The sequence below is a fragment of the Iamia sp. SCSIO 61187 genome, from assembly GCF_019443745.1.
Classification (GTDB): domain Bacteria; phylum Actinomycetota; class Acidimicrobiia; order Acidimicrobiales; family Iamiaceae; genus Iamia.
Map to the genome: position 1 here is coordinate 3,060,048 of NZ_CP050948.1, position 55,684 is coordinate 3,115,731.

Sequence of the window (55,684 nt, forward strand, 5' to 3'; positions counted from 1 at the left end):
GTCTCCTCCACCACGTCGATGCCGGTGACCTCCTCGTCCTCGGTCCCAGCCGGGCGGGCCTGACCCACGGCCTGGTCTCGGGCTCGGTGACCCAGCGCTGCCTCCGCCGGACCCCGTGCCCCGTCGCCGTCGTCCACGACGGAGCGGTGCCGCCGCCGCAGCGGGTCGTCGTCGGCGTCGACGGGTCCGCACCCTCGGAGGGAGCCCTGCGCTGGGCCCTGGCCGAGGGCCGGGCCCGGGGCCTGCCCGTGCACCTGGTCCACGCCTGGGAGGTGCCGATCCTCGCCGCACCGGTCCTGCTCGACCCGCGCGACCCGGTGCACCGCGACGCGGCCCGCGCCGAGCTCGATCGCATCGTGGGCGCCCTGCCCCCGTCAGCCGGCGACGTCCACGTCGAGCCGGTGCTGGTCGAGGGTCCCCCGGCGGACGTGCTGCTCGAGCGCTCCGAGCAGGGCGACCTGGTGGTGGTGGGCACCCGGGGCATCGGCGGCGTCGCCGCCCTGCTCCTGGGGTCGACCGCGCTGCGCCTGTCCCAGCTCGCCCCCGGCCCGGTGGTCCTCGTCCCCGACCCCTGACCGACGGGCTCGCCGCGTCAGCGCACCGCGACCACCGGCACCGGGGAGTGGGCCACGACCTGGTGGCTCACCGAGCCCAGGGCGCGGTGGAGGAGGCTCCCTCGACCCCGGCACCCGACCACGACCAGGCTGGAGGTGGCGGCTTCGTCGAGGATCGCCTGGGACCCACCCCGGCACAGGGCCCGGCCCTCGCGCCGGACGGTCGGGGCGACGGCCTGCATGGCGTCCAGCTCCGCGGCGACGAGGCGCTCGGAGGCCGAGGCGAGGACGTTGGCGGGCTGCATCGTGGTCGGCACCGGGCCGACCATGGCCGCCGGGGCCTCCCACCCGTGGACGGCGACGACGTCGACCTGGCGCCGGGCGGCCTCGCGCAGGGCCCAGTCCAACGCCCGGCGGGACGGGGTCGACCCGTCGATGCCGACGACGATGGGGCCGCCCAGGTCCACCGGCGACGCCTCGGTGCCGTCGCGCACCACCATCACCGGCATGGTGCAGTGGTCGAGGACGTAGCGGCTGACCGACCCCAGGTGGAAGCCCAGGTCGCCGAGGGCGCGGGCGCCCACGACCACGAGGGCGGCCCCGTCGGCGGCCTCCACGATCTTGGGACCGGGAGCGCCCCACAGAGCCCGGGTCGTCACCTGGCGGGGCCCGGCGAGGGCGGGCGCGGCCCACGCCGCCACGTGGGCATCGGCCCAGGTGTGCGACGTGTGGTGGGCCACGGAGGGGATCGCCTCCAGCGTCCAGGCCCACACGATCTCGAGCGACGCCCCCATGAGCTCGGCCTCGGCCCGGGCGACCTCGAGGGCGTGGGCCGCGGTCGCCGACCCGTCCACGGCGACGACGACGCGCGGTGCGTCGGGCTCGGACCGGGGCGTCGTCCCGATCTCCTCCAACGGGGTGGCGGCGGGGTCGTGTGGTGCGCGCACGGGGGCTCCTCGTTCGGACCCGGTCGATCGCGGCCGGGGCAGCTGTCTGGCCCCAGGGTGCGCCTCACCCCCGGCGACGCCCAGGGTCCAAGGTCCCTCCACCTTCGGGCCGGGGGTGGACCTTCGGCCCTACCCGGGTGGTGCCGGGCCCGGGACGATGGGAGGTGGACCCGAGGAGGCCCCCATGCACGCCAACGCCGGTGATCGGATCGTCATCAAGGGCCACAGGGTCGGGGAGCACGACCGCGACTGCGAGGTCCTCGAGGTCCGCGGCCCCGAGGGGGAGCCGCCCTACCTCGTCCGCTGGGAGGACTCCGGCCACGAGTGCCTGTTCTTCCCCGGCCCCGACGCCCACGTCCAGCATCTCAGCAACGGAGGAGCACGATCATGAGGATCCGAGACGTCTCCCGCCGCTCCGGGGTCGCGGTGGCCCCCGACCGCCCCATCAGCGAGGTCGCGTCCGTCATGGAGGTCGCCGGCGTCGGGTCGGTGGCCGTCGTCGACGGCGACGACCTGGTCGGCATCGTGACCGACCGCGACCTGGTCCGCCGGGGCCTGGCCAAGGGCATGCACGCCGACGCCCGCGTCGACGGGGTGATGAGCTCGCCGGTCCTGACCGTGGCCGCCGACGCCGACGCCCACGACGTCTTCCGCCTCTTCCGCGAGAACGCCGTCCGCCGGCTGGCGATCGTCGAGGACGGCCGGTTCATCGGGGTGGTCACCGTCGACGACCTGCTCGTCGACCTGGCGGCCGACCTGGCCGACCTGGTGCGGCCCGTCACCGCCGAGGTGCTGTTCCCCCACCGCGACGCCCAGGTCCCGGCCACGGCCTGACGCGCCCGTCGAGCGTCCCGGCCCGGGACCCGGGCCGAGACGCTCGACGCTCGCGCCCCCGGAGGATCAGGTGAAGATGACCTGGGCGTCGGCGGCCAGGTCGTAGAACTCGCCGACGGTGATGATGCCCTTCACCTGGGGGATGAGGTCGTCCTCGGTCAGCCCGAACAGGTCCGTCGAGGCCTTGCAGGCGTAGAGCCCGGCCCCGGTGTCGGCGATCATCTCGACCATCTCGGGGATGGGCGGGATGTCCAGGGCGTCCATCTTCTTGGCCAGCACGTGGGTCATCACCGACGAGACGCCGGGGAGACCACCGACGAGGGTGGCGAGGTGGAGGCCCGGGTTGCCGACGGTCGCCACCTTGAGGTGCTCGTGGCGCTCCCGGTGGATGACGTCGAGCCCGAAGAACGTGAAGAACAGGTCGGCCTCGATGCCCTCGGCGCGCGCCCCGTTGGCGAGGATCAGCCCGGGGTAGGCCGCCTCGAGGCTGCCCTTGGAGATGATGACGGAAACCTTCTCGATGGCCATGGTGGGTCCTCTCAGATGCAGCCGCGCGGCTTGGGGATGCCGGCGACCTTGGCGGCGGTCTTGGCCGGGCCCTTGGGGAACAGCTGGTAGAGCTGCTTGATCGGGAGGCCCGACACCTTGCCGAGGGCGCGGACCGTGGGCCCGGTGCCCTTCTCGTCGTACTCGGACCGCATGAGGCGGATGACCCGCCAGTGGTCCTCGGTCAGCTGGTCGACGCCGACGGTGGCGGCCAGAGGGGCCGCCATCTCGGCGGACCACTGGCTGGGGTCGACGAAGAAGCCCTCGTCGTTGACGTCGACGGTGTGGCCGGCGATGGTCGTGGTGGGCATGGCAGGGTCCTCTCAGTCGGGCGACGCGGCGGCCAGCGCCTTCCCGGCGCGTGGCATGGCACTGCCGAGGCCGGGCACGTCGCGCCCGGGGAGGAGGCTGTGCCAGTAGAGGGGCTCGAACAGCTGCTTGCCGACGTGGTTCAGCCAGGACTCCTTGAGCAGCGGCAACCCCATCCGCCCGGGGTAGTGCCCCGGCAGCGGCTCGGTCTCGTAGTCGAAGTCGATCAGCAGGGCCCGACCGAAGCCGGACTCGATGAAGCACGTCGTGTGCCCGTCGAAGCGGGCCGTCGGCGGTTCGCCGTCGAGCACCCGCCGGACGTTCTCCACCACCACCTCGCCCTGGTAGTGGGCGACCGACCCGGCCTTCGAGGCCGGGATGGCGGCGGCGTCGCCGACGGCGAAGATCCGTTCCGACACGGCGCTCTGGAGCGTGTGGTGGTCCACCCGCACGAACCCGAGCTCGTCGCCGAGCCCCGGGGTCCGGTCGACGAAGGCGGCCCCGCCGTGGAGGGGGACCACGACGGCCAGGTCGAAGTCGAGCGTCCGGTCGTCGTAGGACACAAGGGTGCCGGCCTCGCCGTCGACCGAGCCGAGGTTGAAGTCGGTGACGAGCTCGATGCCCTTCTGCTCGAGCAGCCCTCCGAGCGTCCGGGCCGCGACGGGCCGGGTGAAGGCGGCGTCGAGAGGGGTGGCGTAGACGATCTCCACGTCGTCCCGCATGTTCCGCGCCCGGAAGAACCAGTCGGCCAGGAACGCCAGCTCCAGCGGCGCGACCGGGCACTTGATCGGGAGGTCGGCCACGTCGATGACCATGCGACCGCCGTCGAAGTGGGCCAGCGCCCCGGCGAGGGCCGACGCCCCGGCCAGGTCGTAGAAGGTGAAGACCCGCTCCCGCCACCCCGGGCCGGTGAGGCCCTCGGTCTCCTCGGGCAGGAGCCGGGCGCCGGTGGCGACGACCAGGACGTCGTAGGGCAGCTCGGTCCCGTCGTCGAGGCGGACGACCCGCGGGTCGAGACCCACCTGGTCGATCTCGCCCAGCTCCAGCCCGACGCCGCGGTGGAGCTGCGCCCGGCGCGGGCGGACGAGGTCCCGGGCGGTCGCCAGGCCGAAGGGCACGAAGAGGAGGCCGGGTTGGTAGACGTGGCGGTCGTCCTGGTCGACGACCGTGATGGTCACCTCGTCCGCGGGGAGCTCCCGCCGCAGGCGGTTGGCCACGGAGGTCCCGCCGGTCCCGCCCCCGAGGACGACGATGTGCTGGCGGGGTGTGGGCATGGCGGGCTCCTCGGGTGGTGGGCGGGACCTCGGGTTCGTTCAGGCGCGGGTGAGGACGACCTTGAGGGCACCGGTGTCGGCCGCCCGCCCGAACACGTCGTAGGCCTCGACCATCTCGTCGAGGGCGAAGTGGTGGGTGATGAAGGGCGAGGTGTCGACCTGGCCGCTGGTGAGCAGCCGCAGCAGCGTCGGTGTCGACGAGGTGTCGACCAGCCCCGTCCGGATGGTGACGTCCTTGATCCAGAGGTCCTCCAGGTGGAGGGTGGCCGGCTCACCGTGGACCCCGACGTTGGCGATGTGCCCGACCGGCCGAGCCAGGGCGGCGGCCAGCTCGAAGGTCGCGGGCACCCCCACGGCCTCGACGGTGACGTCGGCGCCCAGGCCGTCGGTCAGCCCGGCCACCACGGCCATCGGGTCCTCGCGGTCGTTGTTGACCACGATGTCGGCCCCGAAGCGCTTGGCCGCCTCGAGCCGGGAGTCGGCCTTGTCGATGGCGACGACGTGCGCGGGGCTGAAGAAGCGGGCGCCCATGATGGCGGCCAGCCCGATGGGACCGGCACCGACCACGGCGACCACGTCGCCGGGGCGGACCTCGCCGTTGAGGACGCCCACCTCGTAGCCGGTCGGGAGGATGTCGGCCAGCATGAGCAGGTCCTCGTCGGTGACGCCCTCGGGCGCCGGGTAGGTCGAGGTGTCGGCGAACGGAACCCGGACGTACTCGGCCTGGGTGCCATCGATCAGGTGACCGAGGATCCAGCCCCCGCCGCCCAGGCACTGGCCGTAGCGGCCCTCGCGGCAGAACCGGCAGGCTCCGCACGAGGTGATGCACGAGACGAGGACCTTGTCGCCGACGGCGACGTTCTTGACGCCCGCACCCACCTCCTCGACGGTGCCCACCGCCTCGTGGCCGAGGATGCGCCCGTCGGTCACGGCCGGGACGTCACCTCTCAGGATGTGGAGGTCGGTGCCGCAGATGGTGACGGAGTCGACGCGGACGATCGCGTCCGTGTCGGCCTGGATGCGCGGCATGGGCACGTCCTCCCAGGCCTTCGATCCAGGACCGTGGTACACGAGCGCACGCATGGCGTTTCTCCTTCGGCTAGATCGAGGGCGGGGCGATCAGCACCGGGCGACCGGCGTGACGGGTGAGGAAGGCGGCGACGCTGCCCACGTGCCACGGGGGCCCGAACGAGCGCCGGGACCGGCCGACGACGATCAGGTCGGCGTCCTCGTCGTCGGCGATGGCGGCCAGGGCCGCTCGCGGCTCGGCGTCGGTGACCACGGGCCGCACCTCGAGGCCGCGCTCGGACATGGCGTCGGTCCACGGACCGCTCAGGTGCTCCCATGCCCATGCGGCGTGGTCGACCCGGTCGCCGCGTGCCTCGCGAGCCCGGTCGGTGGCGTGGACGACGACGACGGTGGCGCCCGCGCCGAGGGCGATGGAGGTCGCCAGGAGGACCGCCTCCTGCGAGCCCGGGGTGCCGTCGACGCCGACCACGATGCGGCGCAGGGTCTCCGACGCGGCGGGGCCCTCGGGGACGACGAGCACGGGAGCCGTCGTGCCGTGCAGGACGTCGTGGGTCGTCGACCCGAGCAGGACCCGGTCCGAGGCCGAGAGCTCCCGGCTGCCCAGGACGACGAGGGCGCCGCGGCCCTGGCTGTGGCGCACCAGCGCGGGGGCCGCCGGCCCGCGCTCCACCCTGCAGGCGACCGACCGGGCGTCGCCGCCGAGGACGTCGGCGACGCTGTGCTCCATCTCGTCGGTGACCTCGGCGTCGACGGCCCGGCGGTCGGCCAGGTGGGTGGCGCCCCCGGGGATCACCGTGGTCGCCGGGTACTGCCAGGTCTCGATGGCGTGGACCTCGGCCCCGAGCGTCCGCCCGAGCCCGGCGCCGACCCGCAGCGCCGCCCGTGCGGCCGGGGAGCGGTCGAACCCGACGACGACCCGCTCGATGACGGGGAGCGCCGTGGTGGTGGTGATCCTCTGCGCATCCATGCCCCGAGCGTGCGCCGCGCCACCGCCGAGGTCCAGAGGCGAAGGTCCTGTGCGGACCGGCCGGGGGGACCTTGGACCCTGGCGGGGCGGACCTCGCCGGCGCACCGTGGGGCATGACCAGGAGGAGCGCATGACGACCACCCGACCTGTCGACCCGCCGCCCACCGAGGACCCGACGGTGGGTCCCCTGACGGAGCAGGAGGCGCTCGAGGCCGCCGGGGTCGTGGCCCGGGCCGCCACCGCGCTCCGCCACCGCCTCGTGGCGACCCCTGCGACCGACGCCGCCTGGGCTCACTACGCCGAGACCGTGGAGGCCGCCGTCTTCCGCCTCCAGCTCGAGCTCGTGCTGGCCGGCGCCCGCCTCACGGCCGAGCGGGCGCACGACCACGACGACGTGCACGACGCCCTGACGACGGCGAGCGAGCACGGCCGGCAGGTGGTCGACACCCTCCGGGTCCGTGCCCACCTCGGGCGGCTGGACGCGCAGTCCGCCGCCGAGGAGGCCCTCGGCGAGCTCGACCACCTGGCCGCCGACGTGCGGGACGCGTCCCGCCGGGTCCAGCACTCGGCCACGACCTCGCTCGACGACCTGCGCCACGGCGCCACCGTCGCCATCCACGACGTCGTCGCCGTGCTCCGGGCCGCCGCCGCCACGGCCCACGCCGACGACGTGCCGCCACCGACGCACGAGGCCTCGACGTGACCGCCGCCGCGGTCTCACCCCCTGACGCCGACGTGCCCGTCGGGGCGCTCAGCCACCTGCGCTGCCCGCGGTGCTCGCGGCGCTGGTTGGCCGAGGGCGACTGGTCCGATGGCTACCCGCTGGCCTGTCCCTACTGCGGTGAGGCCCGCCCCGGTGTGCTCGGCGTCCACCGCGCCGGCTGACCCGACGGCCGGGACCGCGACCATGCGGGCCTGGGCCGTCACCGGGACCGCGCCGGCGGCCGAGGGCCCCCTCCGTCTGGTCGAGCGCCCCGTCCCGGCCCCCACCGACCGTGAGATCCGCGTCCGCGTGACCGCGTGCGGCGTGTGCCGCACCGACCTCCACCTGGCCGAGGGCGACCTGACGCCCCGCCGGCCGGGGGTGGTGCCCGGGCACGAGGTCGTCGGCGTGGTGGACGCTGTGGGACCCGACGCCCGCCGGCTCGCGGTGGGCGACCGCGTCGGCGTCGCCTGGCTGCGGGCGACCTGCGGGCGGTGCCGGTTCTGCCGGCGCGGCGACGAGAACCTCTGCCTGACGCCGAGCTTCACCGGATGGGACCACGACGGCGGCTTCGCCGAGTGGGCCACGGTCGACGAGCGCTACGCCTACCGCCTGCCCGACGCCTACGACGACCTCCACGTCGCCCCGCTGCTGTGCGCCGGGATCATCGGCTACCGGGCGCTGCGTCGCGCCGCCGTCCCCCCCGGCGGCCGCCTGGGGATCTACGGGTTCGGGGCGTCGGCCCACATCACCGCCCAGCTGGCCATCGCCGACGGCGTGACCGTCCACGTCCTCACGCGCGCCCCCGAGGCCCAGCGCCTCGCCCTCGAGCTGGGCGCGGCGTCGGCCGGCGGGGCCGCCGAGCGCCCACCCGAGCCGCTCGACTCGGCCATCCTCTTCGCCCCGGCGGGCGAGCTGGTGCCGGTCGCCCTGGCCGCCCTGGACCGGGGGGGCACCCTGGCCATCGCCGGCATCCACCTGAGCGACGTGCCCGTCCTCGACTACCAGCGCCACCTGTTCCAGGAGCGGCAGGTCCGCAGCGTCACCGCCAACACCCGGGCCGACGGCGTCGAGCTGCTCGAGCGGGCCGTCGCCGCCGGGGTGCGCACCACCGTCACGCCCTACCCCTTCGAGCGCGCCGACGAGGCGCTCACCGACCTGGCCGCCGACCGGGTCACCGGCGCCGCCGTGATCACCCTGGACGGCACTGGGTCGCAGTGACCCTGATCCGCGAACCTGCGACACCACCGAACCCGCGGCAGCTGGCCAGGGGCTTGCTCGCTGGACGTCGCAGGTTGCGAGATGTCGCGGGAACGTGGACCGGCGACGGAGCCGTGGGCCGGTCAGGAGCCCGACTCGCGCAGGCGCCGCTGGACGGTGCGCACGAGGTCGACGCCCTTGTGGGGGTGAGGGCCCTCGACGATGACCGGTGTCTCGGGGTGGAGACGACGGTGGGACTCCCGGACTTCGTCCCAGCCCTCCTCGGTCGAGGGCGAGAGCATGACGATGACGTCGGCCCCGTCGACGAGGGGGCAGGGCTCGCCCTCGAGGGCCGGGCAGGGCCGCTGGCAGCGACCCGGGCCGGGGCAGGCCAGGACCTCGAGGCCGGCGGCCTCGGCGTCGGTCTCGGCCGGCCACCGGCCACCCACGCCCTCGAGCAGGACCCGGGGCCCGGTCCGGTGCGGCGGCCACTCCGGCAGCGGGTCGGCCGCCCCCACCACCACCCGCATCACCGTCCACTCGGTGCGGGGCATGGCGGCGTAGCGGCGGGCCCGGACCAGGGCCAGCATGGGCCGGTTGGTCACGAGGATGTCGGCCTCCAGGTTGGGCACCCCCTGGCTGGAGGCGTGCTCGAGCAGCGCATCGAACAGGTACGGCCCCAACCACCCCCGCCAGCTGCGGTGGACCGTGATGGCCAGCTCGCCGTTGCCGTCGGGCAGCGGCTCGTAGCCGGCCTCGCCCACGATCTGGTCCTCGCCGAGGAGCTGGTCCGGGTGGTGGGGGCCGGAGACGACCGCCACGAGGCAGGCGCCGCCGCGGTCGGGGGCGGCGACCAGGCGCTCGAAGTACGGCGCACCCGGGCGGTAGAGGGAGAAGAACCGGCGGTACCGGGACTCCTCGTCGAGGTCGTCGTAGAGGGCGGTCAGCCCGCCGATGTCCGCCGTCGTCGCCGGCCGCACCACCAGGTCACGCCCGTCGGGCAGGTGCACCTGCCGCACCGGGGTGGGGACCGTCTCGTCCATGCCTCGATCCTGCCTGCGGCGGCGCCGCTCCAGTAGGGCCGAAGGTCGCTTCGCACCCCGGACCGCGGTCGCCGGCCGCCCCGGCCGGGACCTTCGGCCCTGCCCCGCCCCCGTCCCGGTGGCGGACACTGGGGCAGGACCGAGAGGAGCGACCCCGTGGAGCGCAACCGTCCACCGCTGGAGGACCGGCGCGTGCCCCGCTCGGCCCGCGGCGTCGCTCGGCGCGCGGCCGGAGCGGGGACCTGATGGCCACCGGCCTGGCGGCCGCCCGCTCCCCGTGGGCCGACGCCTGGGACCGCCTCGACGGCCTGCCCGACGGCGGCGGCACGAACATCGCCCACGAGGCCGTCGACCGCCACGCCGCCGGTCCCCGACGCGACCACGTTGCCGTCCGCTGGGTCCACCGGGACGGCACCACCTCGGAGGCGACCTACGCCGCGCTGGCGGCGACGACCGCCCGCTTCGCCAACGTCCTCCGGGGCCTCGGCGTGCGGCCCGGCGAGCGGGTCGCCACCCTCCTGCCCCGCGTGCCCGAGATGATGGTGGCCGCCCTGGGCACGCTCAAGGCCCGCAGCGTGCTCTGCCCCCTCTTCTCGGCGTTCGGCCCCGAGCCCGTGCGCCAGCGGCTGGAGCGGGGTGACGCGGTCGTCCTCGTCACCACCCGGGCCCTGTACGACCGCAAGGTGGCACCGGTGCGCGACCGCCTGCCCGCCCTGCGCCACGTGCTGGTCGTCGGTGACGGGGCCGACGCCATCGGCGGCCAGGACCTCCGGGTGCTGCTCGACGCCGCCTCCCCCGTCTTCGCCATCGAGCCGACCGACCCGGAGGAGACGGCGCTCCTCCACTTCACCAGCGGCACGACCGGCGCCCCCAAGGGCGCGGTCCACGTCCACGCCGCCGTCGTCGCCCACCACGAGACGGGCCGGTCCGCCCTCGACCTCCACCCCGACGACGTGTTCTGGTGCACGGCCGACCCGGGGTGGGTCACCGGCACGTCCTACGGCATCATCGCCCCCCTCACCCACGGGGTCACCAGCATCGTCGACGAGGGCGACCTCGACGCCGACCGCTGGTACCGGATCCTCCAGGACCAGGGCGTGACCGTCTGGTACACCGCGCCCACCGCCCTCCGCATGCTGAGGCGCGCCGGCGCCGAGGCCGCCGCGCCCTACGACCTCCGCCGGTTGCGCCTGGTGGCGAGCGTGGGCGAACCCCTCGACCCCGAGGTGGCCACCTGGGGCCAGGAGGTGCTCGGGGTGCCGGTGCGGGACACCTGGTGGCAGACCGAGACCGGCAGCATCATGATCGCCACGCGGCCGGCCGACCCGGTCCGGCCGGGGTCGATGGGACGCCCGCTCCCGGGGGTCGAGGCCGCCCTGCTCCGCCGCGGTCCCGATGGCCGGGCCGCGGTCCACGACGGGACGGTGGAGGTCCTCGACGAGCCCGACGAGGTCGGCGAGCTGGCCCTCCTCCCCGGGTGGCCGTCGATCTTCCGCGGGTACCTGCACGACGTCGAGCGGTGGGAGCGGTGCTTCGCCGGCGGCTGGTACCTGACCGGTGACCTGGCCCGCCGCGACGCCGACGGCGCCTACTGGTTCGTGGGCCGGGCCGACGACGTCATCACCAGCGCCGGGCACCTGATCGGCCCCTTCGAGGTGGAGAGCGCGCTGACGGAGCACCCTGCGGTGGTGGAGGCCGGCGTCATCGGGATCCCCGACCCCGTCGCCGGCGAGGTGGTCAAGGCGTTCGTGACCCTGAGGTCCGGGGTCGAGCCGAGCGAGGACCTGCGCCGCGAGCTGCTGGGGCTGGCCCGGCGCCGCCTCGGCCCCGCCGTCGCCCCCCGGCACGTCGCCTTCGACCAGCACCTGCCCCACACCCGGAGCGGGAAGGTCGTCCGGCGTCTGCTGCGGGCCCGCGAGCTGGGCCTCCCCGAGGGCGACACATCGAGCCTGGAGGGCGCCGTCGGGACCGCCCTGGACCCCCCGGAGGAGCGATGACCGCATCCGAAGCCCGTGCCCTGCTGGCCCGGCTCCTCGGGCGGATCGCGCCCGAGGCCGACCTCGACGCCGTCGACCCCGACGGCCCGTTCCAGGAGGCCCTCGAGCTGGACTCGATGGACTTCCTGAACCTGGTCACCGCGGTCGAGGAGGACACCGGCCGGTCGGTGCCCGAGCGCGACTACCCGGCGCTCTCGACCGTCTCCGGCTTCGTCGCCTACCTGACCACCGCCTGACACCGACCCGACCACCCTCGAGGAGGGACCATGGAGGCACTCCGCCTGACCGCATGGAAGCACGACCCCGAGATCCAGGAGGTGCCCGCCCCCGAGGCGGGACCGGGGCAGGTGGTGGTGCGCATCGGCGGGGCGGGGGCGTGCCACTCCGACCTGCACCTCATGCACGACTTCGAGGACGGCGTCCTCCCCTGGGGCCCGCCGTTCACCCTCGGCCACGAGAACGCCGGCTGGGTCGACGCCGTGGGCGCCGGGGTCACGTCGGTGGAGGTCGGCGAGCCCGTCGCCGTCTACGGGCCGTGGGGCTGCGGTCGGTGCCGCCGGTGCCGGATGGGGATGGAGAACTACTGCGAGCGCCAGGCCCAGCTGGGTGCGGCCGGGGGCGGGCTCGGACTCGACGGGGGGATGGCCGAGCGCATGCTCGTCCCCGACGCCCGCCTCCTGGTCCCGCTCGGCGACCTCGACCCGGTCGAGGCCGCCCCCCTCACCGACGCCGGGCTGACGCCGTACCACGCCATCGCCCGGTCGCGGCACCTGCTCGTCCCGGGGTCCACCGCCGTCGTCGTCGGCGTCGGCGGGCTCGGGCACATGGCCGTCCAGATCCTGAAGGCGATCTCCTCGGCGACGGTGGTGGCGGTCGACCAGAGCGACGTGGCCCTGTCGCTCGCCCGTGACATCGGCGCGGACCACGCCGTGCGGAGCGGTCCCGACGCCCAGGCCGAGGTCATGGAGGCGACCGGAGGGCGCGGCGCCGAGCTGGTGCTCGACGTCGTCGGCGTCGACGCCACGCTGGCCCTGGCGGCCGCGGTCGTCGGCCAGGTGGGCCACCTGACGATCCTCGGCATCGGCGGCGGGACCCTGCCGGTCTCGTTCTTCGGCCTCCCCTACGAGGCCGCGGTGGCCACGACCTACTGGGGGACGGTCCCCGAGCTGTTCGAGGTCGTGGCCCTGGCCTCCCGGGGCCTCATCCGGCCCACCGTGCACCGCGTCGGCCTCGACGGCGCCGTCGACGCCTACGAGCGGATGGCGGCCGGCACGGTGGAGGGCCGGGTCGTGGTCGTCCCGTGACCGCCCGGCGCCGGGCCGACGTGACGGAGGACCAACGGCCCTACCGACGCCGGGGCGGTCGGCGGACGATCAGGCCATGAACGACAACGCACAGCCCTCAGCTCCGGTGGACCGGCTGGGCCTCGGCGTCCTCGACCCCGAGGTGTGCTGGGAGCTCATGAACCGGGCGACCGTCGGCCGCGTCGCCTTCGTCGACGAGGGCGGGCCGATGGTGCTGCCCGTCATCCACGCCGTCATCGGGCGCCGGGTCGTGTTCCGCAGCCAACCCGGCGGCAAGCTCGACACCGCCCGCATGGGCGGCCAGGTCGCCTTCGAGGTCGACGGCTGGGAGGTCGCCGACCGGACGGGCTGGAGCGTCGTGGCCCGGGGGACGGCCCAGTCCGCTCCCGAGGATGCGGCCGAGCTGGACGCCCTCCACCTCGACACCTGGCTGGAGCCCGCCGGCCGGGGGACGTGGATCGAGATCCTCGTCGAGGAGATCACCGGCCGCCACCTCGGCAACGTCCCGGCCTGACCGGGCCTCCGGTGGACGGGACCGTGCTCCTGGGGTCGCTGGTCGACGATCGCCACCAGACCTGGCGGGGCCACCCCGAGCGGCCGGCCCGGCTGCACGCCGTGGCCCGCGCCCTCGCCGACCCCCGTCTGGACGAGGCCGTCGAGCCCCTGGTCCCGGCCCCCGCCACCGAGGAGGACCTGGCCCGCGTCCACGACCCTCGGTACCTGGAGGCGGTGGCCGGTCTGGCCGAGGTCGGCGGCGGCGACCTCGACGGCGACACCCACGTGGCGCCGGGGTCCTGGGCCACCGCCGTGGCCGCCGCCGGCCTGGGGCTGGCGGCCCGGGACGCCCTCCGCGCCGGTGGGGCCGTCGCCGCCTTCGTCGCCCCCCGCCCGCCCGGCCACCACGCCACCGCCCGGCGAGGCATGGGCTTCTGCCTGCTGAACAACGTCGCCGTCACCGCCGCCGCCCTCGCCGACGAGGGTGAGCGGGTCCTCGTGGTCGACTGGGACGTGCACCACGGGAACGGGACCCAGGACATCTTCTGGGACGACCCGCGGGTGCTCTACGCCTCGACCCACCAGTGGCCCGCGTACCCCGGGACGGGTGCGGTCGACGAGACCGGCGGGGCCGCCGCCGCCGGGACGACGGTGAACGTGCCGCTCCCGGTCGGGGCCACCGGCGACGTCGCCCTGGCCGCCTTCGACGACGTCATCGCCCCGGCGGCCGAGGCCTTCGCCCCGACGTGGGTCCTGGTGTCGGCCGGCTTCGACGCCCACCGGGACGACCCGCTGGCCGACCTGGCGTGGAGCGCCGGCGACTACGCCCACCTGGCCCGCCGGGTGGCCGCCCTGGCCCCGGGCCCGGGGCGCACGATCGCCTTCCTCGAGGGCGGCTACGACCTCGACGCCCTGGCCCGGTCGGTGACGGCTACGGTCGCCGCCCTGGCCGGCGTCGACCTCGAGACCGAGGCGCCGACCAACGGCGGGCCCGGGCGGAGCGCCGTCGGCCGGGCGACCGCCGTGCAGCACCGTCTCCGTGACGAACAGGAGCTCCCGTGAAGATCGAACGCATCGTGGTCGCCGTGGACGGCTCGGACGGCAGCGCCAAGGCGCTGACGTGGGCCGCGGCGCTGGCCGAGGCCGTGGGCGCCGAGGTCATCGCCGTCCACGCCCTGGGCCTCCTCGACGCCGACCAGGCGGGGAACCCCGTCCCGGCCCAGGGCCACCGCGACGAGATCCGCCAGCGGTTCGAGACCGAGTGGTGCGCCCCGCTCGACGGGCGCGACGTCCGCTGTCGGCGGCTGCTGCAGGACGGCCCGGCGGTGTCCGTGCTGCTCGCCGTGGCCGAGGGCGAGGACGCCGACCTGATCGTCCTCGGGAGCCGGGGCCTGGGTGGCTACCCCGAGCAGCTGCTCGGGAGCACCAGCACCCAGGTGGCCCAGACCTCGCACCGACCGGTGACGATCATCCCGTCCTGACCCGCCGGCAGGACCGGCGGGCCGGTGGCTCACTCGGAGGCGATGGCGGTGAGGACGTCGAGCCGGGCCGCGCGGCGGGCCGGGAGCACGCCGGCGACGACGCCGCACACGGCGGCGGCCACGACGACGATGGCGATCGTCCCGGTGGGGACGACCGTCGTGGTGATGACCGATGCGGGCAGCGCAGCGGTGGTGGCCAGGCCGAGGAGCGCCCCGAGGGCCACGCCGAGGATCGCCCCGAAGATGGCGATCATGACGGACTCGCCCAGCACCATCTCCCGGACCTGCCGGCGCAGCATGCCGACGGCCCGGAGCAGGCCGATCTCCCGGGTGCGCTCGAGCACCGAGAGGGCGAGGGTGTTGGCGATGCCGAGCAGGGCGATCACCAGCGCCAGGCCCAGCAGGCCGTTGACGGCGATCAGCATGCTGTCGAGCTGGGCCCGCTGGTCCTCCTCGAACCCGGCCCGGTCGTCGACCTTCACCTGCGGTTGGTCGGCCACCACCGCGTCGATGGCGGCGCGGGCGTCGGCGGCGGTGACCCCGGGGGCCTGGGCGGCCAAGACCATCTGGTCGAGGTCTGTCGTCGGATAGGCCTCGGCGAAGAGATCCAGGTCGATCAGGTAGTTCCCGGCGTAGGTGGCGTCGGCGTAGGTGCCGGCCACGGTGAGCTGGCGGGGGCCGCCGGTCGCCAGGGTGACCTCGACGGTGTCACCGACCTCCAGACCCAGGTCGCGGGCGGGGTCCTCGTGGATGAGGATCGACGTCGGGTCCAGGTCCTCGACCCGTCCGGTCTGCACCTCGAGGTCGATGACCTTGCCGGCGGCGGCGGGGTCGGCGGCGACGACCTCCTTGCCCTCGCCCTCGAAGAGGAAGGAGCCGAACCGCACGCCGGTCACGCCGTCCAGCTCGGGGAGCGCAGCCAGCTCGGCGGTGATCGCCGGGCTGAACCCGACGAACCCGTCGGTCGACAAGACGTAGTCGGCGGCAACGGCGTCCTCGATGGAGGCCGAGAAGCTCTCCTTGACGGAGGTGCCGACCACGAACACCGCCGTCACCAGCGCCAGGCCGATCATGAGGGCCGAGGCCGTCTTCGCCGTGCGATCGCGGTTGCGGACGGCGTCAGCGTGGGCCAGGCGACCGGCGACCCGGAGGTGCCGGGCCAACGGGCCGCCGATGGCCCCGGCAACGGGGACGGCCACCACGGGGGTCAGCTGGCCGACGCCGACGAACACGGCGATGGACCCGACGGCCATGAGGGCCACCAGGGTCATCGTCCCCTCGACGGCGAAGAGGCCGAGGAGGAGCAGGACGGCGCCGCCGAGGGTGAGGGCGGAGCCAGTCGCCGCCCGCCGTGTGGAGGACCGGCGGGCGGGCACGACGCCCTCCCGCAGCCCCTCGACGGGCGACACGGCCGACGCCCGCCGCGCCGGCGTCACCGCGGCGAGGACCGTGACGACCACGCCGACCACCAGTGCGGCGGCGACGGTCCGGGGCAGGATCACGAGGCCCGACTCGGGCAACCCGAAGCCGGACGACGAGAAGATGGCCTGGAGGGCCCGGGCGATGAGGAGCCCGAAGCCCATCCCGACGGCCGACGCCACCGCGCCGATGACCAGCGCCTCGGAGACGACCGACCGGGTGACCTGGGCCGGGCTGGCGCCGATGGCCCGGATCAGCGCCAGCTGGCGGGTGCGCTGCCCGACGACGATGGAGAAGGTGTTGTTGATGGTGAAGGCGGCCACGAACAGGGCGACCGCGGCGAAGCCGAGGAGGATGTTGCGGAACAGGTCCATGTACCCGGCCACGCTCTCGCTGGCCTCGTCCGAGACCCGGGTCGCGGTCACGGCCTCGGCCCCGTCGGGAAGGACACCCTGGATCCGAGCCGCCAGCTCGTCGGGGTCGGTCCCCGGCTCGGCCAGCACGTCGACCGAGTCGACCTCGTCGCCGGCCCCGAGCAGGTCGGCCGCCACGTCGACGTCGAAGGCGGTGAGGCGGGCGCCGAGGAGGTTGTTGGCCTCGCCGAAGGTGAAGATGCCGACGATCTCGACCTCGGGCTGGCTGCCGTCGGCCAGGAGCACGGTGGTGCGGTCACCGACGTCGAAGCCGGCGTCCTGGGCCGTGCCCCGGTCGATGGCGATCTCGCCGGCGCCCACGGGACCCCGTCCGGTGTCGAGCGTCGCCGGGCGGAGCGCGTCGACGTGTCCCCACGACACGCCGAGGAACGGGGCACCGGTGGTCGTCATGGGCTCGCCCTGGGCGTCGACGAGCTGGGCGTAGCCGCCGACGGTCCCCTCGGCGGCGGCGACACCGTCGACGTCCTGGACCACGGGGACGAGGTCGGCCGGGATCCGCCCCCGGGACTCGGTGGCCCCGGCGCCGGGCAGGTCCGACTCGGCGCGAACGCTCACGTCGACCCCGGAGGTGATGTCGGTGAAGAGCTGGTCGATCGATGCCCGCAGCGAGTCGGTGACGACGAACGAGCCGACGACGAACCCGACGCCGAGCACGACGGCCAGCGCGGTGAGGAGGGTGCGGCCCTTGTGGGCCAGGAGGTTGCGGAGGCTGAGGCGGAGCATGGCTATCAGTCCCCGAACCGCTTCATCCGGTCCAGCACCCGTTCGGTGGTGGGCGCCTCGATCTCGTCGGCGACGCGGCCGTCGGCGAGGAAGACGACGCGGTCGCTGTACCCGGCGGCGGCCGGGTCGTGGGTGACCATCACGACCGTCTGGCCGAAGTCGTCGACGGCGCGCCGCAGGAACCCGAGGACCTCGGCCGCCGAGCGGCTGTCGAGGTTGCCGGTCGGCTCGTCGGCGATGACGATCTCCGGCCGGCCCGCCAGCGAGCGGGCGATGGCGACCCGCTGCTGCTGGCCGCCCGACAGCTCCGAGGGCCGGTGGCGGAGCCGGTCCCGCAGGCTGACGGCGTCGATCACGGTGTCGAGCCACTCCGGGTCGAGCTTCCGCCCCGCCAGGTCGGCGGGGAGCCGGATGTTCTCGAGGGCGTCGAGCGTCGGGATGAGGTTGAACGACTGGAAGACGAAGCCCAGGTGGTCGCGCCGCAGCACGGTCAGCTCCTTCTCGGAGAGACCCGAGAGGGAGCCGCCGCCCAGCTCGATCTCCCCCTCGGTCAGCGAGTCGAGACCGGCGAGGCAGTGGACGAGCGTCGACTTGCCCGAGCCCGACGGGCCCATGACCGCGGTGAAGCCGGCCGAGGGCACGTCGACGCTGACGCCGTCGAGGGCCCGGACGGCCAGGTCTCCGGACCCGTACACCTTGGTGGCCCCGATGGAGCGCGCCGCGAGCGCCGTCGGCGTCGCCGCCTCCGGCCGGGTGAGCGCTTGGACCGACATGGTTGCCTCCCACGTGGTTGTCACCGCCATGGTCCCCCCGCCGCCCCTCCGGTCGTAGAGGCGAACGACTCGCGCCGACGGTCCGGACGTCACCGCCCCAGCTGGGCCTCCAGGAACCTCACCACGCGCTGCTCCCACTCGGCGGGGCGGGTCGCCAGGCCGGCGGTGTGGCCGGAGCCGGGCACCACCCAGACCTCGACGACGGCGGGCGCCGTCCGCTGCAGGTCCCGGGCCACGTCCCCCTCGTCGGGCACGTCGCCGCCGGCGATGACGAGGGCGCGGCGGGGCCCGGCGGCGGCGACCGCCGAGCGCAGGCTGCCCGGGGCGGGAGCGTCGGTGAGCATGGCGACGGTGGCGTCCCGCACCCGGCTGATCACCCCCTGGACCGAGCCCCGCCAGCCGTGGACGTCGGCCAGCCAGGCGTCGTCGCCGGCGACGCGGCCGGTGGCCCCCTCGGCCACCACGGCGCGCAGGCGCGGGTCCGCACCCAGGGCGCCGAGCGCCTCCTCGCCGCCCATGGAGAGCCCGACGGCGCCGATGCGGTCGTCGTCGACGTCGGGCCGGCCCCGCAGGAAGGTCACCGCCGCGGCCACGTCGGAGTCGCCCCACCACCCCAGGTCCATCGCCGTCCCCTCGCTGCGCCCGTGCCCGCGGGCGTCGAGCAGCAGCACCCCGAGCCCGTGGCGGGCCAGCACGACGGCGTGGTCGAGGACGTCGGTCCGGGTCGAGCCGGCGCCGTGGAGCACGACCACGGCGGCACCGTCCCGAGAGGGCACGTACCAGCCCGAGAGGACCGGGCCCTCGGCGGTGGGCACCGAGACGTCCTCGGAGGCCAGACCGACGTCGGCTGGTGTCCGGCCGTCGAGCGGGGTGGGCGGGACGTTGGTGGCGGCCACCGCGATGGTGGCCGTGGCGAGGAGGACGACGGTCGGCAGGCCCACGATCGGGGCGACGGCCAGGCGCCACCACCGGGGAGCGGACCGGACGAGGTGGACGACCGCAGCGACCAGCAGGACGAGCCCGCCCACGAGGCATGCCCCGGCGGCGACGATCGGGACGATCCCCCCGTCCTTGGCCAGGTGCGGCACGCCGACGCCCAGGCCGGCCGCCGTCGCCGCCAGCCCGGCCGCCCACGACACGGCGACCGCCGGGGGTCCGCCCCGGCGGCGGACGCCGATGACGAGGACGCCCGCGACCGCCACCACGATGAGCCGCACCAGCTGCCAGCCCGGCTCGCCGGCCCGACCCACCAGGACCAGGATCCCGACCACCCCGACGACCGCGGCGAGGTCGGACGGCCGGGCGGGGCGGGACGGGCGGGCCGGCCCAGCGGCTCCCGCCTCGTCCCGGGGCGGTGCGGCCACCGGGGAGACGCCCTCCACCGGTGCGGGAGCGGTCGGTGCGGTCCCGGTGCGCGCCATGGTCGTCCTCCTGGGCTCGACGAGCCCAGCGTGCGCCCTCGGGCGCCCCGGCAGGTAGAGCCGAAGGTCACCCGAACGGGCCGGGCGCGGGACCTTCGCCCCTGCCGCCGGGCCGCCGCGAGGAGGACGATCACGGCATGGAGACATCACTTCCCCGCCCCATCGTGGTCGGCGTCGACGGCTCGGAGAGCTCGGCGCGGGCGGTGCGGTGGGCCGCCCTCGAGGCCACCCGGGTCGGTGCCCCGCTCCAGCTGGTGAGCGCCTGGCAGACCCCGGTCACCACGTCGTGGGCCACGCTCAGCACGCCCTACATCGACCCGTCCCTCTTCGAGGGCAACGCCGCCGAGGTCGTGCGCACCGCCAAGGGGCAGGTCACCGAGGACATGGGCGCCGACGCACCCCCGATGACCGGGGCGACGGCGGCGGGGCCGCCGGCCTCCGCCCTCCTCGATGCCGCCCAGCACGCGTCCCTCCTCGTGGTCGGGACCCGCGGTCGGGGTGGGCTGGCCAGCGCCGTGCTCGGCTCGGTGTCCACCACCTGCGCCCACCACACGCCCGTCCCCCTGGTCATCGTGGGGGCCGATGCCCCCGACCCGGGGACCGGGGGCATCGTCGTCGGCTTCGACGGCTCCCCCGGAGCTCGCGCCGCCCTCCGGTGGGCGGTCGCCGACGCCCGGGCGACCGGCGCCGACATCCACGTCGCCCACGCCTGGACCAGCCCCATCGGCGAGCCCTTCGGTGGGCTGCCCGAGGACCCCGAGCTCCACGACCCGACGCCGGCGATCGAGCGGGCCGTGGCCGAGACGCTCGCCGACGAACCCGACCTGCCCCCGATCACGGTGCACGTCGTCCCCGCCCCGGCCGCCCGGTACCTGATCGAGCGGGCCAAGGGCGAGGCCCTCCTCGTGGTCGGGAGCCGGGGCCACGGCGGCTTCGTCGGGCTCCTGCTGGGCTCGGTCAGCCAGTCCCTGCTGCACCACAGCCCCTGCCCCCTGGTGATCGTGCCCCCGCCCCCCGACGACGCCTGATCCGGACCGCGGGGCCCACGACGTGCGGGGCCCGTCGCGGTCCAGGCCCGTCGTCGTCCATGGGACCAAGGTCCCGGGTCGACCGGGCCCTCCGCCCCTGACGGGCCCGGCCCCACGGGGCGGAGCATGGCGCCATGACCACACTCGACGTGCTCCTCCTCGAAGCCGGCCCGGGCGATGGGGCCGCCGACGCCCGGCAGCTGGAGGGCGCGGGTCACCGCGTCCACCGCTGCTTCGACGACGACGGCCCCGTGGGGTCCGTGCACCCGTCGGGGTGGTCTCCGTGCCGGGCCCTCACCGCGGGCGACTGCCCGCTCGACCAGCCGATGGACGTGGTGCTCCTGGCCCGCCGCGGGGTGTCGCCCCGGCCCGGGCTGCGGGAGACGGGGGTCCGCTGCGCGGTGCGAGCCGGGGTGCCGATCGTGGAGGACGGGGGCGATCTGCTCGACCCCTTCGCCGCGTGGGTCGCCCGCCGCACCGACGGCGATGGGGCCGTCGTGGCCTGCGAGGCGGCGGCGCGGGACGCCATGGCCCCGGTGCTGGTGCGCCTGCGCCAGTCCGGCCGGCGGCTGGTGGAGGCCGTGGGGGTGGACCCCGAGGACATCGGGGCGACGTTCCACGTCGACCGTGATCACCTCGTCGTCCGCCTCTTCGGCCCACCGCTCCCCGACCGCGTCTCCCGGGCCCTGTGCACCCGCACGCTCGACGCCGTCAACGCCGTCCCCCGCCGGTTCAGCCAGGTCGACGTGGGCTACGACGTGGTGGACCCGTCCGAGGTCCCCGCGGGCCTCTGACCCAGCGTCGCCGTCTCCCCCGGGCCGAGGTGGAGGCGGTCGCCGTCCACGGCGATGGCGACCGGGGCCACGCCCTCGTCGTCGTCGACCGACACCGTCACCTCTCCGGCGCGCACGGAGATGTGGATCGACGCCCCCCGGAACCGCATCGGGAACGAGATCCCCTCCAGGGCGGCGGGCAGGCGCGGCGCGAGCCGCAGGGTGTCGCCGTCGATGGTCACGCCGGCGTAGCGGTGCTGGACGAGGTCCAGCGTCCCGGCCATCACCCCGAGGTGGATGCCCTCCTTGGTCGTGCCCCCCTGGATGTCGCCCACGTCGCTCTCCAGGGCGACGAGGAACCGCTCCCACGAGCTCTCGACGTCGAACTCGGCGAGGACGCCGGCGTGGGTGACGAAGCTCAGGGTCGACCCGTGTGAGGTGCGGTGGTCGTAGTGCTCGACGGTCCGGCGGGCCAGGTCGTCGGGGTGGTCGTAGCCGAGCCGCCCGAAGATGGCGGCCAGCTCGTCGCTCGAGAACAGGAAGTACAGCATCACCGCGTCGGCCTGCTTGCTCAGCATGTACCGGTCGGGATCGTCGTCCTCGGCCCGCAGGATCCGGTCGAGCCGCTGGATGTTGCCGTAGCGCTCGCGGTAGCCGTCCCAGTCCAGCTCCTCGAGGTCGCCGTAGCCCTCGAACTGGCTGATGATCCCGTCGCCGTGGAACGGCACGTACATCCGGCGGCTCATGTCGTCCCACGTGGCCAGCTCGTCGTCGGTGATCCCGAGCCGCTGGCGCAGCTCGTGGGCCCGGTCCTCGGGCAGCAGGGGGAGCACCTCGCCGGCCACCCCGCAGAGCCAGGCGACCAGGACGTTGGTGTAGGCGTTGTTCCGCAGCCCGGCCTCGGGGGCGTCCGGGTACTTCTCGTGGAACTCGTCAGGGCCCATGACGCCGTGGATCTCGTAGCGCTCCCGCTCGGGCGAGTAGTGGGCCAGCGAGGCCCAGAAGCGGGCGATCTCCAGCAGCATCTCGGCGCCGTGGTCGCTGAGGAAGGCCCGATCGTCGGTGGCCTGCACGTAGCGCCAGACGTTGAAGAAGACGGCCGCTCCGACGTGGCGCTGGTGGTGGCTCAGGTCGACGTCCCACCGCCCCGAGAGCGGGTTGAGGTGGACGCGCTGGGTCTCCTCGGTGCCCTCGCTGCCGCTCTGCCAGGGGTACATGGCGCCGCGGTAGCCCTCCTCGGTCGCCGCCGCCCGGGCCTCGGGCAGGCGGCGGTAGCGGTACATCAGGAGGCCCCGCACCACCTCGGGGAGCCGCAGGCTGAGGAACGGGAGGACGAACAGCTCGTCCCAGAAGACGTGGCCCCGGTAGGCCTCGCCGTTGAGCCCCCGGGCGGGGAGCCCGGCGTCGATGTCGGCGGTGTGCCGGGAGCACACCTGCAGGAGGTGCGATGCGTGCAGGCGCAGCAGGAGCTGCACCCGGTCGGGCCCGGTGACGGACAGGTCGCAGGCGCCCCAGAGCCCCCTCCACGCCGCCAGGTGGCGCTCCCACGCCCCGCCGAAGTCGAGGTAGCGCGCCGCCGAGCGGGCCGACTTCTCGAGGGTGTCGCCCACCGCCGGGTCGCGCGAGGTCCAGATCGCCACCATCTTCTCGACGCAGGTGGGCTCACCGGCGCGGACCTCGAGGTCCAGGACCTGCTGGATGTAGTCACGGGTCTGGTAGGTGGAGCGGGGCACCGAGACGGGTCCGGCGGCCCCCATCACGCGGGTCCGGGCCGCCTGGCTGATGAGCAGGTCCGACTGGCGGGTCACCGCCTTGAGGGCGATGACGTCCTCGTCCCGCGTGCGGGCCGCGACCGGGGACAGGTGACGGCCCGGCAGCTGCCCGTAGCGGGCCACGTTGCGGTTGACGACGCGCCCGTCGATGGCGGTCACGATCTGGATCCGGCCCGACCACCCCTCGGGGACCACCGTCCACTCGATGCCGGCGTGGTGGATGTCGGCCATGCTCACGAACCGGCGGCTCGCCAGCGCCGTGACCCGCCCGGCCCGGTCGCGGAAGCGCACGTGGCGGTGCACGGTGGCGTGGCGGACGTCGATCTCGTGGCGGAGGTCGAGGACCTCGACGTCGGCCAGCCGGATGGCGTCCTCGTCCTCGATGCGGAGCTTCAGCACCAGCCAGTTCGGCAGGTTGACCAGGTCCTCGTTCAGCACCGGTCGGCCCCCGAAGATCGCCGTCTCCCGGTTGTAGAACCCGTGCACGTAGGTGCCCGGGTAGTGGGTGCCGTCGGCGTCCTCCCACTCCGCGGCCCCCCGGGTGCAGAGGTAGCCGTTGCCGGTCGACGTCAGCGCCTCGCGAAGGCCCTCGTCGTCGGGGTCGAAGCCCTCGAAGGCGAGTGTGAACCCGTCCACGTCATCTCCTCGTGCGTCGCGGACCCCGGCCGGGGCGCTGGAGGCATCATGGCCGGTCCGAGGGGGGCGCGGCGCGCCATGGACGTCTCGGCCGCGTCCCTCCCGTACCGTGCTGCTGTGGACCACGACCTCCCCACCCCGCTCGCCCCGCTCCGCCAGGACCCGTCGTCCAGCGGGATCTTCACCGACTTCGACGGCACGCTGGCGCCGATCGTGGCCGACCCCGCCTCGGCGGTCGCGGTGCCGGGCGTCGCCGACCTGCTCGGGGAGCTGGCCCTCCACTACCGGATCGTGGCCGTCATCTCGGGCCGACCGGTGTCGTTCCTGTCGCCGCAGCTGCCGCCCGCGGTGGTCGTGGTGGGGCTGTACGGCCTCGAGGTGCGCCGGGACGGGACGGTGCACGTCGACCCGACCGCCGAGGAGTGGCGATCGGTCGTCGAGGAGACGGCCCAGCGCTGCCGCGACGGCGTCCCGCCCGGCGCCGTGGTCGAGTCCAAGGGGCTCTCGCTCACCCTCCACTACCGGACCGCCCCCGACGCCGAGGCCCAGGTCATGGCCCTGGCCGAGGAGGTGGGGGCGACGAGCGGGCTGGTGGTGCGCCCGGCCCGCCAGTCGGTCGAGCTGCACCCGCCGGTCGAGTCCGACAAGGGCACGGCCCTGCGGGCGATCGGGTCGGGTCTCCGGGCCGCCTGCTACCTGGGCGACGACCTCGGGGACCTCTCGGCCTTCCGGGCCCTCGACGAGATGGACGCCGAGGGGGCGGCGACGGCGCGCGTCGCGGTCGCCAGCGACGAGGCCCCGCCGGCCCTGCTCGACGCCGCCGACGTCCGGGTCGACAGCCCGGAGGCGGCGGCCACGCTGCTGCGCGGCCTCCTCCCCTGAGGCCGGTCAGGCCCGGACCGGCTCCCGGAGGACCGCTTCGGTCGTGACCAGGCCCACCACGGTCCCGTCGTCGGTCACGGCGAGGACGTGCATGGGCCGAGACCGGGCGACGCGCTGGGCCGCCTCGACCGTCGACGACGCCTCCAACGAGGCGAAGTAGGGCGTCATCACGGCGTGGACCGGGGTGGCGTCGAGGTCCATGTCGTGGGCGAGGGCCCGGGCCAGGTCGTGCTCGGACACGATCCCGGCCACGTTGCGGGTGTGGCCCACCACCGCCGCCGGCGCCCCGACCTCCTCCAGCTGGAGCAGCGCCAGCCGCAGGCAGGTGTCCTCCCCGACCACCACGGGCGGCGCGGTCACCAGGTCCCCGACGCGCCTCTCGGTGTCTCGGCTCTCCGTGTCGCTGCTCATCGTCGACCTCCAGGTATCCCCACAGGATGCCGCTCCGTGTCGGATGGCACTAGGGCCTTCGGTCATGAATCGCGTCTGACCCCGGGCTGTCCGGGCCGTGGACGGAGGTTGACGGATGGCACACTGGTCCCGGTTCGACCCCGGAGGCCGCCGTGTTCGCACGTGTCACGAGAGCTCAGATCGACACCGACACCGTGTCGGTCGAGGATGCCCTGCGGCGGTTCCAGGCGGCGGCCATGCCCTCGCTGCAGGAGCAGCACGGCTACCGAGGGCTGTGCGTCCTGGCCGGTCAGGAGGGCGAGGTCCTGCTCGTGTCGTTCTGGGCCACCGAGGCGTCGGCCCACGCCCTCGAGGACGGCGGGTGGTACTTCGAGGTCCTCCGCGACTTCATCACCCTGCTCCAGGCCGAGCCCGGTCGGGCCACCTACGAGGTGCTGGCCGCCGACCTGAGCCGGGCGACGAGCTGACCCCCGGAGCCCGCGCCGGCCGCGGTCACGACGGGGCGTCGGCGTCGCCCGCCTGGCGCGCCACCAGCTCGGCGACGTTGTCGGGGAGCGTCTCCTCGAAGTCGATCATCTTGGCCCAGGTGGGCCGCACGACGATGCGCACCATGGCGTCGTAGAGCGACCGGACCCCGGCCTCCCACTCGACCCGCTGCTCGGGGGTCATCTCGTAGGAGCCGTTCATCTGCAGGTACTCCTCGGGGATCCCCGCGACCTCGTCGAGCACGGCCTCGCCGCGGAGCAGCAGGACGTCGGGCGGGTGGACCTCGGTGTCGATGGTCAGGGCCACCGCCGGGTTGGCTCGCAGCGCCGCCACCTTCCGGGCGTTCGTCGAGGTGCACATCACCACCTCGGTGCCGTTCCAGTGGAAGCCGATCGGCAGCACCCGGGGCGTGCCGTCGGGGGCGACGAAGGCGAGGCGGGCGATGTCACGGCCCAGCATCGCCTGGCTGACGGGGTGGGCGAGCACGTCGTCGATCTCGGTCGGGGGCATCGTCGTGGTCATGGTGGTCTCCTCGGGTCCGCTCGGCCGGCCGGCCGAGGTACCCAGGGGACGGAGCCCGCTGCTCTCCCTCGACACCCGGCGAGGGAGATCCGGCGAGATCTCTCGGGCGAGGATGTCGAGGACGCCACACCGGCTCCGTCCCCGGGGCACGTCCGACCAACGGGGCCGGACGCCACACGAGGAGATCACCACCATGGCCAAGTACCTGTTCCTGAAGCACTACCGCAGCCTCAGCGCGCCGGACCCCGTCACCGACGTGCCCATGGACCGGTGGACGCCCGAGGAGGTCGAGGCCCACTTCCAGTACATGCGCGACTTCGCCGACCGGCTCGAGGGCACCGGCGAGCTGGTCGACGGCCAGGCGCTGGCCCCCGAGGGCATGTGGGTCCGCCACGACGGCGCCGGGCGGCCGCCGGTGACCGACGGCCCGTTCGCCGAGACCAAGGACCTGATCGCCGGGTGGATGGTCGTCGACGTCGACTCCGAGGCCCGGGCCATCGAGCTCGCCGGCGAGCTCTCCGCCGCACCGGGCGCCGGCGGAGAGCCGATCCACGAGTGGCTCGAGGTCCGGCCCCTGCTGAGCGCTCCGCCGCCCACCGTCACCGAGTGAGCGTGGACGACGTCGTCCTGCGGGGCCTCGTCCCCCAGGTCCTCAGCGTCCTCGTCGGTCGCGGCGCCGACTTCGCCACGGCCGAGGACGCCGTGCAGGAGGCCCTCATCCGGGCCCTGTCGACCTGGGGCGACGAGCCCCCCACCGACCCCACCGCGTGGCTCATCACGGTGGCGTGGCGGGCCTTCCTCGACATGGTGCGCTCCGACACCGCCCGCCGGAACCGGGAGGTGCGCGTCGACACCGAGCCGCCGCCCGGCACCGTCCCGAGCGCCGACGACACCCTGCGGCTCTACTTCCTGTGCGCCCACCCCGACCTGACGCCGTCGTCAGCCGTGGCGCTGACCCTCCGCGCCGTGGGCGGCCTGACCACCCGCCAGATCGCCCAGGCCTACCTCGTCCCCGAGCCGACGATGGCGCAGCGCATCAGCCGGGCCAAGCGCACCGTCGCCCGCGCCGGCGTCGACCGCCCGGGCGACGTGGACACGGTGATGCGGGTCCTGTACCTCGTGTTCAACGAGGGCTACTCGGGCGACGTCGACCTGGCGGCCGAGGCCATCCGGCTGACCCGCCAGCTGGCCGGCCTGGCCGACGACCCGGAGGTGCACGGCCTGCTCGCCCTCATGCTCCTCCACCACGCCCGTCGCCGCAGCCGCACCCGGCCCGACGGCAGCATCGTCCCCCTCGCCGAGCAGGACCGCGCCCAGTGGGACCGGGCCCTCATCGCCGAGGGCATCGTCATCACCCAGGCTGCCCTGGCCCGCGACCGGCTGGGCGAGTACCAGGCCCAGGCGGCCATCGCCGCCCTCCACGCCGACGCTCCCCGGGTCGAGGAGACCGACTGGGTCCAGATCGTCGAGTGGTACGACGAGCTGCTCCGCTTCGCCGACACCCCCATCGTCCGGCTCAACCGGGCCGTCGCCGTGGGCGAGGCCGACGGCGCCCCCGCCGGGCTGGCGGCCCTCGCCCAGGTGGACGAGGACGTCCCCCGCCGCCACGCCGTCGCCGCCCACCTCCACGAGAAGGACGGCGACCTCGAGCTCGCCGCCCACCTCTACGCCGAGGCGGCCCGCCACTCCCCCACCCTCGCCGAGCGCGACCACCAGCTGCGCCAGGCGGCACGCCTCAACCAGCACCTCCGCGCCGCCCCACCCGACGGCGGCGAGGGGCGCGGCTGACCCGCTCCAGAGCCGGCCGCGGCGATGCCCGACCGTCAGACGGTCTCGAGGGCGCCCCTCACCACGCTCTCGGCGCTGTGCGCAGGGTCACCGTCGGTCGGCTCGATGGAGACGTCCACCACCGAGAAGCGCTCGGTGTCGACCGCAGACGGCACCAGCAGCGTCGTCTCCCCGTCGGTCAGGCCGACCGACTGGAGACCACCCGAGTCCGGATCGATCAACCACACCTCGAGCACCTCGTCGTCCTCGAGGTCCGGCAGGTCGGCGAGCTCGACGTCCAGCCGCACCCGGTTGCCCTCGACGACCAGGCGCGCGGTCCCCCGGGATCGGGTCTCGACCGCCAGGCCCTCCGAGCTCAGCTCGGCCCGCGACTGCACCGTCCCGTCGGCCCCACGGGAGGCGAGGACCACCGAGGCCACCACGCCCACGAGCAGGAGGGCAGCCACGCCGGCCAGCCACGTCATCGGCGGTCGCCGACGGCGCGCCGGCAACGGCGTCACCCGGGCACCGGCACCCACGGCGTCGTCGTCGGCGTCGACGTCACCGTCGGTGCCGAGCTCTCGGGCGATGCCCTCCCAGGCCCCGGCGGGTGGGGCCTCCCGCCGATGGTCCTCCGGCGTGAGGTCGCGCCAGGCGGCGAGGATGCGCCCGTCGAGCGGGTCGGTGCCGGGGGTGTCGCGCTCGTCAGTCATCGAGGCCTGCCAGGGTGCGCCGCAGACGGGTGATCCCCCGTCGGATGTCGCTCTTCACCGTGCCCAACGGTAGGCCCAGGACCTCCGAGACCTCCTGGTGGGTGCGCCCCTCATAGAACGCGAGGGTGACGGCCCGGCGGGTGCGCTCGGGCAGGGCGTCGAGGGCGTGGGCCACCAGCATCCGGTCGGCGATGCGGTCGACGACGTCGTCGACCGAGCCCTGGGGCATGGACGCCGACTCGACGGGCACCGGCGCCCGGCCCTCGGTGCGCAGGGTGCCGAGCACCTTGTGCCGGGCGATGCCGATCAGCCAGCCGGCCAGCGACCCCCGCTCCGGGTCGAAGGTGGACCGCCGGCGCCAGGCGGTGATGAAGACCTCCTGGGTGGCGTCGAGGGCGCGGTCGCGATCGAGGGTCCGGCTGCAGAAGGTGTGCACCAGGTCGCCGTAGGCGCTCCAGACGTTCCGCAGTCCGTCGGGGCCGGCGAGGAAGGCGGCCTCGACCGATCGCTCGTCGTCGGGGGCTGCGTCCCGCCGGCTCACGCCCTGACGTTCGGGTCCGGCGGGCACCGCCGGACCGTACCGCGGGGCGTGCGGTGGGGTGGTGAGGGTGGCCGCCACCTCACCCCTCCGGGGCCGCCGTGATGACGACGTTGTCCCGGTAGGAGCGGGCGTCCCGGTCGAACTCCCCACCGCAGGTGATGAGGGTGAGCCGGGGCGGACCCGTCCGGTCGAACACGCCGCTGTCGGAGAGGTCGAGCTTGGGGACCTGGCGGCGCTCGGTCACGACGTACCGCTGCGTCGCGCCGTCGGCGGTGGTCACCACCACCGCGTCGCCCGGTGCGAGCTGGCGCAGCCGGAAGAACGCCCCCTCCTCGCCGTCGAAGTCGACGTGGGCGGCGAGGACCGCCGAGCCGGATCCACCGGGGGCGGGGCCGAAGCGGTACCACCCCACGTCCCGGGCGGCCGGCACCTCCATGGTGCCGTCGGCCTCCACGCCCACCGGGACGACGAGGGCGTCGACGCCGATGCGGTCGATCGTCAGCCGGGCGGGGGTGGGGATCGCCGCACTCGCCTGGACCGCGTCGAGCGTCGCCGGTTGGGTGCCGATCGCCGGCGGCGAGGCCTCGTCGGCACCGGGCTCGGTCGTCTCGGGGGTCGTCGGGTCGGGGGCCGACGAGGCGGGGGCCGCCGCCTGCTCCGCCGGGCGCGGGGCGGCGCCCTGGTCCCCGCCACAGGCGGCGACCAGGGCGCTCACGACGAGCACGAGGAGGAGTCGTCGGCCCACGGACGTCTCTCAGGCGGCGGTGCGTCGACGGGCGACGGCGATGCCGAGGGCGGCGACGCCCAGGGCGGCGCCACCGACCATCGCCACCGGGGCGACGGAGGTGCCGGAGCCGTCAGCGGCCAGGCCGCTGTTGCCCGTGTCGACCGCGCTCGGGTTCGAGTGCAGTCCCGAGATGGTCTGGACGAGGACGTCCAGGTTGCCGGCCTCGGCGCTGCCCACGGCGTAGACGATGGTGGCCTGGCCCTCGACCACGGGGACGTCGGCCGGGCCGATCACCGGGTCGGTGGTCCCGGCCAGGGCCACGGCGGCCGAGACCGTCCCGGCCGGCAGGTCGGCCTTGGCCTCGTTCGGGTTGGCCAGGTTCGTGAACACCGGCGACCCACCAGCCAGCACGTCCACCGCCGGGGCGGCGGCGGTGTGGCGGACGATCAGACGACCCTGGCCGGCGGCGGTCGGGGCGGTGTCGTTGGCGAACGGCGTGAGCGTCGGGTCGCCCCCCTCGCTGAGGTGGGCCACGATCGACACGTCGTCGCCGGCGGCGAGCGTCGCATCGGCCTCGAGGATCGGGTCGGCGGTCGCCTCGGCGTCGGCGCCCCGGACGGCCAGGGCGTAGTCGCCCGCCGGCAGGCTGAGGGCCTCGGTGACCGTGCCGAAGGTGAAGTCGTCGAGCGTGAGCTCGTCGTTCACGTACACGTCGACGGGCGTGTCGGGGATCCCGTGGACGACGACCACGGACGCGTTGCCCTCCTGGGCGCCGGCCGGCACGGCGAGCAGCGCGACGGCTGCGGCGGCGATCGTCGAGGCGACCAGCGGACGGGTGCGGGATCGGGTTCGGGTGCGCATCTGGGGTGTCCTCCAGGGTGTGGGTGTGTGCCCCTCTCTTCGCGCCGAGGGCGCCCGCTGGATGCACCCGGGCGGAGATTCCTCGTCGACGGCACCGCCGCCGCCGCCCGCCGCCCGTCAGCAGCGGACCATGAAGACCTGGACCACGTACACCCGGTTGCCCGCCTTGGCGTAGCCCACACCCACGTCGGTCCACCGGCCCAGGACGTTGGCCCGGTGCCCGGACGACCGCATGAACGCGTCCTGCACGGCGGCGGCCGAGGAGCCGTAGCCGACGTTCTCACCCAGGCGTTGCCAGCACCGCGGCGCCCCGGACGCGAGGTTGGAGTGCGACAGCCGCCCCTCCCGGGCCATCTTCTCGGCCCAGGCCTGGGCCTTGGCGGTCAGCGTGCCGTGCGCCGGGAGCGACGCCAGGCCGTGGGCCCGGCGGTCGCTGTTGAGCTCGCGGAGGACGGCGTCCTGCCCCGAGGTCAGGCATGCGGCCAGGAGGAGCGCGACCAGCACGGCGACGCCGGCGAGCACGATCCTCGACGTCGGGCGCCGCAGCGACCGCTTCGTCACATTCGTCATGTTCGTCATGGGAACGCAACATAGCGAGGGGCTGCGACCCGCCACCGCGATGAGTCGACTGGGTGATCCGCCCTCACCCAACTGCCCGCCTTCGATTCCCGCTAGATTTCCGCAACTTGCGGTGTAGCCTTCGCTCCATGTCGATCATCGACGTCGTGGACGATCTGATCACGCTCCAAGACCTGGCCGCACATGAGGACGACCCCGAGCGCCGTCGCTCGCTCGACGACCTCCACCGTCGGGTCGCAGCCCGCGAGCGGGGCGTGAAGGTATCCGAGGCGGCTGCGGTGCTCTCGCTGTCCCAGCCGACCGTCCGAGCGTGGATCGATGCCGGCGTCCTCGAGCCCGTTCGGGGGGCGTCGCCGGTCCGCATCGAGGTCCTCTCCCTCGCCGACGTGAAACACGCCCTCGACCTCGTCCGCCAACACGCCGAGGACCGCCATCTCCTCGCCCAGGTGATGCGCGTCCTCCGCGATCGGGCCAACCTCACCGGTGCGCTCGACGAGGGCATCGCCGACCCACAACAGGACCAGTAGGGCGCCGCAACCGGCCATCTGCGGCCACTCCGGGCCACTAACCAAGCCTTGAGCATTCCCTGGCCATGGCGCATTTTTTCCCCGGGTCAGCGGTTTGACGTCGGACGACCCATGGCGGGTTTGGGAGCAGGGGGTCGGGAGTTCAAGTCTCCCCGGCCCGACCACACCACATTTCTCGGCTAGCGGCGGCATCGCGGACCGTCGTCAAGGCGGTCTCGCGGGGTGCGCCGACGGGCGTTCACTGAGCGCCCAGTACCCCATACCGGGGTGGGCCGCTAATGGACGCGGCGGCGGGAGCGAGTGTGGCGGGAGAGGGCGTCGGCGATCTCTAGGGCGGTGGCTTCGTCGGCGGGTGGATGGCCCTCGTCGTCGCAGCAGGAGGGCTTCTGGCGCTCCTCGTCGGGGACCTCGAGGTCGAGGGCGGCGAGGAGGGGGGTGTAGACGTCTCCCGCTGCGGAGTCGTGGCGAGCGATGGCGAGGACGATGACCTCGTCGTCGGCGGGCCAGGCAGTCAGCATCCGGTCAGCGCCGTAGAGGTGACGGCTGCACACGTGATCGAGCGTGGAGCCGGCGAGGCGATAGCCGGCGGCGGCGCAGCCTTGGGCCAGCAGCTCGGTCAGCGCGGCCGCAGCGGCCTTGCGGCGGCGGCCGCGGAGATCCCGGACCTGGCGCTCGGCCGTGGCGGTCAGGCTGACCTGGATGGCCGCTCGTCCTCGGGGTCGGAGGCCAGCTCGGCAAGGAGGTCGTCGGTGAGCGGGACGGTGCGGCCGGCGGTGAGGTCGGTGTTGTGGTCCAGGGGCGGACCGATCCCACCCATTGCTCGCCAAGGCTCCGAGCCATGATCACTACGATTCCGGTCCGTGACAGGCGCAGCGGTCGCTTCATTGCAGGACGTGCCAGATGATTTCTTCCGTGCTTTAGGAAAGTGCACCGCTACTGGGGCTCAACTTGAGTTTCGCTTCACGCTCCTTGCAGCAGCAACTCTCGGGATGACTCAACAGGGTGGCCTCTTCCTCTTTGCTCGGGAGTCAGCGGCCAAACGACTAAAGGTAGCAAGGAAGACACTTGATGCTTTCGAGCCAACGCAGGCAAGGGAGGACTCGCTCGACTGGCTGCGGCGTGCTCAGGAAGCCTGGCAGAAACGTAACCGATACATCCATCAACCAGTTGCCGTTGAGGATGGCGTAGTTAACCAGGCAGTGTTTCCCGATCGTCTCAACGGGCCGAAATACACATTCGAGGCGGTAACCTCAGACGATCTAGAAGAGTTGGCGGAGCTCCTCCTCGAACTCACGGACGAGTTCGACACCCCAATTCTCAATGGGCTCGTTCGTGAGCATCCATGGACGAGAACAATGTTCGGTCATCCAGGGACCTCGACGAACCAGTCGACGCCGGTCTAGACCTCTGCCGAGGTCACCGTCTCCGCAGGGCTGGGAACTTCTTCGTCAGGTAGCCCTCGTTGAGCGCTGAGCGGTCGTACTGGCGCCTGCGGTCGGTGCTGCGCCGCTGGGAGCCAGGGCGGGGAACCGGGTCCCGGAGTGCCTGATCTTCGGGCGTAGGGGCCGGCTGGGCGGCGAGGTACGGGTACCGCTTGAAGATGTGGGCGGTGACCTGGCCGATGCGAAGCGCCTTGCCCGGCCACTTTGGTGCACCCCGCGGGGCCGCCCCGCTGCCCCTGTGGTCCCGTTGTGGTCTGGAGGCCGGAGGCTGCGGCGACGGCAACAGGACCCCACACCCGCTGCCAGGGGAGCGTGGTCGGGCCGGGGAGATTTGAACTCCCGACCCCCTGCTCCCAAAGTCGCCGAGGCGCGTTTCCGTCGGTCCTGGTCAGAGACGATTTCCGCAGGTCAGCGGTGGTTTCCTGTCCCAGCCTGTACCGCCGGATAACCCCGGATCTCGCGCGTCTCGCGGAGTTTTCGCGGACCTCAGAGGCCAGGAGGCTCCAGATCCCGGCCGTCGGCCCGAGGGATCTTGCGCCTCTGAGCGAGGCGTCGCAGTTCGGGGCGAGCCTCTCGGTCGGATGGTCGGTCGACGGTCTCGTTCGACGTGATCACGTCGTCAAGAAGCCGCCACCCGCACCGCGTGGCCGTCGATCGTCAACGTCACCGCTGGCTCGTCGGGGTCCGCATAGCGCGCCTCGCCGTCGGGTGACGGCGACCCTCTCAAGACGTCGAGGTCGCCGAGCACGGTGCGCCAGGTCGAGGCTCCATCGGGGCCACGAAGGCTCCGTCCCGATGCGGCGGCACGAACCCTTCGAAGGCCCGCCGACCAGGCGCCCGGCTTCGAGCTCGACGAGCACCTCGCCGACCCGGTCCCGGTTCTCGGGCGTCACTTGAAGCACACGTTCGAGGTCCCGGGCCAGCCGCAGGGCGCCGTGCGCAGCAGCGGCGCCGAACATCACGAACCTGAACCAGTGACGGAGCAAGGCGCCGAGGACTCGCGAGCCAGAACTGCATGGCAGGCGAGTACCTGACCACATCGCGGTTCGGGACCTCGACCCGCCTCGATGACGTCGTCGTTCGGCTCATGCACCCCTGAGCCAACCCGTCTTCGGTCCCAGTGCCAGCCCGCCCTGAAGCTCAGCCGGACGTGCAGGTGCCGGCCAGTGCTTCGCTCAGGATCCGGCCGTCGGCGTCGGCCGGTGGCTCGACACCGAGCAGGGCAGCGATGGTCGGAGCCACGTCGATGAGCTCGGGGGCCGTGGGTGCGACGCCAGTGCAGAACCCGGGCCCGGACACGATCAACGGCACTTCCTGCTCGGCCCGCGAGGCGTGGCCGGCGCGCGGCTGCCCCGGCGTCTCCACGAGGGACAGGGTGTAAGGCGGCTCGGGGATCGCTTGGAAGTCGCCCAACTTGTCCGATGCGCCGAGGGCGGCGAAGTCGTCCTCGGCGAGCACCTCGGTGAGGAGGTCACCGACAAGGCCGTCGAGGGCGGCGGCCACGGCCAGGCGGCCCTCGGGTGAGTCAGCGGTGCCGCGGAGGGTGATGTCGGCGGCCCGGTCGCCTTGGATGACGACGACCTCGGTGCTGGGATTGGGCGTGGTCAGGTACGGGGGGAACAGCACGCCGGTTTGGTAGCCCGTGGCGTCGATGGCTTCGAGCAGGTCGGGCAGGGCGCTGCTGTCGACGTCCGTCATGCCGTGGTCGCCGGTGAGGATGAAGGTCGTCTCCTCGAAGATGCCGACATCGCGGGTGGCTTGCACCAGGCGACCGAGTTGGGCGTCCATCTCCACCATGAGCCCTGGCAGGGTGGGGCTGGCAGTGCCCTCGTCGTGGACCAGGGTGTCGATGTCACCGCCGTAGACGGCCAGCAGGGCAGGGATCTCGGGGACGGTTACCTGGCGTCCGCCGGAGTCGACAGGCCGCTGGTGGAGGATTTCGATGGCGGCGTCGACCCGCTGGCGGAAAGGCCCGCCGGGCTCGACGTAGAGCTGGCGCGGATCGCCGTACGAGGTCCCGTGGTCCTCTGTCATGTACCACTGGACCGACGCCACGGTCCGGTCCTGGCGACCCACGGCTTCGGCGATGGTCTCAGCCTCGAGGGCCCGCCCTTGGGCCCGGGCCACGCCAGCGGCCTCGTCGAAGTAGTAGCCGGCGTTGCCGTGGGTACGGGGAAGGGCCCCCGTGACCAGAGACGCTCGCGACGGGTTCGACAGCGTCTGGAACGTGGCCGTAGCGATCGACGAACTGCCCCGGGCCACCAAGGCGTCGATGGCGGGGGTGTCGGCCAGCTCGAGGAAGGCCGGGTCGAAGCCGTCCCAGTCGATGACGACCACGTGCTCGGTCCGAGGCACCTCGGGCTGCCCACAGTCCCGCTGGGCCACCTCGAAGAACTCGGCACTGGCGGCGAGGAGCACCGCGAGGCGGACGTCGTCGAGGTCAACCAGGCGACGGGTCCAGTAGCTCCGCCCGGCCGGGTCGGCTGTCCGGTCAAGGACCCGGTCGTAGAGGTACTGGACCCGGGCGGTCCGGGACTCGGACGAGCCGAAGATCTGCGCGGCGACGCCAACTCGGCCTCGCCTACCCACCTCCCTGGACCAGTGGGCGAGCCCGCCCGGCTCCGCCGCCCGGCCGAGGATGCGATCGTAGAGGGCAGCGACGAAGGCCTCGTCGGTGCCGCCGGCCCGAGCATGGAGCTCCGGCGAGCCGTACACCCGGGCGGCGACATGTCGGACGGACCCACCGGTCCGCAGCCGCTCGGTCCAGAACGCGAGACCCTCCGGCTCTGGAGCCCGCTCCAGGGCTGATCGATAGAGCCGGGACACCTCGACCGACAACCACTCATCACTGGTCGCCAGACTGTCAGGCAGGTCACCGGGCAGCCGCCCAGCAGCCAGATCCCTACCCCAACGGTCGAGCTCGCCCGGCGACGGTTCCCGGTCGAGGAAGACACGGTGGGCAGCTGTGATGAAGCACTGGTCCTCGGCAGGGGTGGCGGCGGCGACCGGCGCCGCCAACGGCGTGAACAGCAGCGCCGCCGCCAGCAGGGCGCCGACGACCAGGGCGAGACCGCCCCTCCGGTCGCGACACGGCCGGCGTTGCTCCCCGTGGTGCATCGTGTGTCCCCGTCGATCGTCGAGCCCCTGCGCGGCCCGACTGTAGCCAAGGCCGTCTGTCCCCGGTGAGGACCCGAGAGGGACGGCATGGCGGTGATGATCGGGCAGCTCCAAGGCGGGGTTCCTCGGCAGGCACGGACGCGAGGTGGAGCCCGCCGATCGGTCCCGCCGACCAAACTGAGCACCCCATGGCGCTCTCAACAGCCACCCCAACACCCCGTCCGCAGCAGGTCGCCTCGCATGGCAACGTGCGGGTGACGGTCCTGACCGACCGCCTGCTCCGCATCGAGTACTCATCCGATGGCATCTTCGAGGACCGGCCGACGCTCGCAGTGGTGAACCGACGGTTCCCGACCACGCCATTCGAGGCACGCACAGATCGCCGCACGCTCGCCGTCGACACCGGAGCCGTGCTCCTGCACTGCTCCGATGTCGATCGGCCGTTCTCAGCGGACCAACTGCGAGCCCGGATCGGATCTGGCGCCACGGCCACCGACTGGCACTTCGGAAAGGCATGTGAGAGCAACCTCGGAGGAACGGTGCGGACGCTCGACACCTGGAAGGGCAACAAGACCGCCCGTCCAGTGGGGTTCGACGCCCAGACGGGTTTCGTCCACGAGTGGGAGGAGCAGCTCCTCGAGCCCGGGCTGTTGTGTCGCGACGGCTGGGTGGTCGTCGACGAAAGCGACACGGTGGTCCTCGACGCAAGCGAAGATCCGGGCGCTCAGTCGCGCTGCTGGCCGGTTCCGCGCCCGCCCGGCGAGCGGCGAGATCTCTACCTGTTCGCCTATGGCGACGACCACGCCTCCGCCCTCGCGGCGGGGGCTCAGCTTTTCGGTTCCCAGCCGCTGCCGCCCCGCTACGCGTTCGGCTACTGGTACAGCCGGTACTACCCCTACACCGACCGGGAGCTCCTGGAGCTCGCGGAGCAGCTCGACCGGAACGACGTGCCCGTCGACGTCCTCGTCATCGACATGGACTGGCACCGGGTCGGGTGGACCGGGTACTCGTGGGACCGGGACCTGTTCCCTGATCCGACCGAGACGCTCGAGCGGCTCCACGAGCGCCGGCTTCGCGTCGCGCTGAACCTCCACCCTGCGGATGGCGTCGGCCGCCACGAGGACGCATTCGCGGCGATGTGCGACGCCGTTGGCCTCGATCCCCAGACCGTCGATCGCGTCCCGTTCGACGTCACCGACCCGCGGTTCGTCGACGCCTACTTCCGGCTCCTCCACCACCCGGAGGAGGACCGCGGCGTGGACTTCTGGTGGATGGACTGGCAACAAGGCGCGGAGTCCTCGATCCCTGGGCTGGATCCGCTGGCGTGGCTCAACCGCCTGCACTGGGACGACCAGGCGCAGCGCCGACCCGACCGCCGGCCGCTCATCTTCAGCCGCTGGGGAGGCCTCGGCGCCGGGCGCTACCCGATCGGCTTCTCCGGCGACACCCACGCAGCGTGGGAATCGCTCGCCTTCCAACCCGAGTTCACGGCCACGGCCGCCAACGTCCTCTACGGGTACTGGAGTCACGACATCGGCGGCCACTTCGGATCTGCGCCCGACCCTGAGCTCTACACCCGGTGGATCCAGTTCGGCGCGCACTCGCCCATCCTCCGCACCCACGGCGCGCTCGGCCCCGACCAGGAACGTCGGCTCTGGGAGTTCCCCAACCCGTACCGCACGGTGATGATCGATGCCGTCCGCCGCCGGTACGAGCTGGTCCCGTACATCTACGGCGAGTGCCGGCGCGGCGTCGACACCGGCCTGTCGCTCGTGCGACCGATGTACCACGAGCACCCCGAGGCGACCGCCGCCTACGAAGCGACCGACCAGTACCAGCTGGGTGACCAGATGGTGGTCGCCCCTGTCGTGCGGCCGACGGACGACGACGACATGGCAGCGGTGCGGGTGTGGCTCCCCAAGGGCGAGTGGTTCGATGTGGCCCACGGCGTCCGGTTCGACATCGACGACGACGAGGGACGCTGGCTCGAACGTCGCTACCTGCTGGCGGAGGTGCCGGTGTTCGTGCGAGCGGGCACGGTGCTCCCCGGTCAGCGCGGCGTGCGCCGCCTCGATGCCGCCTCCTACCCCAACCTCGTCGTCACCGCCTATCCCGGTCCCGCCGGCCAGCACACCTTCTACGAGGACGATGGCGTGACCACCGGCTACGAGAGCGGGCGGGCTGTCTCGGTCGCGCTGAACCATCGCTCGACCACCTCGCGGCGCACCGTGCGCATCGGTGCCGCTCTGGGAACCTACCGGGGGTGGCTGCGCCGGAGGCCCGTCGAGATCCGCTTCGTCGGCGAGGCTCCCCCGCGTTCGGTGTGCGTCGACGGCGAGGTGGTCCCGTGGGCGCCTCGGCCCCTCGACGGCCACTGGCGGTACGACGCGGCCAGCACCGCGGTGGTCGTGTCGCTGCCTCGGGTCGACCTTCGCCAGGGCGTTCTCGTCGCCGTCGAGCGCAGCACCGCGCGGCACCGAGCCGAGGCCGAGGCGCTCATCGACGGCTACCCGGGACTGGCCCGGCGGATCGACCTCATCAGTGAGCGGACCCGGACCCTGCTCCAAGAGGACAACCGCCAGATCGTCACGCTCTCCCAGACGGTCGACCGGATCGAACGGGACCCGTGGACGCTCACGTCGGAGCTCGGCGAGCTGCGGAACCGGTTCGACGGCCTGGACGCCCTGCTCGAGCGCTACCTCCAGGTCTGGACAGAACTTCAATCGCTCAACCCGGGGGATCCCCCGGTCGCCACGTCGACCCTCGCAGCAGCCCGCCGACTCCTCACCACCACACGGGACCAGTTCGGCGGAGCACCGTCGACAGGCGACTCGCGGACGCCATGACCCGCGAGCGCTTCCACGGGCCCAAGACCGTCCCGAAGTCCCAGGTCCCCGCGCCATCCGAGCGGCCGTCAACGATCTTTCGTGAAAGTCCGGGAACCACCCGGCGTGAGTGCAAGGCCGCCGCAAGTGACCGCGGCGACCCACCCCGATTCTGACTACGGACGGCGACTTGGGCGACCTCGGTTCGATGAGGCCGCGACTGCGCTGATGACTGTCGCGCGGTATCGACAACGCACCCGGGCGTCCCCACTCCGGCCCTCCACCGAGCCGCACGAGACCTCCAAGAGGGTCGGTCCCACCAACGACGTGAACGGACGCCTGTCCTAGGTTTCTTGTCAGACCTCGGCCCTCCGACAGGCCTAGAAGGGCATCGAAGGACAGACGAGTGCACTCCGGCGAGCACGACCCGGCGCACGACCTCGATGGCGTGGGGTCGTGGTCGGATGATGCGGGTCACGACGCTCAAGGCGGCCGGCGACCGGCTGGGCGGGCTGCTGACCTACTACGCCGGCCTGGCCGAGGATCGCCAGCGGTCCGGCCCGCAGCGGGGGCCGGTCGAGTACTACCTCGACCCTGACGAGCCGGCGGGACGGTGGTGGGGCCGGGGCCGGCATGTCCTCGGTCTCGACGGCGAGGTCACCGGTGAGGACCTGCGGGCCGTGCTCGAGGGCCACGCCCCGCAGTCCGGCCGGCGGTTGGGTCGTCGGTTCGGAGACTCGTCGGCTCGTGGGTTCGATGCGACGTTCTCGGCGCCGAAGTCGGTGTCGGTGTTGTGGGCGCTCACCCCGGATCGGTGGGTGCGGGCCGAGGTCCTCGCCGCCCACGACGCAGCGGTCGACGCCGCCCTCGGCTACCTCGAACGCCACGGCGCTGTGACTCGGCGTGGGAAGGACGGCGTCGACCAGGTCGACACGGTCGGGCTGACCGTCGCGGTGTTGCGTCAGCACACGTCGCGGACGATGGACCCGCAGCTGCACACCCACGCCGTCATCGCTGCCAAGGTCCAGGACCTGACCGGGCGGTGGCTCTCGCTCGATGCCCGATTCCTCAAGCAGCAGCAGCGCACGATCGGATGGGTCTACGACGCTGCCTTGCGCAGCGAGCTCACCTCCCGGCTCGGTGTCGCCTGGAAGGTGATAGCCGGTGGCCAGGCCGACATCGACGGCATCCCGACAACGCTGCTTGGGGAGTTCTCCCGGCGCTCGGCGCAGGTCGACGAGGCCCTGGCCGACCTGATCGGCCGCTGGTCGGTCGAACACGATGGCACCGACCCCGACCCCCGCACCATCGCCGACCTCCAACGCCGAGCCGTCCTGGCGTCGCGGCCCGGCAAAGACCACGGCGTGGACGCGGCGACCCTCCACGACGAGTGGACCGACCGTGCCGCTGCGACCGGTCAGGAGGTGGACCTGGCCGTCGATGTCCTGGACCGGCCGCCACGCACCGGGATGATCGACGACGACATCGTCACCGAGGCCCTCCGCCGAGCCGAAGAGGAAACAGCGACATGGCTCGAGGCCGACCTCGCTCGCCACGTCGCGACCCTCATCGCACCTGACGACCCGACGGCGGTCGACGCCGTCGAGCGGATCGACCGTCTCGCCTCGGTCGCCGCCGAGCGTTGCGTCGAACTCGCGCCGCCCGGCGCCGGTCCGCTGCGCCGGGACGGTCGCCCGGTGTCGGAGGCGGTCACCGATCGACGACTCACCACCGCCCACGTCCTCGACCAGGAGACGGACCTCCAGCGCTGGGCCCAGGCCAACGTCGGCACCATCGGCGGCCGCACCGACCCAGCCCGCGCCGGCGCTCGCGGCATCGCCGGGTTCGACCGGTTCGTACTCGTCGTCGGACCCGCCGGCACCGGCAAGACCACCGCCACTGCGGCCGCCGTTGCTCGGTTGAAGTCCCAGGGCCGCTCCGTCGTGGCGCTGGCGCCGTCGGGAAAGGCCGCCGACGTGCTCGCCACCGAGGCTGGCTGCGAGGCCACCACGATCGCCTCGTTCCTGCTCGCCCACGCCCGGCGCCCGTTCGGACAGTGGCCCCGCAAGACGACCGTGATCGTCGACGAAGCCGGCATGGCCACCACCGACGACCTCCACCGGCTCATGCGCCTCGTCGAGGCCAACGGATGGCGGCTCGTCTGTGTCGGCGACCCCCATCAGCTCCCCGCCGTCGGCCGCGGTGGCACCTTCGCCCACTGGACCACCACCCTCCCCCACCACCACCTGGCCGAGCCCCGCCGGTTCACCGAACCATGGGAAGCAGCCGCATCACTCGCACTCCGAGCCGGCGACCCCGGCGCCGCAGAGACCTACGCCGACCACGACCGCCTCACCACCGTCCACCCGGTCCTCCTCCCCGAACGAGTCGCCCGCCGCTACCTCCGCCACGACGAGGTCGGGCAGACCATCGCCATCACCACGACGACCGCCGACACCGCCCGACGCATCAACGTCGCCATCCAGCGAGCGACGGCGCCTCCCAGACGGAGCACCGTCCGCCTGGCCGACGGCACCCACACCGGGGCCGGCGACACCATTGCCACCCGCCACAACGACCGCACCCTCGCCACGAACAAGGGCAACGAGGTTCGCAACCGCCACACCTGGACGGTCCTCGCCACCCGACGCGACGGCTCACTCGTCGTCGAACGTCCCGACCGGGGCACCGTCAGCCTCCCCGCCGACTACGTCTCGGCCCACGTCGAGCTCGGCTGGGCCGTCACCGGCTACGGCAACCAAGGCGACACCACCGACATCGGCATCGCCGTCCTCGAACCCGCCACCACCAGGGCCCAGGCCTATGTCGCCCTCACCCGTGGCCGACACACCAACACCGCCCTCGTCCTTGACGACTCCGGCTCCCTCGACTCCGCCGACGCCCTTGCCGCCGTCCTCACCCGAACGCCCTCGACCGAGAGCGCGCTTGCCACCCGAGAGCGGCTCAGCGGTCGAGTCCTCCGCCCGGCGACCACTCCACAGGATCACGAAGCTGCGGTCCGGCAGCGGCTCGAGCAGCTCGCCCAGGGCGAGCGGGACCAGCCCGTGCTGCGCAGGTGACCCACCGAGTCCACCTGATCCGGCCTCCGTTGCCCGCCCTGTGTGTCGACGATCGCTGACCTGCCTTTGGACATAGCTCCGCCCCGAGGTTGGCGCAGGCGGGTTCAGCGATGGGCGTCGGCTAGAGCAGCGCGCGGAGGACCGTGAGCAGTGCGGCCAGGACGAGGACGAAGATCGTCACCTTCCGGGTCAAACTGGTCATGGCAACCGTCAGCACCTCGATGGAGACCACCAGCTCGGTGATCTCGGCGAGGAACTTGCGCGCTCGAGCCAAGCGGGTCCGCTTGGGCATGGCGCCTCCTCGGGGGAGACGCCCCGGGTGACCGTGGTCAGACGGGGCGCGAAAGAGGCCGAGCGATGATGCTCGGCCTCGTCGTGTCGGCGGTGGGCCTTCGCCCACGTCTCGCCAACACTGCCCAAGACGGTAGGCGATGGTGTGACATTCGTGGTGGATGCCCAGGTCAGAGTGCGGCAGTGTCCGCGCCACGTCTACCGGGGGTGTCGGCGTCTCCGGCGCCGCTCCACGACGACCCGCAGGCGGGCCAAGAGCTCCTCGTCGTTCCAGCGGTCCTCGTTGCGGATGAGCCAGCGATAACAGGTCCGACAGCACAGCCGGGAGCGGTACGCGATGCGGTCCAGGCCGCACCATCGGCACCAGCCGCCCGCGGCGCGGCACGACTCACACTCGCCGAAGTCGTCAACCTCGAGATCGCGCCGGCAGATGCGGCAGCGCTCGGTCCAGATGCCGTGTTCCCGCTCCCACTCCGGACGGTCGTCGAGCTCCTCGAACGCCCACCATGAGACCTGCCGAGCAAGCCGGTCATATCGGTCGGCAATCTCGTCGTGGCCCACGAACCGAGTCTCGCGACCCCGTTCAGCCGACGTCGTCACGGGGCAGGATGGAAACCGCTCGTTGACGGCGTGATGTCGACCTTCTTGGAGTTTCCGGGCCTAGAGGTCTGGACGATCTCGGAGGTCGGCGTCGTGGCAGTGAAGAAGCTGAAGAGCGGTCGGTGGGAGGCGTCCTACCGGGACCCCACCGGTCGGGAACGGGTCAAGCACCACCGGACGCGGGCCGAAGCCGACCGGTGGCTCACGTCCATGAAGAGCGAGATGCACCGCGGCGACTACGTCGACCCACGCCTCGGACGCACCCTCTTTTCCCGGTGGGCACAGGAGTGGCTCGACGGGTCCGCCCACCTCAAGCTCAAGACAAGAGCCGACTACGAGGCCCTGCTGCGAGTCCACGTCATGCCGACGTTCGCCGATCGGGCCGTCGGAGCGATCACCTCGACCGAGGTCCGGCGCTTCATCGCCGCTGAGATTGCGGCCGGCAACGCGCCCGGCACCGTGCGAGGCGCCCGCAAGGTCCTCCGCTTGGTCCTTGGGGTTGCCCAGTCGGAGGGAGCCATCCGGGCCAACCCGTGCGACGGGGTGAAGGTCCCGGCGTCGCCGAAGGCGGAGATGGTGTTCCTCACCGCGGAGCAGGTCGAGGCCCTCGCCTCGTCGATCGATCCGCAGTACTCGACCATGATCCGGGTCGCCGCGTACACCGGGATGCGCGCCGGGGAGATCGAAGCCCTCCGCGTCGGCCGCACCGACCTCGACGCCGGTCGGCTGACCATCGCCGAGTCGGTCACCGAGGTACAGGGTCACGGGCTCGTTTTCGGCCAGCCCAAGACCTATGAGCGTCGCTCGGTCACCCTCCCGCCGTTCCTCGTCGACAACCTGGCCGTCCACCTCACGGGGCGACCCAAGCACCCTGAGGCCTTCGTCTTCACCTCGCCCCAAGGCGAGGTCATCAACCACAAGAACTTCTACCGACGCTGCTTCAAGCCGGCGGTCCGTGCCGCCGAGCTCCCCGAGCGGACACGCTTCCACGACCTCCGCCACACCTGCGCCGCCCTCTGCATCGCCCTCGGCGCCCACCCCAAGGCCATTCAGGAGCGCCTGGGGCACTCGTCCATCACCGTCACTCTCGACCGCTACGGGCACCTCTTCCCGAAGCTCGACGAAGCGCTGACGGCTCGGCTTGACGAGATGCGGCGAGACGCCGTCACCGCTCAGAACGTCAGGCCGTCGTCCCATGCCGTCCCGACCTCCGACGATCCGTCCCGGAGGATGTCTTCGCAGCACGCTGAGTCACGCGGAGTTTTCGCGGAGTCCGCCCGATCCGGCCCGCAGTCCGATCCTCCCGCAAGCCCCTGACCTGGGCTTATGTGGTCGGGCCGGGGAGATTTGAACTCCCGACCCCCTGCTCCCAAAGCAGGTGCGCTACCAAGCTGCGCCACGGCCCGTCGGGCGTCACGGTACCGCACGGTCTCGGGCATGATCGCCCCCGTATGGACGAGCCCGCCCCGCTGCCCGCCCCCGAGGTCGCCACCCTGCAGGTCGCCGAGGATCCGGGGGCCTGGGCGGCGGCCGGCTTCACCGTCGACCCCGACGGGCGGTGCCGGATCGGCCCGGTGACGGTGGAGCTGGTGGGACCCGCAGCCGGCGAGGGCGTGGTCGGGTGGGGCCTGCGCCACCTCCCGGTCGACGCCGCCACCACCCTCGACGGCTTCCCGACCACGGCGTCGGACCGGCCGCCCGCCGATCCGGTCGACCACCCGTGCGGGGTGACGACGATCGACCACATCGTCCTGCTCACCGACGACCTGGCCCGCACCATCGACGCCGCCGCCCGCGTCGGCCTCACCCCCCGCCGCGGCCGGGACCATGCCCTGGGCGACGGCACCCCCGTGCGCCAGACGTTCTTCGTCGTCGGCTCCCTGGTGCTCGAGCTGGTGGCCCCGGCCGAGCCGCCAGAGGATCCCCGGCCGGGGCTCCGCTCCTTCGGCGTGGCCCTGGTCTGCCCCGACCTGGCCGGGGCCCGGGCCGTGCTGGGCGAGCACCTCGGTCCCGCCCGCCCCGCGGTGCAGGCCGGTCGGGAGATCGCCACCGTCCGCCACCGCGACCTCGGCCTGCGCACCCCCATCGCCTTGATGACCCCCCGTCCGGGCCGGGGCTGAGGCTCCGATCGGCCCCGACGCGGCACCGGATCGGCGGGGGTCCACAGATAGGGTCGGCCGGTGCCTCCGATGCCCGCCGTGCCCCACTGATGCTCGACCACGTCTTCACCGACGCCATCGGAGCCCTGCGTGACGCCATGGAGTCGGCGTTCCTAGAGCGCCAGGCCTTCGAGGAGCGGTTCCAGGCCGACGTCCTCCTCGGTGACCTGACCTGGGAGACCTCCTACAGCCTCCCGGGCGAGGGGGTTCCCGCCCGCACCCGAGCCGACATCACCCTCGACTGGCCGACCTGGGCCCAGACCGCCTACCGGTCGTGGTACATCGGCGAGGAGCTCGACGAGCCGCCCCGCATCGAGATCGAGATCGTGATGCGGCTCCAGCGCATCGGCACCGCCCCGGACGTGTCGTCGATCCTGTCGATCCTGCCCGAGGAGTCCTCGCCGATCGGGGGCGAGACGCTGCAGCGCTCGAGCCCCACACTGGAGACCATCTACGACCCCGACCTCCAGCCCGAGGAGTACGCCGTCGAGGTCAGCTACGAGGGCAGCTACGACGTGGCCGAGGAGGTCCTGGCCGACGGCTCGGTGCTCGACTCGCACTTCGCCGCCATGGGCGGCTGGATCGCCTCGACCCTCGTCCGCCTGGGCGACGTCAAGCTCGACTACCTCCCGCCCGAGGACGACGACTGAGCGAGACACGGATGGTGCCTGGCACCATCCGTGTCGTCTGGCTCCCGGCCGGCGGGGGTGACCTAGGTTCGGCGGCATGACCGATGTCGTGCTCGTCGAGGTGGCCGATGGCGTCGCCACCGTCACCCTCAACCGCCCCGAGGCCCGCAACGCCCTCTCCCGCGAGCTGCTGCGCGAGCTGCCCCGGGCCCTGGCCGAGGCCGACGCCGACCCGGAGGTCGCCGCCGTCGTGCTCACCGGCGCCGACCCGGTGTTCTGCGCCGGGCTCGACCTGCGCGAGGTCGGCAGCGGCTCGCTCGACCTCTCGACCAGCGGCGCCGCCGGCGGGGCCGACCAGGCCGCGGCGGCGCGGCGCGGCCCGTTCCTGCCCCGGACCAAGCCACTGATCGGCGCCATCAACGGGGCCGCCGTCACCGGCGGGCTGGAGGTCGCCCTGGCGTGCGACTTCCTCATCGCGTCGGAGCGGGCCCGGTTCGCCGACACCCACGCCCGCGTCGGCATCCAGCCCGGCTGGGGCCTCACCGTGCTGCTCCCCCAGTGGATCGGGTTCCCCCGGGCCCGGCAGATGAGCACGACGGGCAACTTCGTGGATGCCCCCACCGCCCTGGCCTGGGGCCTGGTCAACCAGGTCGTGGCCCACGACGACCTCGTCGCCACGGCGCAGGCCCTCGGCCGCGACGTGGCGTCCAACGACGGCCCCGCCGTCCAGCGGATCCTGGCGACCTACCGCGAGGGCGCCGAGCTGACCGGCGCCGACGCCTGGGCCCTCGAGGCCCGCGTCGCCGCCGCCTGGCAGCGCGACTTCGACCCCGAGGAGGTGGCCCGCCGCCGCGAGGCCATCACCCAGCGGGGCCGGGCCCAGCAGAGCTGACCCGGCCCGGCTTCGTTGCCGACCGCTTCGCCGCGCACCGGGGGTCAGACTCACTCCGACCGCGTCGTCGCCCGTCCAGCGTCGTCACCCGGTCGGAGAGAATCTGACCCCAGCTGGTCACTCAGGCGGTCTCGGCGGCGGCCTCGCGGTCCTGGGTCACCGCGTCGAGCAGCTCGTACTCCTCGCCGGTGTCGACCCAGTCCTCGAACTGGGTGACGCCGAGGGTGTCGAAGCGCTTGCGGAGCCAGCCGTCGTTGGCGTCGAGCAGCCCCAGCTTCTTGCAGTTGGGGACGATCTTGGAGAACAGGAGCTGCTGGAACGGGTCCTGGTTCTTGACCTCGTCGGGCACGTCGAACAGCTTCAGGGCCTTCTTGACGTCGACGCCCATGCGGTCCCACACCTCCTGCTGGAGGAAGCGGTTGCGCATGCGGATGGCGGCCTCGAAGGCGAACTCCTGGCGCTCGAGCATCTCGGCGTCGGTCAGGCCCTCGTAGAACTCCTTGAGGCTGAGCACGCCGAAGGCCACGTGGCGGGCCTCGTCGCTCATCACGTACCGCAGGAGCTGCTTGAGCAGCGGGTCCGGCGTGGTCTGGTAGGCCATGCCGAAGGCGGCGAGGGCCAGGCCCTCGACCATCACCTGCATGCCCAGGTAGGTCATGTCCCACCGGCTGTCGTTGATGATGTCGTCGAGCAGCGCCTTCAGGTGGGCGTTGATCGGGTAGTGGCCGTTCAGCTTCAGGTCGAGGTACTGGGCGAACACCTCGACGTGGCGGGCCTCGTCCATCACCTGGGTGGCGGCGTAGTACTTGGCGTCGATCCACGGCACCGTCTCGACGATCTTGGCCGTGCACAGCAGGGCGCCCTGCTCGCCGTGCATGAACTGCGACAGCGACCAGTTCTGGGTCTCCATCGACAGCTGGGTCCACTCCTTGTCGTCCCACACCTCGAACGGGGTGCCCTTGAGGTCGATGCCGGCCTCGGCGATCTGCATGCGGCGCATCTCCGACAGGGCGGCGGCGAACTCCTCCTGGTCGACCTCGATCGACCAGTCGAGGTCGGTCTGGCCGTTCCACTGCGAGTGCTTGGCCTTCTCGTAGAGCTTGTCGAGCGCCGGACGGGCGCCCTTCTCGTAGTCCCACGTGAAGATGGCGTCGGCGTTGTCGGCGACGGAGTGGATCGCCTCGTCGACGTCGGTGTTGGAGACCGAGAGGATCGCCTCGAGGTCGGCCGTGCGGGCGCGGTCGTCGTCCGCGGTGGACGGGGTGTCGGTCATGGCCATGGGGAAGCTCCTCTAGGAGGTCGGGGTGGGAGGGTCGGCCAGGGCGGCCAGGAGGTGAGCGATCAGCTGCTCCCACGGCTGCGCCGCGGGCATGGGGACGTCGGCCACGTCGAGCAGCAGGAAGCCGAAGCCGAGGGCGTGGCAGAACGTCACCAGCGCCTCGGTGTCGAGCCGGGTGGAGATGCCGCCGGTCTCCTTGGCCGCCTCGATGAGGGCCCGCAGCTTGGTCTGCCGGTCGAGCGCCTCGCGGTGCAGGAGGGCGGCGACGGCGGGGTCGCGGCGGGCGGCGATGAAGGCCTCGTTGAGGAGGGCGGTGCCCTTCTCGGTCTCGGGCGACGCCGAGCGCTCGACCAGGTGGCTGCCGGCGATGGCCAGGACGTCCTGGGCCCGGCCCTCGAAGCGGTGGTCGGCGAAGAGCGAGTCCAGCTCGTCGGTGGTGTGGGCCTCGAGGGCGGCGACGAGCAGCTCGGCCTTGCCGGCGTAGCGGCTGTAGATGGCACCGGTGGTGACCCCGGCGCGCCGGGCGATCTGGGCCACCCCCGCCCGGTCGTAGCCGCGCTCGGCGAAGACCTCGGCGGCCGCCTCGAGCAACCGGTCGCCCAGTGCGTCGGCGGGGGCGTCCCCGTCGGCCGGGGGTGGGGGGGCGGCCTCGAGCGGCTCGGCGGGCATGGCCATCGAGCGACGATGATAACCGTCATTATCGCCGCGCGGAAGCCCCCCGCCTGCTTCTCCGGCGTGGCGCCCGGGCGGCGGCACGGCGCTCGCCCACCCGGGCCGCGGGCGGGATGTAGGGTGCGGCTCCTCCCAACCTGGGAGGGCTCACCCAACCCGGAGCATCGGGTCGGGGGGATGTGTGACAAGAGGAGACAGCAGTGCGCCCACGTCGATGGTTCAGGCTCATCGCCCTGATCGCCGCCATCGGGTTGTTCTTCGCAGCCTGCAGCACCGAGGACGACGAGCCGGAGTCGACCGGAGACGGCGGCACCGAGGAGGGGTCCGACACCGAGGGCGAGGAGTCCGACGGACCCGCCACCTGCCAGGGTGAGGCCGGCCAGGAGCCGAGCCAGGAGCCCGTCGGCGGGGGCGAGGGCGACGGTGCCGGCATGAAGGTCGGCATGGTCCTCGACATCGGTGGCGTCGACGACGACTCGTTCAACGAGGCCGCCAACACCGGCCTCCAGGCGGCCGCCGAGGACTTCGGCGTCGAGGTCACCTACCTCGAGCCCAACGAGGACGGCTCCAACCGTGGCGACCTGCTCCGCCAGCTGGCCGAGGACGGCAACGACCTCGTCATCGGCGTGGGCTTCCTCTTCGCCGAGTCCATGGGTGGCACCGAGGACGACCCGGGCGGCATCTCCGCCGAGTTCCCCGATACCAGCTTCGCGATCATCGACGACGCCTCGTTCGAGGCCGACAACGTGACCTCGCTGGTGTTCGCCGAGGAGCAGGGCTCGTTCCTGGTCGGGGCGGCGGCGGCCCTCGCCAGCGGCACCGGCCAGATCGGCTTCATCGGCGGCGTCGAGACCCCGCTGATCCAGAAGTTCCAGGCCGGCTTCGAGGCCGGCGTGGCCGAGGTCGACGAGGCCGCCGAGGTGGAGTCCACCTACATCTCCCAGCCGCCGAACTTCGACGGCTTCGCCGACGCCGCGTCGGCCCGCACCATCGCCGACGGCATGTACGACAACGAGGTCGACGTGGTGTACCACGCCGCCGGCGGCTCGGGTGAGGGCCTCTTCCAGGCCGCCGCCGAGGCCGACCGCCTGGCCATCGGGGTCGACTCCGACCAGTACCAGCAGGTCGAGGAGGACGTGCAGCCGTGCATCCTCACCTCGATGCTGAAGCGGGTCGACGTCGCCGTCTACACCGCCATCGAGAGCCTGGTGAACGACGAGCTCGAGGCCGGGGCGCTGACCTTCGACCTGGCCAACGAGGGCATCGACTACGCCACCGACGGCGGCCAGATGGCCGAGTTCGAGGACCAGATCGAGGACCTCAAGCAGCAGATCGTCGACGGCGAGATCGAGGTCCCGACCGAGCCGAGCTGATCCGCACGGATCACCCCTAGACAAGCGAAGGGGCCCGGGACCGCACGGTCCCGGGCCCCTTCGCCCTCCCTGCCCCGCACCACCGCCAGGAGGCCCGTCCGTGGCCGCAGACACGCTCGCCGAAAAGGGACCGCCAGCCGGGCCCCGCCCCGGGGCCCACCCGGCCGTGGAGCTCACCGGCATCACCAAGCGGTTCCCCGGCGTGATCGCCAACCGCGACGTCAACCTCCGGGTCGACGCCGGCACCATCCACGCCGTCGTCGGCGAGAACGGCGCCGGCAAGTCCACCCTGATGAAGATCCTCTACGGGATGCAGCGCCCCGACGAGGGCACCATCGCCGTCGACGGCTCGCTGGTGTCGTTCCGTCGGCCCACGCACGCCATCAAGGCCGGCATCGGCATGGTCCACCAGCACTTCATGCTGGCCGACAACCTGACCGTCCTCGAGAACATCGTCCTCGGCGCCGAGCCCGACCTGCCCGTCTTCCTCAGCCGGAACCGCGCCCGTCGCCGCATCGAGGAGCTGGAGCGCCAGTACGGCCTGGCGGTCGATCCCGACGCCCTCGTCGAGGACCTCGGCGTCGGGCAGCGCCAGCGGGTCGAGATCTTGAAGGTGCTCTACCGCGGCGCCCGCGTCCTGATCCTCGACGAGCCCACCGCCGTGCTCGTGCCCCAGGAGGTCGAGGACCTCTTCGGCAGCCTCCGCGAGCTCAAGAGCGAGGGCCTCACCGTCATCTTCATCTCCCACAAGCTCGACGAGGTCCTCTCGGTGGCCGACGCCATCACCGTCATCCGGGCCGGCACCACCGTGGCCACCGTCGAACCGAGCTCGGTCACCGCCCGCGACCTGGCCAACCTCATGGTCGGCCACGAGCTCCCCACCCCCGAGACCCGCGACTCGACCGTCACCGACACCGTCGAGCTGTCCCTGCGGGGGGTCACCGTCGCCGGGGCCGGGGGCCGCCCCGCCCTCGACCGCATCGACCTCGACATCCGCCGGGGCGAGATCGTCGGGGTGGCCGGCGTCGAGGGCAACGGCCAGACCGAGCTGATCAACGCCGTGATGGGGCTGGCCGACCTGGCGGCCGGATCCATCCACGTCGGGAGCGACGACATCTCGTCGTGGTCGACGCGCCGCCGGCGCGAGGCCGGCGTGGCGTGCGTCCCCGAGGACCGCCACCGCGACGGTCTCCTGCTCGACGCACCGCTGTGGGAGAACGCCGCCCTCGGCCAGCAGACCCAGGCACCGTTCGCGAGCGGCGGGTTCATGGACCGGGCCGGGGCGCGCGGGCGAGCCCGCGAGATCATCGAGACCTACGACGTGATGACCCCGGGTGTCGACGTGCGCGCCGGCGCCCTGTCCGGCGGCAACCAGCAGAAGTTCGTGATGGGCCGCGAGCTGACCTCCGAGCCCCAGGTCCTGGTGGCGGCCCACCCGACCCGGGGCGTCGACGTCGGAGCCCAGGCCGCCATCTGGGAGGAGCTGCGCAAGGCCCGGGCCCGTGGCCTCGCCGTCCTGCTCATCTCGGCCGACCTCGACGAGCTGATCGGGCTGTCGGACACGCTCGTGGTCCTCTACGGCGGGCGCATGGTCGCCCGCCTCGACCCCTCGTCCACGACGCTCGACGACCTGGGCTGCTACATGACCGGCACCGACCCCGCCGGCGGGGGCGAGCTCGACGTCGATGCCGCGGCCGCCGAGGTCCAGTCGGCCCACCCGCTCGAGACGGTCGCCCCGACCGGAGCCACGACCTCCGGTCCCGACCTCACCAAGGGGAGCACCCCTGCCGCCGCCCCGCCCGCCGGGCCCGACCTCACCAAGGGGAGCCCCACGTGAAGGGCAACCGTCTCGTCCTCACCCTCGCCGCGCCGGTGATGGCCATCGTGTTCGCGATGGTGGCGTCGACCCTGGTCCTGGTGCTCAGCGACAACTCGGTGACCGACGTGCTCGAGGTGATGTGGAACCAGGTCACCAGCATGCGGGAGATCGTCCAGACCCTGAACCGGGCGGCGCCGTACTACGTGTCCGGCGTCGCCGTGGCCATCGGGTTCAAGATGAACCTGTTCAACATCGGCGTCGAGGGCCAGTACCGCCTGGCCGGGGTCGTGGCCGCGGCGGCCGGTGCCGCCCTCCCCCTCCCGGGCCCGACGCGCCTGCTCGGGGTCCTGGCCACGGCGATGCTCGTCGGCGCCGCCTGGGCCGGCATCGCCGGCGTGCTCCGGGCCTACCGGGGGGTGAGCGAGGTCATCTCGACGATCATGCTCAACGCCATCGCCCTCGGGCTCACCCCGTTCCTCCTCACCCGCTACTTCGTGGAGGAGAAGGAGGCCGGGACCGTCGACTACGCCGTCCGCACCGACGTCATCCCCAAGGGCGGCCGGCTCCCGATGCTCGACTTCCTCCCCACCGCCGGCAGCGCCCGGCTCAACACCTTCATCGTCATCGCCGCCCTCGTGGGCGTGGCGTACTGGGCCCTCATCTGGCGCAGCCGGTTCGGGTACGACCTGCGGGCGTCGGGCGAGAACCCCAACGCGGCCCGGGCCTCGGGGGTCAACGCCAAGCAGATGACCGTCGTGGCCATGGTGATCTCCGGCGCCATCGCCGGCCTGGTCGGCCTGTCCACCATCGTGAGCAGCCCGTACAGCTACACCGAGGAGAGCTTCCTGTCGGGGCTGGGCTTCACCGGCATCGCCATCGCCCTGCTGGGGCGGAACAACCCTGTCGGGATCGCCTTCGGGGCCTTCCTGTGGTCGTTCATCGACATCGCCCGCACCCCCCTGTCGGGCGCCCAGCTCCCCCGGGAGATCGCCACGATCGTGCAGGGCATCATCGTCCTCTCCGTGGTGATCGCCTACGAGGTGGTCCGGCGGCTCGGCCAGCGCTGGGAGGCGGCGGCGATCGCACGCGAGATCGGTGACTCACCCGAGGAACCACCCCCGTCGGCCGCGACGGCCACTGCCGCAGGAGCGCACCCATGACCGTCGTCGACCCGACCACGACCGCGGCGCCCGTCCTCGACGCCGAGGCCGACGCCCCGCGCCGTCGCCGCGACCCGCTGACCCGGATGCCGGCGTGGGCCCGGTTCGCGCTCTACGCGACCGTGCTCGTCGTCATCCTCGCCGCCGCCGAGCAGATCACCGACGCCAACCGGCTCACCTCGGCCAACACGTGGTCCTCCGCCCTCCAGCTGACGATCCCCATCGCCCTCGCCGGCCTGGGCGGGCTCTGGGCCGAGCGGGCCGGCATCGTCAACATCGGCCTCGAGGGCATGATGATCCTCGGCACCTTCTTCGGGGCCTGGGGCTGCATCGAGCACGGGCCCTGGTGGGGCGTCGTGCTGGGCATCCTCGGCGGTGCCGTCGGGGGGCTCGTCCACGCCGTGGCCACCGTCGGCTTCGGCGTCGACCACATCGTCTCCGGCGTGGCCATCAACATCCTCGGCGCCGGCGTCGCCCAGTTCCTCAACCTCGAGTTCTTCGACTCGACCAACCAGTCGCCCCGCCTGCCCGGCGTGGTCGGCGACATCCGGGTCCCCGGGTTGCACGACCTGATCGGCGCCCGCCTCACCGGGCCGTCGCTCCTGGTGTGGCTCGCGGTCATCGTGGTCCTCGCCGTGGTGGTGTCCTTCGTGCTCCGACGCGGCGGGCCCGTGGGCGACGACGGGCCGCTCACCACCTTCGCCCGTCCCATCGCCCTCGTCGTGCTCGGCGTGCTCGGCGTCCTCTGCGTCATCGACGTGGCGCCCTACCTCGACGAGCAGGAGCGCTTCGGCGTCTCGGAGCTCGGGCGCATCGTCCAGGGCCTCACCGGCGAGGTGTCCTGGATCGTGGTGATGGGCGTGGTCGCCTTCCCTGTGAGCGCCGTCATCTTGTGGCGCACCAAGTTCGGCCTCCGCCTCCGCTCGGTCGGCGAGGACCCGGTCGCGGCCGAGTCGCTGGGCGTGAACGTCTACCTCATGAAGGTCGTGGCCACGGTCATCTCCGGCGCCCTGGCCGGGCTCGGCGGCGTGTCGCTGGTGTACCTGTTCGCCAACCAGTTCCGGGCCGGCCAGACCAACGGCCGGGGCTACATCGGCCTGGCCGCCATGATCTTCGGCAACTGGCGTCCGGGGGGCCTGGCCCTGGGCGCCGGCCTGTTCGGCTTCACCGACACCCTGAGCCTCCAGAGCGGCGAGACCACCCGGTCGCTGCTGCTCGTGGTCGCCCTGGGGTCGGTGTTCATGGTCCTGCGGGCCCTCATCACCGGCCGGTGGAAGGGGGCGGTCGTGGCCATCCTCGCCGGGCTCGCCGCCTACGGCTGGTTCGAGGCCATCGACGAGCTCCCCAACGAGATCGTCGTGTTCCTCCCCCACCTCACGACCCTCCTGGTCCTCACCTTCGCCTCGCAGCGGCTGCGGCCCCCGGCCGCCGACGGCCTGCCCTACCGTCGCGGCCGATCCGGGTGACCGAGACCCCTCCGATCGACTGGGAGGCGCTGCGCCGCCGGGCCCGGGAGGTCGCCGCCCACGCCTACGCCCCCTACTCCGGCGTGCGCGTCGGCGCCGCCGCCCTCGTGGACGACGGCCGCATCGTGGTCGGCTGCAACGTCGAGAACGCCAGCATCGGGCTGACGACCTGCGCCGAGAACGGCGTGGCCTCGGCCCTGGCGGCCACGGGCGGCGGCCGCATCGTGGCCCTCGCCGTGGTGGCCGGCGACGGCGACTACCTCGCCCCCTGCGGTCGCTGCCGACAAGTCCTGTCCGAGTTCGCCGACCCCGACATGGTCATCGACGCCGGCGCCGACGGCACCGTCACGCTCGGCGCGCTGCTGCCCGGCGCCTTCGGTCCGGCCGACCTGGCCGCCCGGCGCGACGCCTGACCGGTCACCCGGTCACCCGGTCACCGGCTGCAGGCCGGCGTGGCCGCCGGCGAGGTCGGCGACGACCACGTGGGGCGCCAGCGCCTCGCACTCGACCGGCGGCCCCACCTGCTGGACCTCGGCCCGGACGGTCCCGGCGCCGAGGTCGGCGATCAGCTCGCCGGTGCCGGGCTGGCAACCGTCGACCACGAAGACGAGCCGCACGGCGTCGCCCTCGACCGGGGGCAGGTCGAGAGGCGGGGCGCCGGCGATGCCGGCCAGGACGGCATCGACGCCGCCCTCGTCCTCGGCCACCACCGCCAGGGGCTCGGCCCCGACGTCGACCGCCTCCACGACGTGGACCGGGCCGACGCCGACGGGCCCGTCGGCCGGGGCCGAGCCGACGGTGCCGACCCCCTCGACGTCGGCGGCGGCCACGGCCACGACGACCAGCGCCTGGGCCAGGGCGTCGCACACCACCTCGGGATCGGGGCCCGGGTCGCCGTGGTCGGGCACCAGCTCGATGCCGTCGTCGACCCGCACGACCCGTCCCCCGACGGGCGGCTCGCAGGCCTCCCCGACCACCGCGGCGACGAGCACCTCCTCGCCGGTCTCGACCCGTGACCGCAGCGCCGGCGCCTCCTCCTCGACGCCGTACCGCCCGACCAGGGCGTCGACGTCGACGGCGTCGCGCACCAGCCCGGGATCGGCCACCGCCGCAGCCTCGTAGCCCGTCGCCGCGACCAGGACGACGTCGCCCGCGACCTCGCCCCCGTCGTCGCCCGCCCCCGCCCCCGGGTCGCGGTAGGC

57 protein-coding genes and 1 tRNA gene (2 of these 58 only partly in view) are annotated in these 55,684 nt (G+C 73.3%); 31 read left to right on the top strand and 27 right to left on the bottom strand.

Translation table 11 applies throughout. From position 1 onward, the window contains the following. Positions 1 to 575, top strand: the 3' portion of a protein-coding gene (locus HC251_RS14510) for a universal stress protein (RefSeq protein ID WP_219941317.1). It extends 274 nt beyond the left edge of the window; only the last 575 of its 849 coding nucleotides appear in the window; its start codon lies beyond the left edge, outside the window; it ends in the stop codon at positions 573 to 575. Positions 576 to 592: 17 nt separating this feature from the next. Here HC251_RS14510 and HC251_RS14515 read toward each other — a convergent pair whose 3' ends face one another. Next, a complete protein-coding gene (locus HC251_RS14515; RefSeq protein ID WP_219941318.1) occupies positions 593 to 1,501 on the bottom strand; it encodes a universal stress protein in 909 nt (302 codons plus the stop codon). A gap of 184 nt (positions 1,502 to 1,685) precedes the next feature. Between HC251_RS14515 and HC251_RS14520 the strand changes: the two genes are divergently transcribed. Continuing rightward, the gene (locus tag HC251_RS14520; protein WP_219941319.1) at positions 1,686 to 1,892 is read left to right on the top strand and encodes a DUF1918 domain-containing protein; all 207 of its coding nucleotides are present in this window, start codon (positions 1,686 to 1,688) and stop codon (positions 1,890 to 1,892) included. Beyond that, positions 1,889 to 2,335 carry a cyclic nucleotide-binding/CBS domain-containing protein gene (locus HC251_RS14525; protein WP_219941320.1) on the top strand — a complete coding sequence of 149 codons (447 nt, stop codon included), beginning with the start codon at positions 1,889 to 1,891 and terminating at the stop codon, positions 2,333 to 2,335. Before HC251_RS14520 ends, HC251_RS14525 begins: the two co-directional genes overlap by 4 nt. A gap of 66 nt (positions 2,336 to 2,401) precedes the next feature. Here HC251_RS14525 and HC251_RS14530 read toward each other — a convergent pair whose 3' ends face one another. The 5 genes from HC251_RS14530 to HC251_RS14550 are packed head-to-tail and all read right to left on the bottom strand — an operon-like array spanning position 2,402 to position 6,460. Continuing rightward, positions 2,402 to 2,863 (bottom strand): DsrE/DsrF/DrsH-like family protein, encoded by a 462-nt coding sequence (locus HC251_RS14530; RefSeq protein ID WP_219941321.1) that lies wholly within the window; start codon positions 2,861 to 2,863, stop codon positions 2,402 to 2,404. Positions 2,864 to 2,874: 11 nt separating this feature from the next. After that, entirely contained in the window at positions 2,875 to 3,192 is a 318-nt protein-coding gene (locus HC251_RS14535; protein ID WP_219941322.1) for a TusE/DsrC/DsvC family sulfur relay protein, read from the bottom strand. A gap of 12 nt (positions 3,193 to 3,204) precedes the next feature. After that, positions 3,205 to 4,464 carry an NAD(P)/FAD-dependent oxidoreductase gene (locus HC251_RS14540; RefSeq protein WP_219941323.1) on the bottom strand — a complete coding sequence of 420 codons (1,260 nt, stop codon included), beginning with the start codon at positions 4,462 to 4,464 and terminating at the stop codon, positions 3,205 to 3,207. 39 nt (positions 4,465 to 4,503) lie between these two features. Further along, on the bottom strand, positions 4,504 to 5,547 hold the full coding sequence (locus HC251_RS14545; RefSeq protein WP_219941324.1) for a zinc-dependent alcohol dehydrogenase family protein: 1,044 nt from the start codon (positions 5,545 to 5,547) through the stop codon (positions 4,504 to 4,506). A 16-nt stretch (positions 5,548 to 5,563) separates the two neighbouring features. Further along, positions 5,564 to 6,460, bottom strand: coding sequence for a universal stress protein (locus HC251_RS14550; RefSeq protein ID WP_219941325.1), 897 nt, complete (start codon positions 6,458 to 6,460; stop codon positions 5,564 to 5,566). A gap of 130 nt (positions 6,461 to 6,590) precedes the next feature. Here HC251_RS14550 and HC251_RS14555 point away from each other — a divergent pair, with 130 nt between their 5' ends. Genes HC251_RS14555 through HC251_RS14565 form a run of 3 tightly spaced genes read left to right on the top strand, consistent with a single transcriptional unit; the run spans position 6,591 to position 8,384 of the window. Then, positions 6,591 to 7,163, top strand: coding sequence for a hypothetical protein (locus HC251_RS14555; RefSeq protein ID WP_219941326.1), 573 nt, complete (start codon positions 6,591 to 6,593; stop codon positions 7,161 to 7,163). Further along, a complete protein-coding gene (locus tag HC251_RS14560; protein WP_219941327.1) occupies positions 7,160 to 7,345 on the top strand; it encodes a hypothetical protein in 186 nt (61 codons plus the stop codon). Before HC251_RS14555 ends, HC251_RS14560 begins: the two co-directional genes overlap by 4 nt. A gap of 22 nt (positions 7,346 to 7,367) precedes the next feature. Next, entirely contained in the window at positions 7,368 to 8,384 is a 1,017-nt protein-coding gene (locus HC251_RS14565; RefSeq protein ID WP_219941328.1) for a zinc-dependent alcohol dehydrogenase family protein, read from the top strand. A 122-nt stretch (positions 8,385 to 8,506) separates the two neighbouring features. Here HC251_RS14565 and HC251_RS14570 read toward each other — a convergent pair whose 3' ends face one another. Beyond that, complete coding sequence (locus HC251_RS14570; protein ID WP_219941329.1) at positions 8,507 to 9,406, bottom strand: GNAT family N-acetyltransferase; 900 nt, start codon at positions 9,404 to 9,406, stop codon at positions 8,507 to 8,509. 245 nt (positions 9,407 to 9,651) lie between these two features. On the opposite strand from HC251_RS14570, the gene acsA reads away from it, so the two are divergent. From acsA to HC251_RS14600, 6 genes are all read left to right on the top strand, one after another. Beyond that, positions 9,652 to 11,403 carry an acetate--CoA ligase gene (gene acsA, locus HC251_RS14575; RefSeq protein WP_219941330.1) on the top strand — a complete coding sequence of 584 codons (1,752 nt, stop codon included), beginning with the start codon at positions 9,652 to 9,654 and terminating at the stop codon, positions 11,401 to 11,403. Beyond that, complete coding sequence (locus HC251_RS14580) at positions 11,400 to 11,639, top strand: acyl carrier protein (protein WP_219941331.1); 240 nt, start codon at positions 11,400 to 11,402, stop codon at positions 11,637 to 11,639. The genes acsA and HC251_RS14580 overlap by 4 nt, the downstream gene beginning before the upstream one ends. Before the next feature lie 30 nt (positions 11,640 to 11,669). Further along, positions 11,670 to 12,707: an NAD(P)-dependent alcohol dehydrogenase gene (locus HC251_RS14585; protein WP_219941332.1), complete on the top strand. Its 1,038-nt coding sequence runs from the start codon at positions 11,670 to 11,672 to the stop codon at positions 12,705 to 12,707. Between the two features lie 76 nt (positions 12,708 to 12,783). Further along, entirely contained in the window at positions 12,784 to 13,221 is a 438-nt protein-coding gene (locus HC251_RS14590) for a pyridoxamine 5'-phosphate oxidase family protein (protein WP_219941333.1), read from the top strand. A gap of 11 nt (positions 13,222 to 13,232) precedes the next feature. After that, entirely contained in the window at positions 13,233 to 14,264 is a 1,032-nt protein-coding gene (locus tag HC251_RS14595; RefSeq protein WP_219941334.1) for a histone deacetylase, read from the top strand. Continuing rightward, positions 14,261 to 14,683 (top strand): universal stress protein, encoded by a 423-nt coding sequence (locus HC251_RS14600; RefSeq protein ID WP_219941335.1) that lies wholly within the window; start codon positions 14,261 to 14,263, stop codon positions 14,681 to 14,683. Before HC251_RS14595 ends, HC251_RS14600 begins: the two co-directional genes overlap by 4 nt. Before the next feature lie 29 nt (positions 14,684 to 14,712). Here the strand turns inward: HC251_RS14600 and HC251_RS14605 are convergent, their stop codons facing one another. The 3 genes from HC251_RS14605 to HC251_RS14615 form a co-directional block, all read right to left on the bottom strand. Beyond that, on the bottom strand, positions 14,713 to 17,259 hold the full coding sequence (locus HC251_RS14605; protein ID WP_219941336.1) for an ABC transporter permease: 2,547 nt from the start codon (positions 17,257 to 17,259) through the stop codon (positions 14,713 to 14,715). A 5-nt stretch (positions 17,260 to 17,264) separates the two neighbouring features. Beyond that, on the bottom strand, positions 17,265 to 18,032 hold the full coding sequence (locus HC251_RS14610; protein WP_219941337.1) for an ABC transporter ATP-binding protein: 768 nt from the start codon (positions 18,030 to 18,032) through the stop codon (positions 17,265 to 17,267). Between the two features lie 89 nt (positions 18,033 to 18,121). Next, a complete protein-coding gene (locus tag HC251_RS14615) occupies positions 18,122 to 19,453 on the bottom strand; it encodes an alpha/beta hydrolase (RefSeq protein ID WP_219941338.1) in 1,332 nt (443 codons plus the stop codon). A 137-nt stretch (positions 19,454 to 19,590) separates the two neighbouring features. Between HC251_RS14615 and HC251_RS14620 the strand changes: the two genes are divergently transcribed. Then, positions 19,591 to 20,481, top strand: a complete 891-nt coding sequence (locus HC251_RS14620; RefSeq protein WP_219941339.1) for a universal stress protein — start codon at positions 19,591 to 19,593, stop codon at positions 20,479 to 20,481. A gap of 134 nt (positions 20,482 to 20,615) precedes the next feature. After that, positions 20,616 to 21,275: a hypothetical protein gene (locus tag HC251_RS14625; protein WP_219941340.1), complete on the top strand. Its 660-nt coding sequence runs from the start codon at positions 20,616 to 20,618 to the stop codon at positions 21,273 to 21,275. Here HC251_RS14625 and HC251_RS14630 read toward each other — a convergent pair. Further along, positions 21,233 to 23,662 carry a glycoside hydrolase family 65 protein gene (locus HC251_RS14630; RefSeq protein ID WP_219941341.1) on the bottom strand — a complete coding sequence of 810 codons (2,430 nt, stop codon included), beginning with the start codon at positions 23,660 to 23,662 and terminating at the stop codon, positions 21,233 to 21,235. The genes HC251_RS14625 and HC251_RS14630 overlap by 43 nt on opposite strands. Positions 23,663 to 23,779: 117 nt before the next feature. Between HC251_RS14630 and otsB the strand changes: the two genes are divergently transcribed. After that, a complete protein-coding gene (gene otsB, locus HC251_RS14635) occupies positions 23,780 to 24,544 on the top strand; it encodes a trehalose-phosphatase (RefSeq protein WP_219941342.1) in 765 nt (254 codons plus the stop codon). 6 nt (positions 24,545 to 24,550) lie between these two features. On the opposite strand, the gene HC251_RS14640 is transcribed toward otsB, so the two are convergent. Further along, complete coding sequence (locus HC251_RS14640; RefSeq protein ID WP_219941343.1) at positions 24,551 to 24,955, bottom strand: cyclic nucleotide-binding/CBS domain-containing protein; 405 nt, start codon at positions 24,953 to 24,955, stop codon at positions 24,551 to 24,553. Positions 24,956 to 25,107: 152 nt separating this feature from the next. Between HC251_RS14640 and HC251_RS14645 the strand changes: the two genes are divergently transcribed. After that, entirely contained in the window at positions 25,108 to 25,422 is a 315-nt protein-coding gene (locus tag HC251_RS14645) for an antibiotic biosynthesis monooxygenase (protein ID WP_219941344.1), read from the top strand. 25 nt (positions 25,423 to 25,447) lie between these two features. On the opposite strand, the gene HC251_RS14650 is transcribed toward HC251_RS14645, so the two are convergent. Next, positions 25,448 to 25,951, bottom strand: a complete 504-nt coding sequence (locus HC251_RS14650; RefSeq protein WP_370651301.1) for a pyridoxamine 5'-phosphate oxidase family protein — start codon at positions 25,949 to 25,951, stop codon at positions 25,448 to 25,450. Positions 25,952 to 26,156: 205 nt separating this feature from the next. On the opposite strand from HC251_RS14650, the gene HC251_RS14655 reads away from it, so the two are divergent. Together HC251_RS14655 and HC251_RS14660 are read left to right on the top strand one after the other, a co-directional pair. Beyond that, a complete protein-coding gene (locus HC251_RS14655; protein ID WP_219941346.1) occupies positions 26,157 to 26,573 on the top strand; it encodes a YciI family protein in 417 nt (138 codons plus the stop codon). 2 nt (positions 26,574 to 26,575) lie between these two features. Continuing rightward, positions 26,576 to 27,751 (top strand): RNA polymerase sigma factor, encoded by a 1,176-nt coding sequence (locus HC251_RS14660; protein WP_370651302.1) that lies wholly within the window; start codon positions 26,576 to 26,578, stop codon positions 27,749 to 27,751. 35 nt (positions 27,752 to 27,786) lie between these two features. On the opposite strand, the gene HC251_RS14665 is transcribed toward HC251_RS14660, so the two are convergent. From HC251_RS14665 to HC251_RS14685, 5 genes are all read right to left on the bottom strand, one after another. Beyond that, positions 27,787 to 28,443: an anti-sigma factor gene (locus HC251_RS14665; RefSeq protein ID WP_219941348.1), complete on the bottom strand. Its 657-nt coding sequence runs from the start codon at positions 28,441 to 28,443 to the stop codon at positions 27,787 to 27,789. Further along, positions 28,436 to 29,011 (bottom strand): RNA polymerase sigma factor, encoded by a 576-nt coding sequence (locus tag HC251_RS14670; RefSeq protein ID WP_219941349.1) that lies wholly within the window; start codon positions 29,009 to 29,011, stop codon positions 28,436 to 28,438. Before HC251_RS14670 ends, HC251_RS14665 begins: the two co-directional genes overlap by 8 nt. 52 nt (positions 29,012 to 29,063) lie before the next feature. Next, a complete protein-coding gene (locus HC251_RS14675) occupies positions 29,064 to 29,729 on the bottom strand; it encodes a class F sortase (RefSeq protein WP_219941350.1) in 666 nt (221 codons plus the stop codon). Between the two features lie 9 nt (positions 29,730 to 29,738). Next, positions 29,739 to 30,572, bottom strand: coding sequence for a DUF4397 domain-containing protein (locus HC251_RS14680; protein WP_219941351.1), 834 nt, complete (start codon positions 30,570 to 30,572; stop codon positions 29,739 to 29,741). A gap of 117 nt (positions 30,573 to 30,689) precedes the next feature. After that, positions 30,690 to 31,151, bottom strand: a complete 462-nt coding sequence (locus HC251_RS14685) for a CAP domain-containing protein (protein WP_219941352.1) — start codon at positions 31,149 to 31,151, stop codon at positions 30,690 to 30,692. 128 nt (positions 31,152 to 31,279) lie between these two features. Between HC251_RS14685 and HC251_RS14690 the strand changes: the two genes are divergently transcribed. Next, a complete protein-coding gene (locus HC251_RS14690; RefSeq protein ID WP_219941353.1) occupies positions 31,280 to 31,678 on the top strand; it encodes a helix-turn-helix domain-containing protein in 399 nt (132 codons plus the stop codon). 275 nt (positions 31,679 to 31,953) lie between these two features. Here the strand turns inward: HC251_RS14690 and HC251_RS14695 are convergent, their stop codons facing one another. Together HC251_RS14695 and HC251_RS25665 are read right to left on the bottom strand one after the other, a co-directional pair. After that, a complete protein-coding gene (locus tag HC251_RS14695) occupies positions 31,954 to 32,229 on the bottom strand; it encodes a hypothetical protein (RefSeq protein WP_219941354.1) in 276 nt (91 codons plus the stop codon). Between the two features lie 134 nt (positions 32,230 to 32,363). After that, a complete protein-coding gene (locus tag HC251_RS25665; protein WP_255566422.1) occupies positions 32,364 to 32,495 on the bottom strand; it encodes a hypothetical protein in 132 nt (43 codons plus the stop codon). Positions 32,496 to 32,538: 43 nt separating this feature from the next. Here HC251_RS25665 and HC251_RS14700 point away from each other — a divergent pair, with 43 nt between their 5' ends. Beyond that, the gene (locus HC251_RS14700; protein WP_219941355.1) at positions 32,539 to 33,081 is read left to right on the top strand and encodes a hypothetical protein; all 543 of its coding nucleotides are present in this window, start codon (positions 32,539 to 32,541) and stop codon (positions 33,079 to 33,081) included. Between the two features lie 1,179 nt (positions 33,082 to 34,260). Here the strand turns inward: HC251_RS14700 and HC251_RS14705 are convergent. Next, entirely contained in the window at positions 34,261 to 36,351 is a 2,091-nt protein-coding gene (locus HC251_RS14705) for an alkaline phosphatase family protein (protein ID WP_219941356.1), read from the bottom strand. A 425-nt stretch (positions 36,352 to 36,776) separates the two neighbouring features. Between HC251_RS14705 and HC251_RS14710 the strand changes: the two genes are divergently transcribed. Together HC251_RS14710 and mobF are read left to right on the top strand one after the other, a co-directional pair. Next, complete coding sequence (locus tag HC251_RS14710) at positions 36,777 to 39,083, top strand: TIM-barrel domain-containing protein (RefSeq protein WP_219941357.1); 2,307 nt, start codon at positions 36,777 to 36,779, stop codon at positions 39,081 to 39,083. A gap of 443 nt (positions 39,084 to 39,526) precedes the next feature. Further along, a complete protein-coding gene (mobF, locus tag HC251_RS14715; RefSeq protein WP_219941358.1) occupies positions 39,527 to 42,142 on the top strand; it encodes a MobF family relaxase in 2,616 nt (871 codons plus the stop codon). Positions 42,143 to 42,263: 121 nt separating this feature from the next. Here mobF and HC251_RS14720 read toward each other — a convergent pair whose 3' ends face one another. Together HC251_RS14720 and HC251_RS14725 are read right to left on the bottom strand one after the other, a co-directional pair. Next, positions 42,264 to 42,434, bottom strand: coding sequence for a hypothetical protein (locus tag HC251_RS14720; RefSeq protein WP_219941359.1), 171 nt, complete (start codon positions 42,432 to 42,434; stop codon positions 42,264 to 42,266). Between the two features lie 197 nt (positions 42,435 to 42,631). Beyond that, on the bottom strand, positions 42,632 to 42,994 hold the full coding sequence (locus HC251_RS14725) for a hypothetical protein (RefSeq protein WP_219941360.1): 363 nt from the start codon (positions 42,992 to 42,994) through the stop codon (positions 42,632 to 42,634). A gap of 132 nt (positions 42,995 to 43,126) precedes the next feature. Here HC251_RS14725 and xerC point away from each other — a divergent pair, with 132 nt between their 5' ends. Further along, on the top strand, positions 43,127 to 44,350 hold the full coding sequence (gene xerC / locus HC251_RS14730; RefSeq protein WP_219941361.1) for a tyrosine recombinase XerC: 1,224 nt from the start codon (positions 43,127 to 43,129) through the stop codon (positions 44,348 to 44,350). A gap of 12 nt (positions 44,351 to 44,362) precedes the next feature. On the opposite strand, the gene HC251_RS14735 is transcribed toward xerC, so the two are convergent. Next, positions 44,363 to 44,439, bottom strand: a tRNA-Pro gene (locus HC251_RS14735). Between the two features lie 45 nt (positions 44,440 to 44,484). Between HC251_RS14735 and HC251_RS14740 the strand changes: the two genes are divergently transcribed. The 3 genes from HC251_RS14740 (at position 44,485) to HC251_RS14750 (ending at position 46,713) form a co-directional block, all read left to right on the top strand. After that, positions 44,485 to 45,153, top strand: a complete 669-nt coding sequence (locus tag HC251_RS14740; protein WP_219941362.1) for a VOC family protein — start codon at positions 44,485 to 44,487, stop codon at positions 45,151 to 45,153. Positions 45,154 to 45,242: 89 nt separating this feature from the next. Beyond that, entirely contained in the window at positions 45,243 to 45,842 is a 600-nt protein-coding gene (locus HC251_RS14745; protein ID WP_219941363.1) for a hypothetical protein, read from the top strand. 76 nt (positions 45,843 to 45,918) lie between these two features. Further along, a complete protein-coding gene (locus HC251_RS14750; RefSeq protein WP_219941364.1) occupies positions 45,919 to 46,713 on the top strand; it encodes an enoyl-CoA hydratase in 795 nt (264 codons plus the stop codon). Positions 46,714 to 46,834: 121 nt separating this feature from the next. On the opposite strand, the gene HC251_RS14755 is transcribed toward HC251_RS14750, so the two are convergent. Together HC251_RS14755 and HC251_RS14760 are read right to left on the bottom strand one after the other, a co-directional pair. Further along, a complete protein-coding gene (locus HC251_RS14755; protein ID WP_255566423.1) occupies positions 46,835 to 47,992 on the bottom strand; it encodes a ferritin-like domain-containing protein in 1,158 nt (385 codons plus the stop codon). Between the two features lie 12 nt (positions 47,993 to 48,004). Then, positions 48,005 to 48,667, bottom strand: coding sequence for a TetR/AcrR family transcriptional regulator (locus HC251_RS14760; protein ID WP_219941365.1), 663 nt, complete (start codon positions 48,665 to 48,667; stop codon positions 48,005 to 48,007). A gap of 197 nt (positions 48,668 to 48,864) precedes the next feature. Here HC251_RS14760 and HC251_RS14765 point away from each other — a divergent pair, with 197 nt between their 5' ends. The 5 genes from HC251_RS14765 (at position 48,865) to HC251_RS14785 (ending at position 54,895) form a co-directional block, all read left to right on the top strand. After that, positions 48,865 to 50,037, top strand: a complete 1,173-nt coding sequence (locus HC251_RS14765) for a BMP family protein (RefSeq protein WP_219941366.1) — start codon at positions 48,865 to 48,867, stop codon at positions 50,035 to 50,037. Between the two features lie 100 nt (positions 50,038 to 50,137). Continuing rightward, positions 50,138 to 51,874, top strand: coding sequence for an ABC transporter ATP-binding protein (locus HC251_RS14770; protein ID WP_219941367.1), 1,737 nt, complete (start codon positions 50,138 to 50,140; stop codon positions 51,872 to 51,874). Next, positions 51,871 to 53,016: an ABC transporter permease gene (locus HC251_RS14775; RefSeq protein WP_219941368.1), complete on the top strand. Its 1,146-nt coding sequence runs from the start codon at positions 51,871 to 51,873 to the stop codon at positions 53,014 to 53,016. Before HC251_RS14770 ends, HC251_RS14775 begins: the two co-directional genes overlap by 4 nt. Then, on the top strand, positions 53,013 to 54,482 hold the full coding sequence (locus HC251_RS14780; protein ID WP_219941369.1) for an ABC transporter permease: 1,470 nt from the start codon (positions 53,013 to 53,015) through the stop codon (positions 54,480 to 54,482). The genes HC251_RS14775 and HC251_RS14780 overlap by 4 nt, the downstream gene beginning before the upstream one ends. Further along, entirely contained in the window at positions 54,479 to 54,895 is a 417-nt protein-coding gene (locus HC251_RS14785) for a cytidine deaminase (RefSeq protein ID WP_255566424.1), read from the top strand. The genes HC251_RS14780 and HC251_RS14785 overlap by 4 nt, the downstream gene beginning before the upstream one ends. A 12-nt stretch (positions 54,896 to 54,907) precedes the next feature. Here the strand turns inward: HC251_RS14785 and HC251_RS14790 are convergent, their stop codons facing one another. Further along, positions 54,908 to 55,684, bottom strand: the 3' portion of a protein-coding gene (locus HC251_RS14790) for a hypothetical protein (protein WP_219941370.1). It continues 495 nt past the right edge of the window; only the last 777 of its 1,272 coding nucleotides appear in the window; its start codon lies off the right edge, out of view; the stop codon is at positions 54,908 to 54,910.

Excerpts from the sequence above, each read along its gene's own strand:
- HC251_RS14520 (WP_219941319.1), top strand. The coding sequence starts at position 1,686 with ATGCACGCCAACGCCGGTGATCGGATCGTCATCAAGGGCCACAGGGTC.
- HC251_RS14525 (WP_219941320.1), top strand. The coding sequence starts at position 1,889 with ATGAGGATCCGAGACGTCTCCCGCCGCTCCGGGGTCGCGGTGGCCCCC.
- HC251_RS14530 (WP_219941321.1), bottom strand. The coding sequence starts at position 2,863 with ATGGCCATCGAGAAGGTTTCCGTCATCATCTCCAAGGGCAGCCTCGAG.
- HC251_RS14535 (WP_219941322.1), bottom strand. The coding sequence starts at position 3,192 with ATGCCCACCACGACCATCGCCGGCCACACCGTCGACGTCAACGACGAG.
- HC251_RS14540 (WP_219941323.1), bottom strand. The coding sequence starts at position 4,464 with ATGCCCACACCCCGCCAGCACATCGTCGTCCTCGGGGGCGGGACCGGC.
- HC251_RS14545 (WP_219941324.1), bottom strand. The coding sequence starts at position 5,547 with ATGCGTGCGCTCGTGTACCACGGTCCTGGATCGAAGGCCTGGGAGGAC.
- HC251_RS14550 (WP_219941325.1), bottom strand. The coding sequence starts at position 6,460 with ATGGATGCGCAGAGGATCACCACCACCACGGCGCTCCCCGTCATCGAG.
- HC251_RS14555 (WP_219941326.1), top strand. The coding sequence starts at position 6,591 with ATGACGACCACCCGACCTGTCGACCCGCCGCCCACCGAGGACCCGACG.
- HC251_RS14565 (WP_219941328.1), top strand. The coding sequence starts at position 7,368 with ATGCGGGCCTGGGCCGTCACCGGGACCGCGCCGGCGGCCGAGGGCCCC.
- HC251_RS14570 (WP_219941329.1), bottom strand. The coding sequence starts at position 9,406 with ATGGACGAGACGGTCCCCACCCCGGTGCGGCAGGTGCACCTGCCCGAC.
- acsA (WP_219941330.1), top strand. The coding sequence starts at position 9,652 with ATGGCCACCGGCCTGGCGGCCGCCCGCTCCCCGTGGGCCGACGCCTGG.
- HC251_RS14580 (WP_219941331.1), top strand. The coding sequence starts at position 11,400 with ATGACCGCATCCGAAGCCCGTGCCCTGCTGGCCCGGCTCCTCGGGCGG.
- HC251_RS14585 (WP_219941332.1), top strand. The coding sequence starts at position 11,670 with ATGGAGGCACTCCGCCTGACCGCATGGAAGCACGACCCCGAGATCCAG.
- HC251_RS14590 (WP_219941333.1), top strand. The coding sequence starts at position 12,784 with ATGAACGACAACGCACAGCCCTCAGCTCCGGTGGACCGGCTGGGCCTC.
- HC251_RS14605 (WP_219941336.1), bottom strand. The coding sequence starts at position 17,259 with ATGCTCCGCCTCAGCCTCCGCAACCTCCTGGCCCACAAGGGCCGCACC.
- HC251_RS14610 (WP_219941337.1), bottom strand. The coding sequence starts at position 18,032 with ATGTCGGTCCAAGCGCTCACCCGGCCGGAGGCGGCGACGCCGACGGCG.
- HC251_RS14615 (WP_219941338.1), bottom strand. The coding sequence starts at position 19,453 with ATGGCGCGCACCGGGACCGCACCGACCGCTCCCGCACCGGTGGAGGGC.
- HC251_RS14620 (WP_219941339.1), top strand. The coding sequence starts at position 19,591 with ATGGAGACATCACTTCCCCGCCCCATCGTGGTCGGCGTCGACGGCTCG.
- HC251_RS14625 (WP_219941340.1), top strand. The coding sequence starts at position 20,616 with ATGACCACACTCGACGTGCTCCTCCTCGAAGCCGGCCCGGGCGATGGG.
- HC251_RS14640 (WP_219941343.1), bottom strand. The coding sequence starts at position 24,955 with ATGAGCAGCGACACGGAGAGCCGAGACACCGAGAGGCGCGTCGGGGAC.
- HC251_RS14650 (WP_370651301.1), bottom strand. The coding sequence starts at position 25,951 with ATGCCCCCGACCGAGATCGACGACGTGCTCGCCCACCCCGTCAGCCAG.
- HC251_RS14655 (WP_219941346.1), top strand. The coding sequence starts at position 26,157 with ATGGCCAAGTACCTGTTCCTGAAGCACTACCGCAGCCTCAGCGCGCCG.
- HC251_RS14665 (WP_219941348.1), bottom strand. The coding sequence starts at position 28,443 with ATGACTGACGAGCGCGACACCCCCGGCACCGACCCGCTCGACGGGCGC.
- HC251_RS14680 (WP_219941351.1), bottom strand. The coding sequence starts at position 30,572 with ATGCGCACCCGAACCCGATCCCGCACCCGTCCGCTGGTCGCCTCGACG.
- HC251_RS14685 (WP_219941352.1), bottom strand. The coding sequence starts at position 31,151 with ATGACGAACATGACGAATGTGACGAAGCGGTCGCTGCGGCGCCCGACG.
- HC251_RS14690 (WP_219941353.1), top strand. The coding sequence starts at position 31,280 with ATGTCGATCATCGACGTCGTGGACGATCTGATCACGCTCCAAGACCTG.
- HC251_RS25665 (WP_255566422.1), bottom strand. The coding sequence starts at position 32,495 with ATGGGTGGGATCGGTCCGCCCCTGGACCACAACACCGACCTCACCGCC.
- mobF (WP_219941358.1), top strand. The coding sequence starts at position 39,527 with ATGATGCGGGTCACGACGCTCAAGGCGGCCGGCGACCGGCTGGGCGGG.
- HC251_RS14720 (WP_219941359.1), bottom strand. The coding sequence starts at position 42,434 with ATGCCCAAGCGGACCCGCTTGGCTCGAGCGCGCAAGTTCCTCGCCGAG.
- HC251_RS14740 (WP_219941362.1), top strand. The coding sequence starts at position 44,485 with ATGGACGAGCCCGCCCCGCTGCCCGCCCCCGAGGTCGCCACCCTGCAG.
- HC251_RS14745 (WP_219941363.1), top strand. The coding sequence starts at position 45,243 with ATGCTCGACCACGTCTTCACCGACGCCATCGGAGCCCTGCGTGACGCC.
- HC251_RS14750 (WP_219941364.1), top strand. The coding sequence starts at position 45,919 with ATGACCGATGTCGTGCTCGTCGAGGTGGCCGATGGCGTCGCCACCGTC.
- HC251_RS14755 (WP_255566423.1), bottom strand. The coding sequence starts at position 47,992 with ATGGCCATGACCGACACCCCGTCCACCGCGGACGACGACCGCGCCCGC.
- HC251_RS14760 (WP_219941365.1), bottom strand. The coding sequence starts at position 48,667 with ATGGCCATGCCCGCCGAGCCGCTCGAGGCCGCCCCCCCACCCCCGGCC.
- HC251_RS14780 (WP_219941369.1), top strand. The coding sequence starts at position 53,013 with ATGACCGTCGTCGACCCGACCACGACCGCGGCGCCCGTCCTCGACGCC.